The following is a 55,086-nucleotide window of genomic DNA, read 5'->3' as shown; positions in this document are numbered from 1 at the left end:
GACGATTAAGGCCGCCGACCACGGTGCGTGGCTCGGCACGACCGTCTTTGACGGCGCGCGTCTTTTCGATGGGCTGGCCCCCGATCTGGAAGCGCATTGCGCGCGGATCAACCGCTCGGCCAAGGCGCTGATGATCACCCCCACGGTTGAGACTGACGCCATGGTCGAGGCTGTGCGCGAAGGGTTGAAGAGCTATGGCCGTGATCAGGCGGTCTATATCCGGCCGATGTATTGGGCGCTGGCGGGGGACGAGTTGGGCATCGTCCCGCTAAAAGGCGCCACCGGCTTTGCGATCAGCCTTGAGGCCATCCCAATGGCCCCGCCCGAGGCTGCGACCACCCTCACCCGCACCCGCTTCCGCCGCCCGGTGCTGGAAGACAATGTGGTCAACGCCAAGGCAGGCTGCCTTTACCCCAACAACGCCCGCATGATGGTCGAGGCGCGGTCCAAAGGGTTCGGCAACGCGCTGGTCGCCGATGCCATGGGCAATGTCGCCGAAAGCGCCAGCGCCAATGTCTTTATGGTCAAGGATGGCGAGGTCTTTACCCCCATCCCGAACGGCACCTTCCTTGCCGGGATCACCCGCGCGCGGCACATGTCGAACATGCGCGAGGCGGGTATGAAGGTGCATGAGAAGGTTCTGACCTTTGACGATTTCCATGCGGCGGACGAAGTCTTTCTGTCCGGCAATATGATGAAAGTCACCCCGGTCAGCGCCTTTGACGACACGCAATATGGCACTGGCCCGAACCAGAACCCGATCACGCGCCAAGTGCGCGAAATGTATTGGGACTGGGCTGCCAGCCAGCGCGGGTAACCGGCGGCGGCGCGGGCAAAAACAATTGCCAGCGCCGCGCCCCCGCGCCATGATCGCAGCGCCCCCTAAAGCGGTGCAAAGAGAGGTTTGATGCGGAAATTCCTAGTGGTGCTGGACGATAGTACCGAATGCCTCAACGCGATGCGTTTTGCAGCCCTACGCGCAGCCCGTACCGGCGGCGGTGTCGCCGTGCTGTCGGTGATCCCGCCCGAAGAGTTCAATCACTGGATCGGCGTCGGGGATCTGATGCGCGAAGAAGCGCGTGAGCGGATCGAAGTGCACTTTGAAGTCTTCGCGAAATGGATGCGCGATAAGCAGGGCGTCGACCCCGAGTTGGTGATCCGTGAGGGCGAGCCGACCGAAGAGATCATTCAGCAGCTTTCCGACGATCCCAGCATTGGCGTGCTGGTCCTCGGCGCCAGCGGTGACCGCAAGCAAGGCCCCGGCCCGCTGGTCACCCAACTTACCCGCGCGGCCGGGTCGCTGCCGGTGCCGATTACCATCGTGCCGGGCGACCTTAGCAAAGAACAGCTCGAAGCGATTACCTGACCGCCCTACCCCCAAGCCGGACGCAGATCGTCCACCCGCTCTGGCATGGCTGCACTGGTTGTCAACGCGTGAACCTGCGGTCCATAGAGCGTACCCACAGGCCCGCGCCCAAGCCCCGGCAGAGCCCGCGCGATGCCGTTCAGCGCCCGCATCCCCATCATGCGCAGCCCCCAAGGACCGGGGTAGAAACTTTCAGCCGGGGTGCCGTTGGCAAAGACGATCTCGTGCCGCTCCAGCATGATATGCACATAGGTGACCTCCCGAACCCCCTGCGCCACACGAATGCCTCCACCCGCGATCCGGGCGGCGCGACCTGCCCGCAAGAGCGACGCGCCCGCCCCGGGTAAGTCCACCGCCAGCGCGTGCTGCGACGACAGACGCAAGGCGCGCGCATTGCCCAGCGCACCGGGAGCGATGTGGATCGGGCGCAACGCCGGCGCGGCCGCAAGGGCCGCCGCACCGAGATGCCGTTGGCCGGCCCAGATCACCGGTTGCACCCCGTTGTCCCGGGTTTGTACTAGATCGCCCTCCTGCAGGTTCTCGACCGGCACTTCGCCGTCTGGAGTACGGATCATCGTGCCCGCGGTAAAACAAGGTACACCGGCAGCCTGTATCTGCGCGGTGGTGGACATCTGGGCGGGCGAGACCCCCTGCATCACGACCGTCTCTCCCTCAGGGAAAGTCAGCAAGGCATTGCCAAAGCCGTCATCGCTGACCACCACATCCCAGACACGCACCGGGTTGCCCTCCAGCGTGCGCAGTTCAGAGACATCCAACTGGTCGTTGTAATACCCATCACGATCTTGGTCACCGGTGTCGAAATCCGTGACGGTATTGCTGCTGGTCGCGCCAAGGAGGTAGGTGTCATCGCCCGCCCCGCCTGTCATGGTGTTATCGCCGCTGCCGCCGCTTAGCGTATCGCGGCCTTCACCCCCCACAAGCGAGTCGTCGCCAGCCTCCCCGGCAAGCAGGTCATCCCCCGCGCCGCCCTGTATCGTGTCCTGGTCCGCGCCGCCATAGAGGCTGTCGTTGCCCTCGCCACCGCTGATGGAATCGTCGCCCCCCTCGCCGTGAATCGTATCCGCACCCGCATCGCCATAGAGACTGTCGTTGCCTTCGCTGCCGATGATCCGGTCGTCGCCGCCTCCGCCGTGGATCGTATCGGTACCACCCCCGCCAGAGAGCACGTCGTTGCCAAGCCCGCCCGAGATGGAATCATTTCCTTCCCCGCCGTAGACCGTGTCATCACCGTCACCGCCATCAATCGTATCGTCGCCGCCCTCAGCGCTGATCCAGTCGTTGTCGGCTCCACCGGAAATCTGATCATTCCCGTCGCCGCTAAGGATCGTGTCGTTCCCCGCGCCCCCGTCCAGGGTGTCGCCTGAGGTGTCGCTGCGGCCAGAGGCGCTTTCGTCTATCCAGTCTGCCCCGTCCCCACCGCGCACGACATTGGCGCCGCTGCCGTAATAGATCGTGTCGTTGCCCGTGCCACCATCGAGCGTGTCGTTGCCCGCACCGCCGTCAATGGTGTCGTCCCCCGCTCCACCCGAGACGCTGTCAGCCTCGGCCCCGGCGCGAATGTCGTCATTATAGGCACCGCCCTCATAGCTATTGGCGGCATCCGGATCATCGGTCGGCCCAACAAGATCGCGGTAGGCAGGCGCGTTGCTGCTGTCGACTTGATTTGGACCGGAGTAGGTATAGGCCACCCCCGGCGTAATCGGTCCATCCGCGACCCATCCGGTATGCACCCCCCCGCTTTCCACTTGATAGAGCGTGACGGTATTGCCGTTACCGTCATCCAGCGTCCAACTGCCTTCGAGATATGTTTGCCCTTGGCCAACCAGATTGCCGTTTGCGTCGTATTGGTATCCATATTGCGTGGCATCATTGCCAATCTCGTCATTGGTACTGTCGCCGTTATACGCCGTTTCATCGTCTTCGATGTCATAGCGCATCGCGTCTGTACTGGCGTCGAAATCGGGGTTTAGACGCAGATGACCCGTCGGGGTAATCTGAAAGGCGTCGGTGTTATAGCTTCCTACAGAATAAATTGGCATTGCCTGCTCCCTCGGATGGTCCGAGTAGCCTTGTCCCGCAAAGCCGCGAAGAAAGCGTTAAACCGACAGTTTGAGATAAACCCCGAACCCGCCAGCCCGACAGCCTGCAGCAGGCGTCTCATCGTCGGAAACTGTTTAGAATCGTTCCAAACCTTGACTTGCCGCAACACGAAGCGCATATCAGACGCACGCCGAAAGCGAGGTAAATCCCATGTTCATCCAGACCGAATCCACTCCGAACCCCGCAACGCTCAAGTTCCTGCCGGGTCAGACCGTGTTGGAGATGGGCACCGCCGATTTCCCCACCCCCGAAGCGGGCGCAACTTCGCCGCTGGCGCAGCGTCTCTTTGCTGTTGAAGGTGTGACCGGCGTGTTCTTCGGCACCGACTTTGTGACCGTGACCAAGGCCGACACCGTTGAATGGGACCATGTGAAGCCTGCCCTGCTGGGCGCAATCATGGAGCATTTCCAGTCCGGTGAGGCCGTTATGGCCTCCGACCACCAGCCCGGCTCGGGCCATGCCGCCCATGACGGCGAAGACGGTGAGATTGTGGGCCAAATCAAGGAATTGCTCGACAGCCGCGTACGCCCCGCAGTGGCCCAAGACGGTGGCGACATCACCTTCCACGGCTTTGAGCGTGGCGTCGTCTATCTGCACATGCAGGGCGCCTGCGCGGGCTGCCCCTCTTCGACACTGACGTTGAAAATGGGCATCGAGAACCTGCTGCGCCACTATATCCCCGAAGTGACCGAGGTGCGCCCGGTTGCCTGACCAAGCGCCCCAAGCGCCGCTGGTTCTGGCCTTCGACACGTCGGCCGCGCATTGCGCGGCCGCTTTGCTGTCCGGTGACCGGGTTCTGGTCAGCCGGGTTGAGCCGATGACCAAAGGACAGGCCGAACGCATTCTGGTGCTCTGCGAAGAACTGCTGGAAGAGGCTGGCGTCACCTATGGCGATCTCACGGCCCTTGGCGTTGGCATTGGTCCTGGTAATTTCACCGGTATCCGCATTGCCGTCTCCGCCGCGCGGGGTCTCGCGCTTGGCCTTGGCATTCCAGCAGTCGGTGTGGACGCATTCGACGCACTGCGCGAAGGCCATGACGGCCCTTGCGCCTGCGCCGTGGATGCGCGTCGGGATCAGGTATTTCTGCAAGGTTTCGACAACCCCCCCATCGCTGAGCCTGCGCTTTACGATGCCAACGATCTGCCCGCATTCGATGGCCCGCTGATCGGCGCGGGCGGCCAGCCCTCTGCCCTCCCCGTGGCCGAAGCAATCGCCCGCATCGCCGCCAAACGTTTTGCCGCCAATCCAGCCCGCCCGGCCCCGCTCTACCTGCGCCCGGCAGACGCTGCACCCGCGCGCGATGCCGCCCCGGTGCTTTTGCCGTGACACCGGCAGAACTGGCCGCGCTGCATGCTGCCGCCTTTACGCGCGACCGGCCGTGGAGCGCGGAGGAATTTGCGAGCCTGCTCGACAGCCCTTTCGTCGCTCTAACGACCCGCCCGGGCGGTTTCGCCCTCACCCGTACCATCGTCGACGAATCCGAGCTTTTGACCCTTGCCGTCGATCCCGCCCGACAACGACGCGGAATCGGACGCGCCTTGGTTCATGACTGGATCACCGCCCTGCCCCCGGAAACAACAAGCGCCTTTCTCGAAGTCGCAGCCGACAACACACCGGCCCGCGCGCTTTATGCCTCCCTAGGCTTTGCCGAAGTCGCCACGCGCCGCGCCTATTACGCGCGCAGCACTGGCCCGGCGGTCGATGCCTGCATCCTGCGCCGCACCTTGACCCATGGTCACTCTGGCAATTAGCAAGCGCCCAACGCAAAAAGCGGTTGACCCCACCCCCTGCCTGCACCCTAAATTGCACCTGATCAATTGATCCAATCAACGCCAGGACGGCAGGCTTGTCCCAACCGTCCGGCACCACACCACGGGAGACACTACATGACCCTCATGACGAAATTCCTCGGCGCTGCCGCTGGCCTCGCGCTCACGTCGGGCGCTGCACTGGCCGAACCGGCGCTGATCTTTGACCTTGGCGGCAAGTTCGACAAAAGCTTCAACGAAGCGGCCTTTAACGGCGCGACCCGCTGGGCCGAAGAGACCGGCGGCAAGTTTGCCGAGATCGAAATGCAGTCCGAAGCACAGCGCGAGCAGGCCCTGCGCCGCTTTGCCGAATCCGGTGCCAACCCGATCATCACCATGGGTTTCGCCATGGCCGATCCGCTCTCCACAGTCGCCCCTGACTACCCCGACACCAAATTCGCCGTGGTTGACGTGAACTGGCTCGACCTGCCCAACGTGCGTCAGGTGAGCTTTGCCGAGCACGAAGGCTCCTACCTCGTTGGCGTCATGGCCGCGATGGCGTCCGAATCCGGCACCGTCGGCTTTGTCGGCGGCATGGACGTGCCTCTGATCCGCCACTTCGGCTGCGGCTATGCCCAAGGCGTCATGGCCACCAACCCCGACGCCAAGATCGTCGCCAACATGACCGGCACCACACCTGCCGCTTGGAACGACCCGGTGAAAGGCTCCGAGATCACCAAAGCACAGATCAACCAAGGCGCTGATGTGGTTTATGCCGCAGCAGGCGGCACCGGCGTTGGTGTGCTGCAAACCGCTGCCGACGAAGGCATCCTGTCGATCGGCGTGGACAGCAACCAGAACCACCTGCACCCGGGCAAGGTCCTGACCTCCATGCTCAAGCGCGTTGACGTCGCCGTTTATGAAGCGATGAAAGCCGGTGAAGACCTCGAAGTTGGCGAAGTTGTCACCCTTGGTCTGGCCGAAGAAGGTGTCGGCGTCGCCATGGACGAGCACAACGCCGATCTGGTCACCGAAGAGATGAAGAAGGCCGTTGAAGAAGCGCGCCAGAAGATCATCGACGGCGAGATCAAGGTTGTCTCCTACTACGAGAATGACAGCTGCCCGGCGCTGGACTTCTGAACATAGGTTAACCTAAACTTACCCTCTGGGCCGCGTCGTTTCATCGGCGCGGCCTTTTCCGAACCCACGACCGCCGACCCCGGACAGAGATGTGCCAATTCAAGCTAATGGGCCACAACGGCCACAGGACTTTTTGACATGACCGATACCGCTCCCGCGATCGAACTCAAGGGCATCTCCAAGGCCTTCGGCCCGGTGCAGGCCAACAAAGACATCTCGATCCGCGTCATGCCCGGCACGATCCACGGGATCATCGGCGAAAACGGCGCGGGCAAATCGACCCTGATGTCGATCCTCTATGGCTTTTACAAAGCCGACGCCGGTGAGATTTTCATCAGTGGCAAGAAAACCGACATTCCCGACAGCCAAGCCGCCATCGCGGCGGGCATCGGCATGGTGTTCCAGCACTTCAAGCTGGTCGAGAACTTCACCGTGCTGGAAAACATCATTCTGGGCGCCGAAGATGGCCGCCTGCTCAAGCCGTCCCTGTCCAAGGCCCGCAAGACGCTTGTCAGCTTGGCCGAGGACTACGGCCTTAACGTCGACCCCGATGCGTTGATCCAAGACATCGGCGTCGGCATGCAGCAGCGTGTGGAAATCCTCAAGGCGCTCTACCGTCAGGCCGATATCCTCATCTTGGACGAGCCCACAGGCGTGCTGACCCCCGCCGAGGCCGACCAGTTGTTCCGCATCCTCGGGCGTCTGCGCTCCGAGGGCAAAACCATTATCCTGATCACCCACAAGCTGCGCGAGATCATGGAGATCACCGACACCGTGTCGGTCATGCGCCGCGGCCAGATGACCGCCACCGTGAAAACCGCCGAGACCTCGCCGCCCGAATTGGCCGAGCTGATGGTCGGCCGTAAGGTCTTGCTGCGCGTCAATAAAAAGCCCGCGACGCCGGGCGAGGTCATTTTGGATGTCAAAGGATTGCGGGTTGTCGACAGCAAAGGCGTGGAACGTCTGCGCGGCATTGATCTGCAAGTCCGCGCTGGTGAAGTGCTGGGCCTTGCGGGTGTGGCGGGCAACGGCCAATCCGAACTGCTCGAAGTGCTGGGCGGCTATGCTGATGGCACCGGCAGCGTGACCCTGAACGGCACCCCGCTTGACCTCTCTGGCAAGAAATCCGACGGCCAATCGCGCCGTGCGCGGGGCGTGGCCCATGTGCCCGAAGACCGCCAGCGCGAAGGTCTGATCATGGATTTTCAGGCGTGGGAGAATAACGTCTTCGGCTACCACCACGACGACCGCTTCAACAGCGGCATGTTGATGGATCACGCCGCGATCCGCGCCGATGCCGAAGACAAGATGGCGCGTTTCGACGTGCGCCCGCCCGACCCGACGCTGGCGGCCAAAAATTTCTCGGGCGGTAACCAACAGAAAATCGTTCTGGCCCGCGAGATCGAACGTAACCCGGACCTGCTGCTCATCGGCCAGCCCACCCGCGGGGTCGACATCGGCGCGATTGAGTTCATTCACGAGCAGATCATCGCCCTGCGCGACCAAGGCAAGGCGATCCTGCTGGTTTCGGTCGAGCTTGAAGAAATCCTCGCCCTCTCGGACCGCATCGCGGTGATGTTCGACGGGCAGATCATGGGCGAACGCGCCGCAGATCAGACCGACGAGAAGGAATTGGGGCTGCTTATGGCAGGCATCACCGACACCGAAAACGAACATAGCGTGGCCGAGGTTGAGGCCAATCTCGCCCGCGTTGGCGGCGACGCCAGCAAGGAGGTCTGAGATGGACGTGATGCCAAAATGGGCCGAGGTGATCCTCGTGCCGCTGATCTCGCTGCTGCTGGCGGCGATCCTCTCGGCACTGGTGATCCTCGCCATCGGCGAAGACCCCATTGCCGCCGTGAACCTCATGGTCAAAGGCGCGCTCGGCTCGACCTATGGCTGGGGCTACACGCTTTATTACGCCACCAACTTCATCTTCACCGGCCTCGCCGTCGCCGTGGCCTTCCACGCGCGGCTCTTTAACATCGGCGGCGAAGGTCAGGCGATGTTGGGCGGTCTGGGTGTGGCCTTGGCAGCGCTCTATATCCCTTGGCCGCATTGGACACTGGCGCTGATCGGCGCGGGCACCATGGCAGCGCTCTTTGGCGCAGTCTGGGCGGCGATCCCGGGCTGGCTACAGGCCAAACGCGGCAGCCACGTCGTGATCACCACGATCATGTTCAACTTTATCGCCGCCGCGCTGCTGAACTACGTGCTCGTCAATGTCATGCGCCCGCCGGGCAGCATGGACCCTGCAAGTGCACGCTTCCCCGAAGCCGTACACCTCCCTACCCTGCATGAACTTCTCGCCCCCCTTGGCATCGCCTTCTCCAAATCCGCCCCTGCAAACGTTTCGCTGCTCGTGGCCGTGGCGGCCTGCGTGGTGATCTGGATGCTGATCTGGCGCACCCGTTTAGGCTATGAGATCCGCGCCTATGGCCATTCCCAGCCCGCCGCCAAATATGCGGGCATCTCGCCCGTGCGCATCACCATGGTCACGATGATCATCTCCGGCGCGCTTGCGGGCCTGATGGCGATCAACAACGTCATGGGCGAAAGCGAACGTCTGGTGCTGAACGCCACCGAAGGCGCGGGCTTTATCGGCATCGCCGTGGCACTGATGGGCCGCTCACACCCCGTTGGCGTCTTCTTTGCCGCCCTCCTCTTCGGCTTCCTCTACCAAGGCGGCGCAGAACTGGCGCTCTGGACCTCGATCCCCCGCGAGTTGATCGTCGTGATCCAAGCCTTGGTGATCCTCTTCACAGGCGCGCTCGACAACATGGTGCGGATGCCGCTGGAACGGCTTTTCTTGATGTTCCGCCGCCCCGGCCCGCCGTCGCCCACGCCTGAGACCGAGCCCAAACCCGGCCCCCGCAGCGCCCAGTCGGAGAGCGCGGAATGAGCCCCTATACCCCCCTGAGAAAGCGGGTCTGACCTATGGACTACATCACGCTCATCCAACTGCTCGACAGCACCGTGCGCCTCGCCACGCCGCTGCTTCTGGCCTGCCTTGCCGGTCTGTTTTCCGAACGCGCCGGGGTCTTTGACATCGGGCTCGAAGGCAAGATGCTGGCCGCGGCCTTCTTCTCAGCGGCGCTGGCGTCGATCACCGGGTCGGTCTGGCTTGGCCTCGCGGCGGGCATCGGCGCGTCTATGGTGCTCAGCGCTGTCCACGGCCTCGCCTCCATCACCTTCCGCGGCAACCAGTTGATCTCCGGCGTGGCGATCAACTTCCTCGCCGCAGGCATGACCGTTCTGATCGCCCAAGACTGGTTCGCCCAAGGCGGCCGCACCCCGTCGCTCTTTGGCGGTGCGCGGTTCGAGCCGATCACCCTGCCCTTCGCCAAAACCGTCGAAGACGTCCCCTTCCTCGGCCCGCTCTACGAAGAGCTGATCTCCGGCCATTCGATCTTGGTCTATGCCGCCTTCCTCGCCGTGCCGCTGACATGGTGGATCCTGTTCCGCACCCGTTTCGGCCTGCGCCTGCGTGCCGTGGGTGAGAACCCCGCCGCCGTGGACACCGCTGGTGTCTCGGTCGTCGGGCTGCGCTACGCGGCTGTCGGCATCGCCGGGCTGCTCTGCGGCGTCGCGGGGGCTTACCTCAGCACCGCGCTGCAAGCGGGCTTTGTCAAAGACATGTCCGCAGGCCGGGGCTTCATCGCCCTCGCCGCCCTGATCTTCGCCAAATGGCGCCCGTGGTACGCTCTCTGGGCCACGCTGCTCTTCGGCCTTTTCGGTGCGCTGGAAACCCGGCCTGACGTCATCCAATCGGTCATTGGCATCAAGGTCCAGGGCCAGCTCTTGGGTGCTCTGCCCTATCTGATGACCGTGGTGATCCTCGCGGGCTTCGTGGGCAAGGCGATCCCGCCCCGCGCGGGCGGCGAGCCCTATGTAAAAGAGCGCTAACCCCTTCCGGCCCTTGCACATAAGGGCCGGTTCGGCGCACCCTATTCTGGCTGGTCGCAGTTAGCGGCCAAGCTATGTTGAAACGGGCAGCCGTTCGGGGCTAGGAAACACCATGCAAATCTACCTGCCCATTGCCGAAGTCTCGGTTAACGCTTTCCTCCTACTGGGGCTGGGCGGGATTGTGGGCATCCTGTCGGGCATGTTCGGCGTCGGCGGCGGGTTCCTGATTACACCGCTGCTGTTTTTCGTGGGCATCCCCCCTGCCGTCGCGGTGGCCACCTCCACCAACCAGATCGTCGCCTCGTCCTTCTCGGCGCTGCTGGCGCACCTCAAACGCAAGACGGTGGATTTCCGAATGGGCTGGGTGCTGCTGGCGGGGGGCCTGATCGGCTCCGGCCTCGGCATGATCGTCTTCAACTACCTCAAATCGCTCGGCCAAGTCGACCTGCTGGTGACGCTCTGCTACGTCATCTTCCTCGGCATTATCGGCGGGCTGATGTTCTTTGAATCGCTCCGCGCCATCCGCCGCACGCGCAAGGGCGGGCGGGTTAAACGCAAGAAACACTACTGGGTCCACGGCCTGCCCCTGAAAATGCGCTTTCGCGTTTCGGGCCTCTATATCTCCGTCATCCCCCCGGTGCTCGTCGGCGCGTCCGTGGGCGTGCTTTCGGCGATCATGGGCGTGGGCGGCGGCTTCATCATGGTCCCGGCGATGATCTACCTGCTTGGCATGCCCACCAAAGTCGTGATCGGCACCTCGCTGTTGCAAATCATCTTTGTCACCGCCTTCACCACCATGCTGCACGCCACCACCAACCAGACCGTCGACATCGTGCTCGCCGTGCTGCTGCTGGTCGGCGGCGTGCTCGGCGCGCAGGTCGGCACCCGCATCGGCGTGCGGATGCAGGCCGAGCAACTGCGCATCCTGCTGGCGCTGCTGGTGCTGGCGGTCTGCGGCAAACTGGCGCTCGATCTGCTGCTGAAACCGGCCGAGCTTTACTCCCTCGGCCCGGTGACAGGCTGATGCGCCTTCTTTCCGCACTCACCGGCCTCTTTCTCATGGCCCTGCCCGCCAAGGCGGCAGAAGAAATCGTGCTCGGCCTCAGCCAAGCCGAGGTCTCTATCACCACCAATTTCGACGGCTCCGAAATCCTCGTCTACGGCGCTGTAAAACGTGAAACCCCGATCCCCGACGGTGCTCCGCTCGAAGTCGTCGTCACCGTCTCCGGCCCCTCAACCCCGGTCATGGTCCGGCGCAAGGAACGGCGCTTTGGCATCTGGGTGAACACCGACGCGGTGGAGGTCGACCGTGCGCCAAGCTTCTACGCCGTCGTCACCTCGGGCCCGCTGTCGGAGGTCCTCAAACGCATCGAAGACCTGCGCCACCGCATCTCGATCCCCCGCGCCATCCGCTCGGTCGGCGCACCGATGGAGATCGAAAACCCGACGAAATTCACCGAAGCCCTGATCCGCGTGCGCACCGCCTCGAACCTTTACCAAGTCATCGAAGACGGGGTGAAAGTGGACGAACAAACCCTCTTCCGCGCCGCCATCGCCCTGCCCGCGGCCTTGACCGAAGGCGCTTACGACACGCGCATCTTCCTCACCCGCGCAGGCGATGTGGTGGCACAATATGAAACGGTGATCGACGTGCGCAAAGTGGGGCTGGAGCGTTGGCTGTTCAAACTCGCCCATGAGCAAGCCTTCATCTACGGTCTGCTGTCGCTCTTCATCGCGATCACCGCAGGCTGGGGCGCCTCGGCTGTCTTTGGCTTACTGCGCCGTTAACCGCGCCCGATATAGGGCATCTGCGTCGCCATCACGGTCATGAACTGCACATTCGCGTCGAGCGGCATTTCCGCCATATGCAACACCGAGCGCGCCGCGTGGGCCACATCCATCGCCGCCATTCCGGGGTTCTGATCCTTCAACGCGGCGACCATCGGCGTCTCGGCATTGCCGATGTCGATCTGCCCGCAAGCGATATTCAAATCGCGCCCATCCAGCGACAGCGACTTCGTCAGCCCCGTCACCGCATGTTTCGTCGTCGTATAACAGACCGAGCCGGGCCGCGGCACATGGGCCGAAAGCGACCCGTTGTTGATGATCCGCCCCCCGCCCTGTGTGCGCATCGCGGCAAAGGCCAGCTGTGCGGCGATGAACATACCGTTCAGATTGACCGCCAGCACCTGCGCCCAGTCATCAAGCGCGACCTCATCAATGGGGGCCGAGGGACCAAAGACCCCGGCATTGTTGAACAGCACGTCGATATGCCCAAAGCGATTGAAGACCTCCCGCATCGCGCCCGCGTCCGTTACATCCGCCGGAAGCGCTTCGGCGTGGTCGTGCCCTGCCGCAAAGTCGTTCAGCACCTCCGCCCGCCGCGCCACCAACCCAACGCGCCAGCCCGCATCCAGAAAAATCTCTGCCGTGGCCCGCCCGATACCGGAACTCGCCCCCGTGATCAGGATTGACTTCATGCCCCCTCCTCCGTCGCTTCCAAAGTCAGTGCCGCCGCCGGAGCCGCCTTCAGATCATCCACCCTGAGCGGCCCCGAAGGCTTGCTCAGCCGGTTCCGCACCACCCAGATCAGCCGCTCCTGCGCGCGGGTGATCGCGACATAGGCAAGCCGCTTCCACAAAGGCTGCCCGGCTTCCGAGCGCCCCATCCGCGCGGCGGCATAAAGGTCCGGCGCAAAGACCTGCACATTCTCCCACTGGCTGCCCTGCGCCTTATGGATCGTCACCGCCGCCCCATGCAGGAACGTCGCCCCCATCCGAGCAGCAAAAGGAATAAACGGCTCTTCCTCATCCGGCTTTTCGATCTTCACAATCGACGCCGCGCTCACCTGCGGGTCTTCCGCGCCGATCACATGCAAGCGGCTGAACCCCGGCTTGCGCCCCTCGCCCAGATAAACCACCTGCGCGCCCTTAATCAGCCCCCGCGCCTCAAGATCGAGCCGCTTTTTGCGGTGTTTCAGCGGCAATTCAATCCCGTCGCAGATCAGCGGCTCACCTGCCAAGAGCGCATCCTCCGGCGCACCATGCACGGCGCGGAAAGCATTGATCAGCCTGATCCGCGTGGCATTGCGCCAGACCAAAACCGGGCTCCGCGCCATCAGATCGACCTCAACCCGCTGGCCCCAGACCACCCGGTCATCCCGCTTCGATGCGTCTTCGATCATCTGCTCGAAATCATGAAACTCCAACTGCGGATCGGCCAACGCATGGGCGATATCAAGGATCGGGTTGTCCGCCTCCTGCCGGTGAATCCGGTTGAGGTTCAGCACGCGTTTCTCGGGCAGTTTTTCAAACACCATCGTGCCCGACTGCCCCACAGGCGCCAACTGCGCGGGGTCGCCAAACAGGAGCAGCGTCGGGAAAATCTCTTTCAAATCCTCAAACTGTTTGTCGTCCAGCATCGAGCTTTCATCGACAAAACCAATGTCCAACGGCTCTTCCCGCCGCTTCCACCCGGTAATGAAATCACTGCCCCGCAGCCCAGCAGCCGCCAACGCCCCCGGCACCGATTTATTATTTGCAAAAAACGCCGCCGCCCGGTCCAGCGCCAGCTCGCTCAGCCCTTCGATATCCGGCTTCTCGCCATTCCCGGTCAGCCATTCCGCAATGCGCTCATACTCAGGGTGATAGACCGGCGTATAAAGAATCCGGTGGATCGTCGTCGCCGGCACCCCGCGCAGCCGCAAGACGCTGGCCGCCTTATTGGTCGGCGCCAGAATCGCCAGCGAGCGTTTCTCCCGCTTCTTGCGCGACTCATAATCGCCCGAAACGATCTCCACGCCAGCCCCCTCCAGCGCCCGGTAAAGCTCGGCCAAAAGCAGCGTCTTGCCCGACCCCGCCTTGCCCGTCACCGCCATCACCTGATCCGGCCCACCAGCGGGCGGCATCAGCAAGCTGTCGTCCAGATCAATGCCCGCCGAGCGCAGCATATCTGCCACCCGGTCATGAGCGGCGGCTTGATCTTCGGAATAGGTGAGCGCGTTTGATGTCATTCCGCGACCCTAATTGACCCCCGCGCCGGGGGCCAGATGGGCCGTGCCCGGCAACCCTCTTTTTGGCTAAAAATACTTGGAGGGGGAGCGCGAGGGGGAGGAACGCCCCCTCGCTCCGCCGCTGCCGCGCTCGGGCCGGTCAAACGACAATCAACCCACGGCTCAACGCCCGCGCGACAGCATGGGTTGTGTTCGACGCGCCAAGTTTGAACCGTGCGTTTTCGACATAGACGCGCAAGGTGTGCTCTGAAATTGCCAAACGCTCGGCCACCTGTGCCCGGCTTAGCCCCACGGCCAAAAGCGTCATGGCATCGACCTCCCGCGGCGAGAGGGCCTGCACGGCCTCTGGCGCACGGGCGGGTTCGAGCAGAAGCGCCTTTTCGTTAAAACAATGCGCGGCCCACACCAGATCACGGCGGTGGCTCATGGTAAATTCCGCCCAGAACATATCCTCACAGCTGTGATTGGCGGTAAATAGCGCAAATTGCCCATGCGGCCCGCGGATCGGGACCGAGAAACCCTGATTCCCGAGCCCAAAGGCCAGCGCATCCCGACGAAACGCCCGCGCGGCGCGGGAGGACCAATCGAGGTCTTTCCAGTCCACCGGCTGAAACCGCCGGTAGCAGCCCAGAACCACCGGATCGATGCGCAGATACCCCTGTTCCTGATAACGCTCGGCCCAGGCGAGCCCATAGGTACCGCAGCCGTATTGCGTCCCGGTCGTATCCACCCAGTGATATGCGATATGCGCAATTGCGTAATAGTCGCGCAATGCCTCGCTCGCCTGCTGCATGGCGGCAAGCCCGTCAGCCTGTTCTAACCCCTCCCAAATCCGTTCCAGATGCGGCAGTTTCCTCATGCGCCTGGCCGCTCCCCTCGCGTTGCGCAGACATCTCGGCCAAAGCGATCAGTGCCGCGTCGTCCAATTGCTCTGCCGTACGAGGCAATCGGTTCGCCGCTGCAAAGGCTCTCAAATCGGCCAATACGTCTAAAATCCATTCATCTTGCATGAAGGGTCGCCCAGTTTTGGTTAATGCATGATTAATACAACCATAGCATGTGGATGCTTTTTCAGCGATCCGCGCTTTTTGCATCCCCCGAAATAGCGGGGCGCGTATTTGCAACCTATTGATACGAAAGCAGGGCAAAGAAAAACCCCCGCAGCGTCTGCCACGGAGGTCTGATTTTAGTGCAAGTTTGTCGAACGTCAGTCGCCCGCCAGCAGCGCATCTTCCAACGTACGCAGCCCGGTGCGTGGCGCTTGGACCAGCACCGACATATTGCCCGGCTTATGCTCGTTGCGCATCATCTTCATATGCGCTTCAGGTAGGTCGGCCCAGCTAAACACCTCTGACATGCAGGGATCAAGGCGGCGCTCCATCATCAGCTTGTTGGCCGCGCTCGCCTGTTTCAGATGCGCAAAGTGGCTGCCCTGCAAACGCTTCTGATGCATCCACATATAGCGCACGTCAAACGTCAGGTTGAACCCGCTTGTGCCCGCACAGATCACCACCATGCCGCCCTTTTTGACGACGAAGGTGGAGACCGGGAAAGTCGCCTCGCCGGGGTGCTCAAAAACCATATCGACGTTCACACCCCTGCCGGTGATGTCCCAGATCGCCTTGCCGAACTTGCGCGTCTCGGTGAACCACTCCTTATACTCAGGCGTGTTCACCGTGGGCAGTTGGCCCCAGCAGTTGAAATCCTTGCGGTTCAGCACGCCCTTGGCACCGAGATCCATCACGAACTGGCGTTTGCTTTCGTCCGAGATCACGCCGATCGCATTGGCCCCTGCCGTGTTAATCAACTGGATTGCATAAGAGCCAAGACCGCCCGAAGCGCCCCAGACCAAAACGTTCTGACCGGGCTTCAGATCATGCGGCTCATGGCCGAACAGCATGCGATAGGCGGTCGCCAGTGTCAGCGTGTAGCAGGCACTTTCTTCCCATGTCAGATGCTTGGGCCGCGGCATCAGCTGCTGGCTCTGCACCCGAGTGAATTGCGAGAATGAGCCGTCCGGCGTCTCGTAACCCCAAATACGCTGGCTGGGCGAATACATCGGGTCGCCGCCGTTGCATTCCTCATCGTCGCCATCGTCTTGGTTGCAGTGGATTACCACTTCGTCGCCGACTTTCCAGCGGGTGACCTTGTCGCCCACTGCCCAGACGATGCCCGAAGCATCGGAACCGGCGATGTGATAGGGCTGGCCGTGCCCGTCAAAGGGGCTGATTGGCACGCCGCGCGCGGCCCAAACACCGTTGTAGTTGATGCCCGCCGCCATGACCAAGACCAGTACGTCCTGGCTGTCGAGTTCCGGCACATCCACGACCTCTTGCAGCATCGCGCTGTCCGGATCGCCATGACGCTCGCGGCGAATGGCCCAAGCGTACATCTGTTTCGGAACATGACCCATCGGGGGCATTTCGCCCACTTCATAGAGGTCCTTTTGCGGGGCGTCGTAGTCGGCGTGTTTCGTATCCAGTGCCATTTGGGCCTCCTGCCGGTAGCGGTCTCAACAAGGTCGGTGCCGCACTGCAGAATCGCCGCGGCTCCCCTTTGGGATATGACCCGTCGCGCAACATTGCAACCCCTGCAGGATCACTTTTGTAATTTTATGACCCAGCGGACGCAGCATTTTCCGCCGCAGGTGCAGCATTAGCAGGCGTGAAATGAGCTATTGAGTTGGCATAAAAGGCCAAAACAGCCTCCTGCCCTTCAACAATCTGCCAGCCCGCCGCGCTTTGAGAAATAACGCCACGTTTCTTCAATCGTGCCGTCGCCCGAGACACCCGTTCCGGTAATACGTCAGGCTTTGGCACGCGATTGCGCGCTGGCATCTGTTCCAGAGCCTCTGACACCTGACGCAGCAATTCCTCGTCACTCATCGGCGCCCGCTCGCGCAACATCACGCGCGCAATCAGCGGCACGACTAACACCGGCATCGCCTGCGCGATCCGCTCCATCAGCATCTCGGAGAGGTCCCCCACAGGCACATCCGCCCCGGTGCGCCGCAGGGATAGCGGATCGCCAAAGGTCACCGCCGCCGTGCCAAAGCGCGTGTCATGCCCGCGCAGCCGCCGCCACATTTTGCGCAGCACAAAGCCCACCACGACCGTGATCCGCGCGCCAAAGCGTCGGTCACCGCGCTGACCCGCCGCAATCAGTACGCGGTCTTCCAACACCCGGTCATAGTTGATCGCCACCGGCACAAAGATGATGTCGCTCTCGCCCTCGGGGTCGAACCCTTCGACCACATAAGACAACAGCCCCACCTTCGGAGGCTGCAAAGCACCCGTCAGGCTCAGCCCGCCTTCGGGATAAAACGCCTGCGTCACCCCGCCCGCCGTGGCCAGTTGTACATAGCGCGCCAGCACCTTGCGATAGAGCGCCCCGCGCGAACGACGTCGGATAAAATAGGCCCCTAGCGACCGGATCAACATGCTCAGCGGCCAGACCCGCGCCCATTCGCCCACCGCATAGCTCAGCGCCGAGGATCGCGCGACGAGATAGGTGACCAGCATGTAATCCATGTTCGAGCGGTGGTTCATCACAAAGACCACCGTCGCATCCTGCGGCAGCGCTTGGAACGTTACCTCATTACTCGCCGCCGTCTCGATCCGGTAAACCGAATTGGCCAAGAACCGCGCCAGACGGATGCCGAAACTGAAATAAGCAAAGGCCGAAAACCGCGGCACGATCTCCCGCGCGTATTCACGCGCCTTTTGGAAGGCCACATTTTCCGGCACGCCATTGCTGCGCGCGTAATTGACGATCTCCTGCGTGACCTCAGGATCATAGATCAGCCGCTGGATCATGTCGTGCCGGCGCGCGAGTTTGAAAGGTTCGATGGGCCGGGTCAGCCGCTTGTTCAACCGCTCGACCGCCCGCTCTAACCGACGCCGAAAGAACCAGCGCACGGAGGGCAGCAAGAAATGGCTCAGCGCCGTGATGGCGGCAAAAACCACGATGAGGATGAACAGCCAAAGAGGCAATTGCACGGTCTGCGTCATGACTTCACCCTTACAGCGCGGGCGGGAGAGGACAATATCTAACTGCCGCTGCGTCATCACGGCAGCCCTCCCCTGATGCCGCAATGCAGCGAATTGACAGCGGCACATTATTTCCCCTATCAACAGCGTAACGCAACTTTATTGCCAACCCGATTCAAAGAGGCCCCTGATGACCCACCCGCAGAAAGACCGCCCTTGGCTCATCCGCACCTATGCGGGCCACTCCACCGCCGCCGCCTCCAACGCGCTCTACCGCTCCAACCTTGAACGCGGGCAAACCGGGCTCTCGGTGGCCTTCGATCTGCCCACGCAGACCGGCTATGACAGCGATCATGTCCTCAGCCGCGGCGAAGTCGGCAAAGTGGGCGTGCCGGTGGGCCATCTGGGCGACATGCGCGCGCTCTTTGACGGCATCCCGCTGGAGCAGATGAACACCTCAATGACGATCAACGCGACCGCGCCTTGGCTGCTGGCGCTTTATATCGCGGTGGCCGAGGAACAAGGCGCGGATGTGTCCGCACTGCAAGGCACGGTGCAGAACGATCTGATCAAGGAATACCTCAGCCGCGGCACCTATATCTGCCCGCCTGCCCCGTCCTTGCGGATGATCGCGGATGTGGCCGAATACTGCTATACGAATGTGCCGAAATGGAACCCGATGAACGTCTGTTCCTATCACCTGCAAGAGGCTGGCGCGACGCCGGAACAGGAATTGGCATTCGCACTGGCAACCGCCACCGCCGTACTCGACGCGCTAAAACCACGCGTACCCGCCGAAGATTTCCCGAAAGTCGTGGGGCGCATTTCCTTTTTCGTCAATGCAGGCATCCGTTTCGTCACTGAAATGTGCAAAATGCGCGCCTTTGTAGACCTTTGGGACGAAATTTGCCGCGAGCGCTATGGCGTTGAGGACCCGAAATTCCGCCGTTTCCGCTATGGGGTACAGGTCAATTCGCTGGGCCTCACCGAACAGCAGCCCGAAAACAACGTCTACCGTATTCTCATCGAAATGCTTGCCGTGACCCTGTCGAAAAAGGCCCGCGCCCGCGCCGTGCAATTGCCTGCATGGAACGAAGCGCTCGGCCTGCCCCGCCCTTGGGACCAGCAATGGTCGATGCGGATGCAGCAGATCATGGCGCATGAAACCGACCTGCTGGAATTCGACGATCTTTTCGACGGCAATCCGGCAGTAGACGCTAAGGTTGAATTGCTGAAAGAAGGCGCACGTGCCGAATTGGCAAATCTCGACGATATGGGCGGGGCGATTTCCGCGATTGATTACATGAAGGGCCGTTTGGTCGAGAGCAACGCCGACCGGTTGCGCCGGATCGAAAGCGGCGAAACCGTGGTGGTTGGCGTGAACAAATGGCAACAAGGCGCGCCCTCGCCACTGATGACCGGCGCGGGCGACATCATGCAATCCGACCCCGGTGCCGAGGCTGACCAATTGGTCCGACTGGAGGAATGGCGCGCCGAACGCGACAGTGCTGCGGTCGAGAAAGCCCTCGCCGATCTGCGCGCCGCCGCAGCGGCGGGCGACAACATTATGCCAGCCTCGATCGCCGCGGCGAAAGCCGGCGTCACCACAGGCGAATGGGCCGCCCAAATGCGCGCTGTGCACGGCGAATATCGTGGCCCCACAGGGGTTTCCGCTGGCCAATCGAACAAGACCGAAGGGCTCGAAGACCTGCGCGAGGCCGTGGATGCAGTAAGCGACCGCTTGGGCCGCCGCCTCAAGTTTCTGGTCGGCAAACCGGGGCTTGACGGCCATTCCAACGGCGCCGAACAGATCGCAGTCCGCGCCCGCGACTGCGGCATGGACATCTCCTACGAAGGCATCCGCCTGACCCCCGCCGAGATTGTCGAAGCGGCGCAGAAAGATGACGCCCATGTGGTTGGCCTGTCGATCCTCTCGGGCTCTCATGTGCCGCTGGTCGAAGACCTAATGGAGCGTATGCGCGCCGCGGGGCTGGGACATTTGCCTGTGGTTGTGGGCGGAATCATTCCCGAAGCCGACGCAACACGTTTGCGTGCGGCTGGGGTGGCGCAGGTCTATACGCCAAAAGACTTCGAATTAAATACGATTATGCGCGATATTATCACCCTCGCAGATCCCGCGGCAGTGGCCGCTGAATAGGCAGAAAAAGTTTTTTCGTGCAAATCTAATTTCTACTCTATAATTCTCCAAAACAGTTCATTCTGGAAGGGACGGAATAGAGATGGAAAAAGACCTGAAATCCATGAGCCGCAAGGAACTGGAGAAACTTCTTAACGATGTTAAGAAAGCTCTCCAGGCCGCACAATCCCGCGAACGGCGTGCGGCGCGCAAGGCGGCAGAGCGTGCGGCGGCGGAATTCGGGTTCTCCCTGACCGACTTAGCCGAAGAGAAACCGGCGGCGAAAAAGCCGCGGAAGGCGCGCAAAGCGGCCAGCGGCCCGAAATCGAAACCGCAATTTGCGAACCCTGCGGACAGTACGCAGACTTGGACCGGCAAAGGCCGCCAGCCGAATTGGTTTCGCGCGCAAGTTGAAAACGGAACCGATCCGGAAACGATGCGCATTTAATCATCTCCGTGAATACGAGAATGCGGCGTCGGTGAATTGACTTTCACCGGCGCCGTTTTGTTTTCACGTCCCGACATGATCTTGCCCATAAAAGCAACGAGCGCCCCAACCTTACGTCAACCAGTCGCGCCGTCCTTCGGCCCTTGTGGTGACGCGCTCGCACAGGCAAAATGCCGCAAAATTCAGGAGACATGACATGACCGTCCATATCGGCGCAAAGCCCGGCGATATCGCCGAAACCGTATTGATGCCCGGCGATCCCTATCGTGCGAAATGGGCGGCAGAGACCTTTCTCGAAGGGGCCGAATTGGTCAACGAAGTGCGCGGCATGCTGGGGTTCACCGGCACGTGGCGCGGCAATCGGGTGACGATCCAAGGCTCGGGCATGGGCATGCCGTCGCTGTCGATCTATGCCAATGAGCTGATGACGGAATACGGCGCGCAGACCCTGATCCGCATCGGTTCCTGTGGCGGGATGCAGAGCCATGTGGGCATCCGCGACGTCATCATCGCCATGACAGCCAGCACCATCACCTCGCCGTCTTCGGGCATTTTCCGCGAGATGAATTACGCGCCCTGCGCCGACTGGGGGCTTTTGCGCGCTGCCGTGACGGCGGCTGAGAAACTTGAGGCCAAGACCCACGTGGGCGGGATTTATTCATCCGACGTCTTCTATGCTGAACGCCCCGATCTGGACGAACAGATGGTGCGGCACGGTATCTTGGGCGTCGAGATGGAAGCGGCAGAGCTCTACACGCTGGCGGCGCGTCACAAGCGCAGAGCATTGGCTGTGTTGACGGTGAGCGATCATTTACAGACCGGCGAGGCGCTGCCGTCTGAGGACCGTGAGAAGAGCTTTGGCGATATGGTAGAGATTGCGCTGGAAGCGGCTTTTGCGTGACGCCTGCGCCTGTTGAGAGGGCGGACGGTATTTGAAAAAGGATGAAGGGGGGCGGTGAGGGTCGCGCCCCTTTTTGCCGTTTGGGGCCGTTAGAGACGGGGCGTGTCTAGGCCTTTGAGGCAGCGGTCTGGGGGGCCTTCGCTGCGGTAGGCTTCGGCGCCGCAGGCGACGCAGTGGTATTTGCGCAGGCTTCCCTTGTCGCCAGTGCGGTCCTCGCGCCAGCGGCAGTCGCGGGTGGGCGCGTTGCGGCGCGCAAAGATCAGCACGATCACAAAGACGATGACAAGGATGATGGGCAGGATCATGGGGAAAACCAAAGGCCCGGCGCTTGGCCGGGCCTTTTTGTCAGACGGTGTTGATCAGACGGTCCGTTCGACCATCAGTTTTTTGATATTGGCGATCGCCTCTGCGGGGTTCAGACCCTTGGGGCAGGTCTTGGCGCAGTTCATGATCGTGTGGCAGCGGTAGAGCTTGAAGGGGTCTTCGAGGTCGTCCAGACGCTCGCCTGTCGCCTCATCCCGGCTGTCGATGATCCAACGGTAGGCGTGCAGGAGTGCTGCTGGCCCGAGGTAGCGGTCGCCGTTCCACCAGTAGCTGGGGCAGGATGTCGAGCAGCAGGCGCACATGATGCATTCATAAAGCCCGTCGAGCTTGGCGCGGTCGTCGATCGACTGTTTCCACTCTTTGCGCGGCTGCGGCGTCTCGGTTTCCAGCCAGGGCTGGATCGAGGCATGCTGGGCGTAGAAGTGGGTCAGATCGGGGATCAGGTCCTTGACCACCGGCATATGCGGCAGCGGGTAGATTTTGACCACGCCGTTGATCTCTTCCATGCCATAGGTGCAGGCCAGCGTGTTGATCCCGTCGATGTTCATCGCGCAAGAGCCGCAGATGCCTTCGCGGCAGGAACGGCGGAAGGTCAGCGTCGGGTCGATCTCGTTTTTGATCTTGATCAGCGCGTCGAGGATCATCGGGCCACAATCGTCCATATCGACGAAATAGGTATCCAGCGCCGGGTTTTTCCCGTCGTCGGGGTTCCAGCGGTAGATGTGGAACTCGCGCAGGTTGGTGGCGCCCTCGGGCTTGGGCCATGTCTTGCCGCTGGTCATGCGGGAGTTTTTGGGAAGCGTCAGTTGAACCATTTTGCGTCTCCTAAAGCGTCATGCCAGCTGCGGGCGCGGCGGCCAGCAGGCAGGTGCGGGTCTCGGGGCGCGACAGGATCGTGCGCACGGTGCCCGTTGTGGTTTCCTCCACGCCGACGACGGCGGCGCGGGCCAGTTCGCGCAGTTCCAGCGCGTCGGCATTGTCGATGATGCAGTCGGTGAAGGGGGTGATCAGCCCTTTCGGCACCTGCGGAAAGCGGGTGGCCAAGATTTCGGTCACCACGCCTTTGGAGCCTTGGCGGGCGGTGTCATCCACCACCTGCTGCACTTCGACACAGGCCGTGAGCGCCGTGAGGCTGGCTGCGATAAGGACGGTGCGCAGCATCAATACACCCGTGCCTTGGGGGCGATCTTCTTCATGTCGATCCCGCCTTCGGATTCTTCTGTCAGCGGGTCGAGATGCACGGCGCGGTAGGTGAGTTTTGCGTCATTGCCGTCAAACCATGCCAGCGAGTGCTTGCGCCATTCGTCGTCGTTGCGGTCCGGGTAGTCCTCATGCGCATGCGCGCCTCGGCTTTCCTTACGCGCGGCGGCGGCGGTGATCGTGGCGGTGGCGTTGGGCATGAGGTTGGTCAGCTCCAGCGTCTCCATCAGGTCCGAGTTCCACACGAGGCTGCGGTCGGTGACATGCAGATCGTCAAGCTTGCCCGCCACCTCGATCATCTTCTCGCGGCCCTCTTCCAGTGTCTTGTCGGTGCGGAAGACAGCGGCGTCCGCCTGCATGGTCTTTTGCATCTCAAGGCGCAGTTCCGAGGTCGGCGTGCCGCCCTTGGCGTGGCGCAGCCCGTCGAAACGGTCGAAGGCTTTCGCGACGGAGGCCGGGTTTGCCGTTGGCACGGCGGTCTCGGGGTCAACAATCTTAGCAGCCCGGATTGCGGCGGCGCGGCCAAAGACCACGAGGTCAATGAGCGAGTTGGAGCCGAGGCGGTTCGCGCCGTGCACGGAGGCACAGCCCGCCTCGCCCACGGCCATCAGGCCGGGTGCAATGGCGTCGGGGTTGTCGGCGGTCGGGTTCAGCACTTCGCCCCAGTAGTTCGTGGGGATGCCGCCCATGTTGTAGTGCACCGTCGGCAGCACCGGGATCGGCTCTTTCGTCAGGTCCACCCCGGCAAAGATGCGTGCGGATTCCGAGATGCCCGGCAGGCGCAGGTCCAGCGTTTCGGGCGGCAGGTGGTTCAGGTGCAGGTGGATGTGGTCTTTGTTTTCGCCCACACCGCGGCCTTCGCGGATTTCCATCGTCATGCAGCGCGAAACAACGTCGCGCGATGCGAGGTCTTTATAGGTCGGCGCGTAGCGTTCCATAAAACGCTCGCCTTCGGAGTTGGTGAGGTACCCGCCCTCGCCGCGTGCGCCTTCGGTAATGAGGCAGCCCGCGCCGTAGATGCCGGTGGGGTGGAATTGGACAAACTCCATGTCTTGCAGCGGCAGACCCGCGCGGGCCGCCATGCCGCCACCGTCACCGGTGCAGGTATGGGCCGAAGTGGCCGAGAAGTACGCGCGGCCATAGCCGCCAGTCGCGAGCACAACCATTTTCGCGCTGAACAGGTGCATGGTGCCGTCATCGAGCTTCCAGCACAGCACGCCTTGGCAGACGCCATCGTCGGACATGATCAGGTCGATGGCGAAGTATTCGATGAAGAACTCGGCCTTTTGCTTGAGCGACTGGCCATAAAGCGTGTGCAGGATCGCGTGGCCGGTCCGGTCGGCGGCGGCACAGGTGCGCTGCACGGGGGGGCCTTCGCCAAATTCGGTGGTGTGGCCGCCAAAGGGACGCTGGTAGATTTTGCCCTCTTCGGTGCGCGAAAACGGCACGCCGTAGTGCTCAAGCTCATACACCGCCTTGGGCGCTTCGCGGGCGAGGTATTCCATCGCATCCGTGTCGCCAAGCCAGTCAGAGCCTTTGACCGTGTCATACATATGCCACTGCCAGTTGTCGGGGCCCATGTTCGACAGCGAAGCCGCAATGCCGCCCTGTGCCGCTACAGTGTGCGAGCGGGTTGGGAAAACCTTGGAGATACAGGCTGTGCGCAGCCCCTGTTCCGCCATGCCCAAAGTCGCGCGCAGGCCAGCACCGCCTGCCCCCACCACGACAACGTCATATTCGTGGGTTTCATATTCATATGCTGCCATTTAATCGGTCTCCCGTTTGGGCGTATTTGTTACAGGGCGAGCTTGGCAATGGCGAAGACGCCAATCGCTGCTGCGCCGTAGCTGATGATGGTCATCACGATGATGGCGACTTTGTTGGCAAGGCCGTGGACATAGTCCTCGATCAGCACCTGCACGCCGTCGTTGAAGTGCTTAAAGCCCACGATCAGCGTCAGCGCCGCCACGATGGCCGGGAACGGCCGCGCGTAATAGGCGAGAATTTCTTCATAGGTGCCACCAAGGGCGCTGCCGAAGGTGAAAACGAAAAGCGGGATCAGCACCAAAAGCGCCAGCGAGGAGACTTTCATCGCCCAGAAATGCCCGGTGCCGGTTTTGGCCGAGCCGAGGCCGAGGGCGCGTTTGCGGTCTGTCATATAAGCCATGGTGTCGCTCCTCAGATGATGATGATGGTCAGGACGGTCAGCACGACCGAACCGATCAGCGCGGCCATACCCAGCTTCTCAGCCATGGGCACGTCGAGCATACGGCCCGTGTCCCAGATCAGGTGCCGGACGCCGGCCAGCGTGTGATACCACAGACCCAAGAGCGACAGCGTCAGCACCAGATCGCCGAACCAGCTGGTCAACACCCCGTTCACGGTGTCGAAATACTCAGCCGAAGTGGCCGCCGCGAGGAACCACCAGACGATCAACAGCGCGGTGATCAGCATCGCGTTGCCGGTGATCCGCGTGAGGATCGAGGTCATGGAGGTCAATTGCGGGCGGTAGATCGTCAAATGCGGAGAAAGCGGGCGGTTGCCCCGGTTCACATCGGCCATAGCGCGGTCCTTTGTCCTGTGCTTTGCATCTTGATAGCGGTTTTTACAGGACTGTCACGGGGGCGCGGCATGAATCTGCGCGCTACGGGGGGTCATTTTGCATAAAAATGACGGTCCCTCGCCGATGATCTGATATTTGTGATCACACGCTCATAGGCTGTGATCACAAGAGGCTAGAAGCGCCCCAAAGCAAAAGCGCGCCCCGAAGGACGCGCTTTCGATCTCGTTCTATGCCGCTCTTACGCAAGCGAGTCGTCGATGCCTTTGCAAGCCTCGACCAGACCTTTGACCGCGTTCACGGAGTTGTCGAACATCGCCTGCTCGTCTTTGTTCATCGAAATCTCGACAACGCGCTCGATACCGCCAGCACCGATCACCGTGGGGACGCCCACATAGAAACCGTCGAGACCGTAAGCGCCTTCAACATAGGCCGCACAGGGCAGCACGCGTTTTTGGTCTTTCAGATAGCTCTCGGCCATCTCGATCGCGGAGGTCGCAGGCGCATAGAAGGCCGATCCGGTCTTCAGCAGGCCAACGATCTCGGCGCCGCCATCACGGGTGCGCTGCACGATCGCGTCGAGCTTGTCTTGCGTGGTCCAGCCCATCTTGACCAGATCCGGCAGCGGGATGCCTGCAACGGTGGAGTAGCGCACCAGCGGTACCATCGTGTCGCCATGGCCGCCCAGCACGAATGCGGTGACGTCTTTCATGGACACGTTGAACTCGGACGCGAGGAAATGGCGGAAGCGGGCGGAATCGAGCACACCTGCCATGCCGCAGACTTTTTCATGCGGCAGACCGGAGAATTCACGCAGCGCCCAAACCATCGCATCAAGCGGGTTGGTGATGCAGATCACGAAAGCGTCGGGGGCGTGTTTGGCAATGCCTTCGCCCACGGATTTCATGACCTTAAGGTTGATGCCCAGCAGGTCATCGCGGCTCATGCCCGGCTTGCGCGCCACGCCAGCGGTCACGATGCAAACGTCTGCACCTGCGATGTCCGCATAGTCTTGGGTGCCGGACATTGTCGCGTCGAACTTGCCCGAGGGGCCAGAAGACGCGATGTCGAGCGCTTTGCCCTCAGGTGTGCCCTCGGCAATGTCGAACAGGACAACGTCGCCCAGTTCCTTCAGTGCTGCGAGATGGGCGAGAGTGCCGCCGATTTGCCCCGCGCCAATAAGCGCGATCTTGGGTCTGGCCATGGTCATGTCTCCGACAGAGGTTTCATTTGCGCCGGAGATACCGAAATGCGCAGCCCCGTGCAAGTTGTGCGAGAGGCCTTGGCATAAGCCCCCACGTCTAAACGAAAAAGGCCGCCCCGAGGGGCGACCAATTCCTTACCTAAAGAGCTAAATCTTACTGCTCTTCGTACTCAGGCTGCGATTCCAGACGCTCTTCGGTGCTGTCGATGTAGATACGCACATCGTCACCTTCGACGTTCTTCAGAACCTGCAGTTCATCAAAAGTCACGGCCACTGGCTTTTCGCCCAGACCAAGGAAACCACCAACGTTGATCACAACACGGTCAATCTTGCCGTTGTCGCCAATCAGCAGCGTGTCGATCTCGCCCACGGTCTCGTCGTTGGCGCCATATACTGGCGAACCTTCGAGGTCTTCAGCCGACATCTGACCGATTGTTTCGGCATTGGCCGTTTCATAGCCTTCACGCTCAACTTCAGGGCGCGGCAGCAGTTCACGGTCAACAGTCTCGTCACCGGTGATCACAGTAGTGTTGGCGTCGTCGCCTTCCACTGCGGCTTCGGTGTTGGCTTCGGCTTCTTCAGCCATCTGCTCAGCTTCTTGTTCCATTTCCTTGGATTCGGCCTCTACTTCGTTGGCCATTTCCTCGGTTTCGGCTTCAGCTTCCTGAGCCATTTCTTCGGTCTCAGTTTCTACTTCTTCCGCCATTTCCTCGGTTTCGGCTTCTGCGTTCTCGGCTACGTTCTCAGCGTCAGAACCACCGGTGGTAACGACAGTCACGTTGTCGTTGTCAGCTTCGGCCTTCTTTTCAGCGTCCATATCCATTTCACGCTCGAATTCCGGAGACTGCTCCAGCATTTCCTTCGAGGTGTTCACAACGAGGAAGCGGTCACCGTCTTCGTCGGACAGGATGCGGATCTTATCCATGGAAATGGACACGTCACGCTCGCCCATACCAAGGAAACCGCCGATGCCGAGGATCACGGCAGTTACTTTGCCGTCTTTGGTGACGATGATGTCATTGATCTCGCCAATGTCGTCCCATTCTTTTTCTGCACCCTCTGCAACAGTTGCTTCGTTCTCAACTTCTGCTTCGGAGTTGTAGATGCGCATGCCGATCAGATCAGATGCGAGGAAGTCGGTTTCCTCAACCGCGACGTTCCCGAAACCTTCGGAATGTGCGTCAGCAAAGGCTGCGCCCGTCATGGTCAACACGATCGCTGTGGTGCTCAGAAAACGTTTCATTATAAATACTCCTTCCAGATGGCGAGCGTCTTGCGCTCTTCTGGAACCACAACCCCGATCCCCCCTTCCGGTTCCGTCTAGCCTGCAAAAAGACTGCGAATTCTGGTGAATACGCCGATCTTAGGTGCCGATGCGCGGATACCTGCAAGAAACGGGCATAATGTCTTACCCGAGCCAGGTGAGATGTTGCAGCAAACGGCGAAACGCCTCAACCTCGCGCCATGTTGTATGTGCTGGCATTTCCAAAGTTTGAAACAACGTTCACATCGTCCCTCGCGCAATTCCGCGCGAAGCATGAGCCCGAACGCGCTCAACTTGTACGCCCCCACATCACGTTGGTGTTCGGCCTGCCTGGATTGGACGCAAAAGCCTTCGCGGACTTTTGCCAAGATACACTCTCTGTTGCGAAACCAGTTCCGCTCGATTTCGACCGTTTCACCATCGAATACGATCCGTTCGAAGAAAAGCATAAACTACTGCTGCAATGCGGACGCGGTCATGACGAGATCGTTTCGCTACACCAGCGCATCTACTCTGGACCACACTGCCAGCAGTTTGACCATGGCCAGCCCTATCGCCCGCATATGACCATCGCGACAAATCGTGATCGAGCTTCTATCGCCCAACTTGATCCCTCAGTGATAGGCGAACTGCCAATTCGGGGCATACTCGACATTATAGAATTGGTTTCGCTGACTGGCGGGGAACTGAAAACGCTGAAGAGCTTTCCGCTCAGCCTTTAATCCCCCAAGACCACAAAAAAGGGCGCCCCCATGGCCGCCCTTCTCCCGTTAAAAACTAACTTATTTTAAGCGTCGCTGCCCTTGGCCGGCAGCGCTTCCGCCAATTCCTCAAACCCCTGCCCCGATGCGACAAGACAGGTGATACCATTCGTACCGGTCACCGTGATCGTCCAACTGCCCGTCTCGTCAGAGGCGAAAATCTCGACCACAGCATTATTGCCGCCCAACCCCATGGACTGGCGCGTCTCGCCATAGCCGTCCGCAAGCCGTGTCACCACAGCCTCGCGCGGGCCACAATTGCGCGGGTTGGCACCGGCGGCTTCGGTTTTGGCGGCGATCATCAGAGCAGCCGCAGCAGTGAGCATGGTAAGGTGAATGATCTTGGTTGTGCGTGTCATAGCGTTTGCCTTCATTTCGAAAGACGTGGCCCTCTGATCCGCTCCAGCGGGGTTTCCCCGATCAGACCCGGGGCCGCCCCGGTTGAGATGACTGTATCCGGGCTGAGCAAGACGCCGCGCCGGATTTGATGGGGGTAGAGTGCTGCCGAAGCGCTGAAATATTGGTTAACCGCCCGCACGGATGCCTGTTGCATTTGACCTTTGCTGCGTCGCAGCACGTTTGGGCTTGAAGTTATCGCTCAAAAATGCCCCTCTGCGCGCAACAATGTTATCCATCCGAGGAGCCTCTCATGTCTGCCACCACACGCCCGCTGCGGTCCGTTCTTTATATCCCCGCCTCCAAACCCCGCGCGCTCGACAAAGCCCGCGGGCTGGCCTGTGACGCAATCATCTTTGACCTCGAAGACGCCGTCTCTCCCGATGAGAAGGTCGCCGCCCGCGACACTCTGGCCGAAGCGCTCAATACAGGCGGCTACGGCGCCCGAATGCGGGTGGTGCGGATCAACGGGCTCGACACCGAATGGGGCACTGAGGACGCCCGCGCAGCTGCCGCCATGAAGCCCGACGCGATCTTGCTGCCCAAAGTCGGCTCCCCGGCCGACCTCGAAGCGCTGACCGAGATCGTCGGAGACATCCCCCTCTGGGCGATGATGGAAACCCCCGGTGCGATGCTCAACGCCGCCGCCATCGCCGGGCACCGCCAGTTGCAGGCCATGGTCATGGGCACCAACGATCTCGCCAAAGACCTGCAAACCCGCTTCCGCCCCGACCGCCTGCCGCTCATCACCGGCCTCGGCCTCTGCCTACTGGCCGCCAAAGCGCATGGCGTGGCGATCATCGACGGTGTCTATAACGCCTTCAAGGATGACGAGGGGCTAAAGGCCGAATGCGACCAAGGCCGCGACATGGGCTTTGACGGCAAGACCCTGATCCACCCGGCGCAACTCGACATCGCCAACGCCGCCTTCACCCCGTCTGACGACGAAGCCGCCCTCGCCCGCCGCCAGATCGACGCCTATGAAGAAGCCCAAGCCGCAGGCCAGGGTGTCGCCGTGGTCGACGGCAAGATCGTGGAAAATCTCCATGTTGCCACTGCCCGCGAAACACTGGCAAAACTGGAGGCAATCGCAGCCATGACCCCGGAGTCCTCCTCATGACCATCCTCGTCCTCGGCCTGATCCTCTGGATCGGCGCCCATCTCTTCAAACGCCTGATGCCTGCCCAACGCGCCCAAATGGGCAACGCGGGCCGTGGCGCGGTGGCAGCGGCGCTGGTCGTGGCGCTGGCCCTGATCATCTGGGGCTACCGCACGGCCGAGTTCATCCCGGTCTGGAACCCGCCCAGCTTCTTCACCCACATCAACAACCTGCTGATGTTGCTGGCCTTCTGGGTCTTCGGCTCAAGCGCTGCCAAAGGGGCAAAAGCATGGCCCGCCAACAAGACCCGCCACCCGCAACTGCTCGCGGTCAAGATCTGGGCCACCGCGCATCTGCTGGTCAACGGCGACCTCGCCGCGATTCTGCTTTTCGGCACGATGCTGGGCTGGGCGGTCAGCGAAGTCATCCTAATCAACCGCGCCGAGCCGGGCTGGACACCCCCGCCCCCCGCAGGCCGCGCCACCTATATCCGCCTGATCGTGATCTCCGCGATCTTCTTCGCGCCCACCGCCGCCATCCACATGTGGCTGGGCGTCAGCCCCTTCCCCAATTGACCCGGAGCCTGCCATGAAAGTCTACCGTTTCCTGTCCGAAGAGGACACTTCCGCCTTTTGCCACAAGGTCACCGAGGCTTTGAACAAAGGCTGGGAACTCTACGGCACCCCGACCCAGACATGGGACCACAAGGCCGGCGTTATGCGCTGCGGCCAAGCCGTGGTGAAAGACGCGCCCGGCACCTATTCGCCCGACATCAAACTTGGCGCGCAATGATGAGCAAGACAAACAAAGGCCGCTTTTTCGAAGACTACCGCCTCGGCGACAAGCTGCAACACGCCGTCCCGCGCACCGTCGGCGCGGGCGAGCGTGCCCTCTACCACGCGCTCTACCCCGCCCGCCACGCGCTCTATTCCTCGGACAGTTTCGCCCAGTCCTGCGGGCTCAGCGCCAGCCCGCTCGACGATCTGATCGCCTTTCACATCGTCTTTGGCAAAACCGTGCCGGATGTCTCGCTCAACGCGGTCGCCAACCTCGGCTATGCCCAAGGCCGCTGGCTTTCCCCCGTCTGGCCCGGCGACACGTTGCGGGCCGAAAGCGAGGTCATCGGCCTCAAGCAGAACTCCAACGGCAAGACCGGCGTGGTCTGGGTCCGCACCACCGGGCTCAATCAGCATGACACGCCGGTGCTGGACTATGTCCGCTGGGTCATGGTCCGCAAAGGCGACGTGGATGCCCCCGCGCCCGAGACCACCGTGCCCGATCTGCCCGCCGCCCTCACCGTCGACCAGTTGCAGATTCCGCAGGGTTTGGATTTCACCAACTACGACTTCACCCTCGCCGGGGAGATGCACCGCTGGGACGACTACGAGGTGGGCGAAAAGATCGACCATGTCGACGGCGTCACCGTGGAAGAAGCCGAGCATATGATGGCCACCCGCCTGTGGCAGAACACGGCCAAAGTGCATTTCGACACTTCCGCCCGCCCCGACGGCACGCGGCTGATCTATGGCGGGCACGTGATCTCCATGGCCCGCGCGCTTTCGTTCAACGGGCTGGCCAACGCGCAGATGATCGCGGGCCTCAATGGCGGCGCCCATGCCAACCCCTGCCTTGCGGGCGATACCATCCGCGCATGGTCCGAAGTGCTGGACAAAGCCGAGACCGCCGCCCCCGGTGTCGGCGCGATCCGACTGCGGCTGGTGGCGACCAAAGGCGGCGCACCATTTGAGTTGCGTGACGACGCCGGAAAGTACCGCCCCGAGGTTTTGCTTGACCTCGATTACTGGGCGCTTATGCCGCGTTGACGGCAAGGCCCGGCGACCCTGCCGGGCCTGGCAATTCCCCGCATTTAAGCAAAATTCAGCCGATTCGGACGGGTTCTGTTAATTTGTGATCACACGCTTTCGACGTGTGATCACAAAAGCTATTTTTAGCTGGCCAAACCCGACTTTCTCCGAAAAAACCCTTACAGGAACGAGAGTGAACCCCATACTACGGGGCAACTGGAACAGAAACGGGACCGTTTTTCATGAACATCCACGAATATCAGGCGAAAGCCCTCCTGCGCAGCTATGGCGCCCCTGTCTCCGACGGCCGCGTCGTGCTCAAGGCTGAAAATGCCAAGAACGCGGCGGGCGAGTTGGACGGCCCTCTTTGGGTTGTCAAAGCACAGATCCACGCAGGTGGCCGCGGCAAGGGCAGCTTCAAAGAGGCCGGAGCTGGCGAAAAAGGCGGCGTGCGCCTGACCAAATCCGTGGAAGAAGCGGCTGAAGAAGCCAAAAAGATGCTGGGCAAGACGCTGGTCACACACCAGACCGGCCCCGCGGGCAAACAGGTCAACCGCGTCTACATCGAAGACGGCTCCGACATTGAGCGCGAATTGTACCTCGCCCTGCTGGTCGACCGCCAGACCAGCCGCATCTCCTTTGTCTGCTCCACCGAAGGCGGCATGGACATCGAAGAAGTCGCCGACGCGACACCTGAGAAAATCCTCAGCTTCTCCGTCGATCCGGCGACAGGCTACCAGCCCTACCATGGCCGCCGAGTCGCATTCTCGCTGGGTCTCGAAGGCGCAGCAGTCAAGCAGTGCGTCAAGCTGATGGGTCAACTCTATCAAGCCTTCATCGAGAAGGACATGGAGATGCTGGAGATCAACCCGCTGATCGTCATGCCCGGCAACGACCTCAAGGTACTCGACGCGAAAGTCAGCTTCGACGGCAACGCTATGTACCGCCAGGCCGATGTGGCCGAGCTGCGTGACGAGACCGAGGAAGACTCCAAGGAACTCGAAGCCTCCAAATACGACCTGAACTACATCGCGCTGGACGGTGAGATCGGCTGCATGGTCAATGGCGCGGGTCTGGCGATGGCCACCATGGACATCATCAAACTCTACGGTGCCGAGCCTGCCAACTTCCTCGACGTGGGCGGCGGCGCGACCAAAGAGAAGGTTACCGAAGCGTTCAAGATCATCACCTCGGACGACAACGTCAAAGGTATCCTGGTCAACATCTTCGGCGGCATCATGCGCTGTGACGTCATCGCCGAAGGCGTTGTCGCCGCGGTGAAGGAAGTCGGTCTGAAAGTGCCGCTGGTTGTGCGCCTCGAAGGCACCAACGTCGAAGAAGGCAAAGCGATCATCAACAACTCCGGTCTGGACGTGATTGCTGCTGATGACCTGAAAGACGGCGCGCAGAAGATCGTGAAAGCGGTCAAGGGCTGAGCAACATACGCTCCCGCTGGGGTCACCCTCAGCCGGGAGCGTCTGTCATCCCGAGCATGGGACGCTAGGTGAACGGTAGCAATGGGCTACGGATCGAAACGACGCAGTGAGGCCGACATGGACAACTCTCCAAAATCCTCCCCGGTGCTGGCAGGAATCGCGCTTTTGGGCGCGGGCCTGTTGATCCGGCAGTGGCAGCCCGCTGCCCTGCGTCTGCCCGAACCGGAAAACCACAGCCGCCGCGACCGGGGCTTGCACCGCGCTGCCCGCAAATCGCGGGACGGGCTGGCCGGGCTGCTGCCCTCGAACCTGACCGGTTCGGTGGCGCGCAGCCTGATGGTCATGGGGGCCGGGCTCATCACTGTCCGGCTGCTCGACCTTCTGGTCGACGATAGTGAGCAGCTTTACTGATGGTCTGCCTGTCGCCCACCCGCCTCCGCGCTGCGGCGCGCCCTGCCTCACCGCCACTTATTCACCGGGCCTAGCATGCCCGACACCCCCGGGCCTGTCTCGGGATCAAACATTACCGACCAAGGAAAAAATCATGGCCGTACTTGTTAACGAAAACACCAAAGTCATCTGTCAGGGCCTCACCGGCTCGCAGGGGACGTTCCACACCGAACAGGCCATCGCCTATGGCACCAAGATGGTTGGCGGCGTGACGCCCGGCAAAGGGGGCCAAACGCACCTCGACCTGCCGGTCTTCAACTCCGTGCACGAAGCCAAGCACGTGACCGAGGCCAATGCCTCCGTGATCTACGTGCCGCCCCCCTTCGCGGCTGACTCGATCCTTGAAGCGATCGACGCCGAGATGGAACTGATCGTCTGCATCACCGAAGGCATCCCGGTTCTCGACATGGCCCGCGTTGCCCGTGCCCTCGAAGGCTCCAAGTCGCGCCTCATCGGCCCGAACTGCCCCGGTGTCATCACGCCTGACGCCTGCAAAATCGGCATTATGCCGGGCCACATCCACCGCCGCGGTTCCGTCGGCGTTGTGTCGCGCTCGGGCACGCTGACCTATGAGGCGGTCAAGCAGACCACCGACATGGGCCTCGGCCAGTCCTCCGCCGTCGGCATCGGTGGCGACCCGATCAAAGGCACTGAGCACATTGACGTTTTGGAAATGTTCCTCGCCGATGACGAGACCCAATCGATCATTATGATCGGTGAAATCGGCGGCTCCGCCGAAGAGGAAGCGGCACAGTTCCTCGCCGACGAAAAGAAAAAAGGCCGCTGGAAGCCCACCGCTGGCTTCATCGCCGGTCGCACGGCCCCTCCCGGCCGCCGCATGGGCCACGCAGGCGCAATTGTCGCCGGTGGCAAAGGCGACGCGGAGAGCAAGATCGAAGCGATGAAAGCCGCCGGGATCGTTGTAGCCGACAGCCCTGCGACACTGGGCGAAGCGGTCAAAGAAGCGATCGACAAGGGCTAAGCCCCTTAGAGCTGGCCCCGCGCCCGCCCCTTTGAAAACCACCGCGGAGGGCTACCCTCCGCGGTACAGCATTAAGAAACCACCCGGCGGCGCCGACAGCGAAGGAAGGCACGATGGATTTTCAAACTGCGATCAAGACCTGCCTGACCGAGAAATACGCCCGCTTTCAGGGCCGCGCCTCGCGGTCCGAATATTGGTGGTTCTTTCTGGCCGTGATCATCGGCGGTCTCGTGACCTCGCTGATCTGGTGGCCGCTCAACCTTCTCTTCACCCTCGCCGTGATCGTGCCGATGCTGGCCGTCGGTGCGCGGCGTCTGCAAGACACCGGGCGTCCGGGCTGGTACATCGCCATTCCCGCCGGTCTCAGCCTGCTGATGAGCCTCTTTGCGCCCAGCATGCCCGATCCTGACGCCATGATGATGGGCAGCGACCCCGCCGCCCAGATGGAGAACATGGACGCGATGATGGGCAATATGGGCGGCATGGCGTTTTTTGCCATTCTGGGCCTCATCCAACTCATCGTTTCGCTGGTCTTCCTCTGGTGGCTGACCCGCCCGTCCGACCCCGCACCCAATGCCTATGGCCCCCCGCCTGCCGCCTGACTATAGACCGATTCTGATTCTGACCCCGTCCCGTCTGCCCCGCCGAACAAAGGTGACCCAATGACCGACCAACCCGCCAACGACCAGTTCCACGCCTCCTCCTTTATGGAGGGCGAGAACGCGGAATATCTCGAGGCCATGTATGCCCGCTACGCCAACGACCCCAACGCGGTCGACGCGGCATGGCAGGACTTCTTCGCGGCGATGGGCGATGACGCCGAAACCGCACAGGCCGAGGCCGCTGGCCCCTCTTGGGCGCGTCCCGACTGGCCGCCCGCGCCGCAAAGCGAGGTCATGGGCGCACTGACCGGCGTCTGGCCGGAGCCCACCGAGGCCAAGGCCGCAGGCGACAAGATCAAAAAGAAAGCCGAGGAAAAAGGCGTGCCGGTCTCTGACGACCAGATCCGCGCTGCCGTTCTGGACAGCATCCGTGCGCTGATGCTGATCCGCGCCTACCGCATCCGGGGCCACTTGGCCGCGCATCTCGACCCCTTGGGCATGCGCGACATGGGCGAGCAGCCGGAGCTTGACCCCAAGTCCTACGGCTTCACCGACGCCGACATGGACCGCCCGATCTTTATCGACAACGTGCTTGGCCTCGAAGTGGCCACCATGAAGCAGATCGTCGACATAGTGCGCTCGACCTATTGCGGCACCTTCGCGCTGCAATACATGCATATCTCCGACCCCGAGCAGGCCGGTTGGCTGAAAGAGCGCATCGAAGGCTACGGCAAAGAGATCGCCTTTACCAAGGAAGGCCGCAAGGCGATCCTGAGCAAGCTGGTCGAGGCCGAAGGTTTCGAGAAATTCCTCCACGTCAAATATATGGGCACCAAGCGTTTCGGCCTTGATGGCGGCGAAAGCCTTGTCCCGGCGATGGAGCAGATCATCAAGCGCGGCGGCCAGTTGGGCGTCAAAGACATCGTCATCGGCATGCCCCACCGGGGCCGCTTGTCGGTGCTCGCCAACGTCATGCAGAAACCCTACCGGGCGATCTTTAACGAATTCCAAGGCGGCAGTTTTAAGCCCGAAGACGTCGACGGCTCGGGCGATGTGAAATACCACCTCGGCGCGTCCTCGGACCGTGAGTTTGACGGCAATTCCGTCCACCTGTCGCTGACCGCCAACCCCTCGCACCTCGAGGCGGTAAACCCCGTCGTGCTGGGCAAGGTCCGCGCCAAGCAGGACCAGCTCAACGACGAAGACCGCACCGCCGTCATGCCGATCCTGCTGCACGGCGACGCGGCCTTTGCGGGCCAAGGCGTCGTAGCCGAATGTTTCGCGCTCTCGGGCCTCAAAGGGCACAAGACCGGCGGCACCATGCATATCGTCGTGAACAACCAGATCGGCTTCACCACCGCGCCGCATTTCTCGCGCTCCTCGCCCTACCCCACCGACAACGCACTGGTGGTCGAGGCGCCGATCTTCCACGTCAATGGCGACGACCCCGAAGCCGTGGTTCACGCCGCCCGCGTGGCCACCGAATTCCGCCAGAAATTCCACAAAGACGTGGTCATCGACATCTTCTGCTACCGCCGCTTTGGTCACAACGAAGGCGACGAGCCGATGTTCACCAACCCGGTGATGTACAAGAGCATCAAGAAGCAAAAGACCACGCTCAGCCTTTATACCGAACGTCTGGTCAAAGACGGCCTGATCCCCGAGGGCGAGATCGAGGACATGAAGGCCGCCTTCCAGAAACAGCTAGGCGAAGAGTTTGAGGCCGGTAAAGAATACCGCCCCAACAAGGCCGACTGGCTGGATGGCAAATGGTCCGGCATGGACAAAAAGAAAAAGTCCTACCAGCGCGGCAAAACCGCCATCGCGCCCGAGACTCTCGGCGAGGTTGGCAAGGCGCTTACCACCGCGCCCGACGATTTCCCACTGCACAAGACCATTGGACGTTTGCTCGACGCAAAGAAGCAGATGTTCGACAGCGGTGAAGGCTTTGACTGGGCCACGGCGGAAGCGCTGGCCTTTGGCTCCCTGCTGACCGAAGGCTACAAGGTCCGCCTGTCGGGCCAAGACAGCACACGCGGCACATTCAGCCAACGTCACTCGGCCTTCATTAACCAAGAGAACGAAGACCGTTACTACCCGCTGAACCACGTCCGCGAAGGTCAGGCGGAGTATGAGGTCATCGACTCCATGCTCAGCGAATATGCGGTGCTGGGTTTTGAATACGGCTACTCGCTGGCTGAGCCGAACGCGCTGACCCTCTGGGAAGCCCAGTTCGGTGACTTTGCCAACGGCGCGCAGATCATGTTTGACCAGTTCATCTCTTCCGGTGAAAGCAAATGGCTGCGCATGTCGGGCCTCGTCTGTCTGATGCCGCATGGCTATGAGGGGCAAGGCCCCGAGCACTCCTCGGCGCGTCTGGAGCGGTTCCTCACCATGTGTGGCGGCGACAACTGGATCGTGGCGAACTGCACCACGCCGGCCAACTACTTCCACATCCTGCGCCGCCAGTTGCACCGCAGCTACCGCAAACCGCTGATGTTGATGACGCCCAAATCCCTGCTGCGCCACAAGCTCGCGGTCAGCAAAGCCGATGAATTCACCACCGGCTCAAGCTTCCACCGCGTGCTTTGGGACGATGCCCAAAAGGGAAATTCGGACACCAAACTGGTCTCGGACGACAAGATCAAACGCGTGGTGATGTGTTCGGGCAAGGTCTATTACGACCTGCTCGAAGAGCGTGACGCCCGCGGCATCGACGATGTCTATATCCTGCGGTTCGAGCAGTTCTACCCCTTCCCCGCCCAGTCCGCGGTGAAAGAGCTGGAACGCTTCAAGGGTGCCGAGATGATCTGGTGCCAAGAAGAGCCCAAGAACCAAGGTGCCTGGACCTTCATCGAGCCCAATATCGAATGGGTTCTGGGCCGCATCAACGCCGATCACGGCCGCCCGACCTATGTCGGCCGCGCCACCGCCGCCTCGCCCGCCACGGGTCTGGCCAGCCAGCACAAAGCACAACAAGCCGCCCTCGTTGACGAGGCGCTGACCATCAAAGGAAAGTAAACCATGACAAGCGAAGTACGCGTCCCAACGCTGGGCGAATCCGTCACCGAAGCCACCGTTGCCACATGGTTCAAAAAGCCCGGCGATACCGTCGCGGTGGATGAAATGCTCTGCGAGCTGGAAACCGACAAGGTCACCGTCGAAGTGCCCTCGCCCGTCGCCGGCACCCTGAGCGAGATCGTGGCGCAAGAGGGCGACACCGTGGGCGTCGACGCTCTGCTGGCCAATGTCAGCGAAGGCGACTCTGGCTCCGACGCCGCGCCAAAAGCCAAGGAAGCCGCCAAGGACGATGAGGCCGTGTCCCAGTCCGACCGCGACGGCGATGCGCCCAAGGCGATCGACGCCGGTTCCGCCGATGTCGCCGCCCGCGAAGGCGACAGCATCGACGTACAGGTGCCAACACTGGGCGAGTCGGTGACCGAAGCGACCGTCAGCACATGGTTCAAAAAGGTCGGCGACAAGGTCGAGCAGGACGAGATGCTCTGCGAATTGGAAACCGACAAAGTCAGCGTCGAAGTCCCCTCGCCCGCCGCCGGCGTGTTGACCGAAATCCTCGCCGACGAAGGCACCACCGTCGAAGCCTCCGCCACGCTGGCCGTGCTGACCTCCGGCGCAGGCGCTGCTTCCAAAGGCGAAGACGCCAAATCCGGGGCAGGTGCTGCCCCTGAAACCAAATCCGCCGACACTTCCGGCAAAGACGTCGAAGACGCGCCGTCGGCCAAGAAAGCCATGGCCGAAGCCGGCATCAGCCGCGATCAGGTCACAGGCTCGGGCCGTGACGGTCGGGTGATGAAAGAAGACGTGGCCAAGACCATCGCCGCTGGCACCTCGGCTCCCAAAGCCCAAGCCAAACCCGCAGCCCCCCGCGCCGCCTCCGCCCCCGATGACGCGTCGCGCGAAGAGCGGGTCAAGATGACCCGCCTCAAGCAGACCATGGCGCGCCGCTTGAAAGAAGCCCAGAACACTGCCGCGATCCTGACCACCTTTAACGAGGTCGACATGACCGAGGTCATGGCGCTGCGGAACACCTACAAAGCCGACTTCGAGAAGAAACACGGCGTCCGGATGGGCTTCATGTCCTTCTTCACCAAAGCCTGCTGCCACGCGCTCAAGGAAATCCCAGAGGTCAACGCCGAGATCGACGGCACCGACATCATCTACAAGAACTACGTCCACATGGGCGTCGCCGCAGGCACGCCCACGGGCCTTGTGGTGCCGGTGATCAAAGACGCCGACGCGATGTCCTTCGCCGAGATCGAAAAGGCCGTGAACGCCATGGGCAAAAAGGCCCGTGACGGCAAGCTGACAATGGCCGACATGACCGGCGGCACCTTTACCATCTCCAACGGCGGCGTCTACGGCTCGCTGATGACCGCGCCGATCCTGAACCCGCCACAGTCCGGCATCCTCGGCATGGCGAAAATTCAGGACCGCCCGATGGCGATCAACGGCGAGGTCGTGATCCGTCCGATGATGTATATCTCGCTCAGCTACGACCACCGGATCATTGACGGCAAGGGCGCTGTCACCTTCCTCGTCCGCGTCAAAGAGATGCTCGAAGATCCGCGCCGTCTGTTGATGGATCTGTGATAGACTGGGCGGGGGGCGACCCCCGCCCTATTCTATTTATCGAAATAAATTTGGCGACCCGGAGCATGTATATGACGGCCTTAATAGAACTAGTCTCCGAAAAGCTATCAGGCATGTCTGGAAATCCACAGGAAATTTGGCGACATGCCGTGTCAATTGGCTCTCAAGAGCTTGAGAAAAGAATTACGAACCAAACATCTATCGAGAGTGACAATAAGCTTAGAACTGAGCTCATAGATTTTTTACTTCAGCTTGCAGACAGTTTCGGAATATCAGTCGAAAAACCCGAAGAATACGCTGGCTATGATGCGCAGTTGCACGATTTGGTAAGGTATGCGGGCAAACTGAGAGCAAAAGAACTCGCCGATAACATTCGCGATAAACATGTGCGCCTACTTACCGATAAAGGGCTTTCGGAAGAAGGAAGGCAGAACGCACTTGCCCTTTCGGCCGAGCTACGGGTTGAAGTTGGGCGCCTAATTCTTCCCAGCCGGCAAAAGGAATTGCTGTTCCGTAACCTCAATGAGTTCGATAGTCTTATCTTAAATGATAGCGCCAACCTGGCCAACATTTTGAAGACTTTGACGTTTATTGGAGCGGCGATCGTTGGAACAACTGGAGTACTTGCAGCAGCTCCCGAGGCGCTAAATACAGTCGGAAAGATAACTGCGCTTATTGGCTACGAATCTGCCTCTGAGGAGCAACGAAAACAGCTTAATGTCGATAAGCCTGTGCTTCGGCTGCCTCCTCCTCAAATAAGCAGTGCTCAATAGTAGTAGGACACAGACCATGACCGAAACAACCCTCCTCGCCGCCTATGGCCTCTTGGTCATGCTGACGATCCTCCTGCAGGTGCTGGGTGCCACCCGGCAACTCTCGATGGGCTACCTGATGTCCTCCCGCGACGAGACGCGCACCACCACCGGCATGACCGCCCGTCTGAGTCGCGCGCTGGATAACTCCGTGGTGGCACTGGCGCTTTTCGCCCCTGCCGTGCTGCTGATCGAGATCATGGGCCGCAACAACAGCGCCACGCTCTTGGCCGCCCAAGTCTTCCTACTGGCGCGGATCATCTACGTCATCGTCTATGCGCTCGGCGTGCCGACGATCCGCACGCTGGCCTGGCTCGCGGGCTATGCCGCCACCGCCGTTCTCTATTTCCACGCGCTCTGAAAGGGCCTCCACATGCAGATGATCTGCCACTTCGACGTCACCGATTTTGCAATCTGGAAACAGGCCTTTGACGACGACGCCGAAGCGCGCCGCGATGCAGGCCTCTCGGTGCTGCAAATCTGGCAGCACGCCGACAGCAGCACCAAGGCGTCCGTCCTGCTCGACGTGAATGACCGCAAAAGGGCCGACGACTGGCTGACCCGGTCCAATGCGCTCAGCAGTGACGACAAGGGCACCGTGACCAGCTCCACCGCCTATTTCGTGAAAAACGCATGAGCATCGAGTTGACCGTCCTGACCCTTGCAGCACTGTTGCAGGGGCTTCAATTCGTGCTCTACGCCGTCCCCGCCAACCGCGAGATTGGCCCCGGCTATACCATGTCGGCGCGGGACCGTGAGCCCAGCCGTGCGCTGTCGGACCGCACCGCCCGTCTGGGCCGGGCGATGGACAATCATTTCGAGGGGCTGATCCTCTTTGGCATCGCCGTTGGCGTGATCCAGATGTCGGGCCAGAACACCGCCCTCACCGCCGCCTGCGCTTGGGTCTATCTGATCGCCCGCATCCTCTATGTCCCCGCCTATGCCATGGGCCTGCGCCCGCATCGCTCGATCATCTGGATCATCGGCTTTGTCGCGACCATGCTGATGCTGCTGGCGGCCCTCGTTTAACCCGACCTCTTTCACCCACACCCGCAGGCAGCGGCGCTTGCACCTCAAACCCGCGCCCCCTACCTTGCCTGCAACACCAGACTGCTAAGGAGACCCCCCATGTCGAGCTATGATGTCATCGTGATCGGCTCTGGCCCCGGCGGCTATGTCGCCGCCATCCGTTGCGCACAACTGGGCCTGAAAACCGCCTGTGTGGAGGGCCGCGAGACGCTGGGCGGCACCTGCCTCAACGTCGGCTGCATCCCCTCCAAGGCGCTGCTGCACGCCACCCATATGCTGCATGAGGCCGAGCATAACTTTGGCGAGATGGGTCTGAAGGGCAAAAGCCCCTCGGTCGACTGGAAACAGATGCTGACCTACAAGGACAAGACCATCGAGACCAACACCAAGGGCATCGAATTTCTGTTCAAAAAGAACAAGATCGATTGGCTCAAGGGCTGGGGCTCGGTGCCCGAGGCGGGCAAGGTCAAGGTCGGCGATGAGGTCCATGAGGCCAAGAACATCATCATCGCGTCGGGCTCCGAACCTGCGGGCCTGCCGGGTGTTGAGGTCGACGAAAAGGTTGTCGTGACCTCCACCGGCGCGCTGGAGTTGAACAAGATCCCGAAGAAGATGGTCGTGATCGGCGCGGGCGTGATCGGGCTGGAACTGGGCAGCGTCTATGCGCGTCTTGGCACCGAAATCACCGTGGTCGAATACCTCGACGCGATCACGCCGGGCATGGACCCAGAGGTGCAAAAGACCTTCCAGCGGATGCTGAAAAAACAGGGTTTCAACTTCATCATGGGCGCCGCGGTGCAAAAGACCGAGGTGAAAAACCAGAAAGCCAACGTCTCCTACAAGCTGCGTAAGGACGACAGCGAGCATGAGCTTGACGCGGATGTGGTGCTGGTCTCCACCGGCCGCCGCCCGGTGGTGAAGGGTCTGGGGCTTGATGATCTCGGCGTGAAACTGACCGAGCGCGGCCAGATCGCCGTGAACGAGCATTGGGAGACCTCCGTCAAAGGTGTCTATGCCATCGGCGACGTGATCGAAGGCCCGATGCTGGCGCACAAGGCCGAAGACGAAGGCATGGCCGCCGCCGAGGTGATCGCGGGCAAGCATGGCCATGTGAACTACGGCGTCATTCCTGGCGTGATCTATACCCACCCCGAGGTCGCCAGCGTGGGCGAGACCGAGGCGACGCTCAAGGAAGCGGGCCGCGAATACAAGGTCGGCAAGTTCTCCTTCATGGGCAACGCGCGGGCCAAGGCGGTCTTTGCTGGCGACGGTTTCGTCAAGCTAATCGCTGACAAGGAAACCGACCGCATCTTGGGCTGCCACATCATCGGCCCCGGCGCGGGCGATCTGATCCATGAGGTCTGTGTAGCGATGGAATTCGGCGCCTCGGCGCAGGATCTCGCCATGACCTGCCACGCGCACCCGACCTATTCCGAAGCGGTGCGCGAGGCCGCGCTGGCCTGCGGTGACGGTGCGATCCATATGTAAGCCATGCGGGGCGGGCCAAGGGTCCGCCCCTTTGCGTTGCGCCTGTTGCGCGCGCAGGGGTCAGCGGGTGTTCATACCCCTGCCCTAAAACCCTTCCCGTCGCGACAGATACGGAAGATGAGGCCCTTCGGGGTCATGTCGATACGTAGAGACATGCAGGGTGACGCCTGTCTTTTCCACCTCACCACGGCGGCGCCGCCACATTAACGGCTTCCCAGATACGTCTAACTGCAATCGCGGAGCTTCAGCTTCAGCGGTCTATTCGGCGTTCACGATAAAGCGCAAAGGGCAGCGCCGGCCCGCGGGGTGGTGCTGAAAGCGCCGCCCCAGGGGGGCGGGTCGGCGCTGCCCGGCGTGCGGCCGGGCGGAACAGAATGCGAGGTTATCGCTCCAAGGAGGGCCGCCAGCCGGCCTCGTGCAGCAGCTCGTTGGAACGGCTTTCCACCTCTTCCTCCAACCGCGCCATAAAAGCCTTTTTATCCAGCCCCGGCTCAATCGGCTCCAGAAACTCCACCACGGCCAGCCCCGGCCTGCGGTACAGCCCTCGGCGCGGCCAGAAGTGGCCTGCGTTGGTCGCCACCGGCACACAGACCTGCCCCAACTGGTCATAGAGCACCGCCGTGCCGACTTTATAAGGCGCGCTCAGCCCCGGAGCGACGCGGGTGCCTTGCGAATAGATCACAAGCTGCCCCGGCTCCCTCTGGCCAGATTGGACATCCGCCATCATCTTAGTGATCGCCTGCCCGCGTTTGCCGCGATCTACGGCAATCATGCCCATCCGCTTGGCGTATTGCCCGATCACCGGGGTCCACAGCACCTCGCGCTTCATGATGAATTTCGCACGCGGTAGCGCATGGAAGATCATCAGAATATCCAGAAACGACTGGTGCTTCGCCGCCACCAGAACCTCGCCCTGCGGCACCTCCCCGCGCACTTCGCAGCGCAGACCGATCACCCAGCGGGCAGACCACATCGCCCAGGCGGCATAGGTCTTGCAGGCGCGATACGCCCCCTGTTTGGAGAACATCGCCCAAGGCGCAAAGGCCAGCCCGATCAGCGGCATGGCGACAGTCACCTGCACGATATAGATAATCGACCGGATCCATTGCAGCAGCTTCATGTCAATTCCCTCAGAGTGCGCCGCGCAGCAGCGCCGGTGGCGGCAAAGGCCACAAGACCAATGAGCAGTGGCACCAGCAGCGGCACCAGCCAGTCCACACCCGCAAAGCCCAACCCGGTCAGAAAGCCACCAGCTTCCCCCGCGTCGGGCAACAATACGACCGCGATCATGCCCAGAGCCGTCCCGACAGCAGAGCCCAGCAAGGCCCGCAGGGTAAAGCGGCGAATGAACGCGCGCCCGATATAGTCATCCGTCGCGCCGACCAGCCGCAGCACCGCGATCACCTGCGCGTTGGCCGCAAGGGCCGCTTGCGCCGCCAGTGTCACCATCGCGCCAACGGCGGTGGCGATCAGCAGTGTCGAAAGCCAGCCGAGCAACCGCAACCGGCTCGCAGCGGCGACTAGCGGCGCGCGCCAGCGGCTGTGGTCGTCCAGCACGGCGCCCGGCACCTCTGCCGACAAGCGCAGCCGCAGCCCCACCGGGTCCAGCCCCTCGCCCTCTTCGACCACCTCGATCAGGCGCGGCACAGGCAAGCTGTCAATCGCCAGGTCCGGGCCGAACCACGGCGCCAAAAGCGCCTCTTGCTCAGCGTCCGTCAGCGCCCGGGCCGAGGCGACGCCCTTGGTCGTCTCCAAGACCTTCAACGCCGCTTCGGTCTGCGCAGCGCGCTGGTCCAAGGGCGCGACGATGCGCACCGTGGCGGACTGCGCCAACTCCTGCCCCCAGACCTTGGCCAACCGGCCCGAGGCCAACGACAGCGCCAGTGCAAAGACCGCCAGAAAGGCCATGGCGCCCGCGGCAAAGATGGTCAGCTGCGCGGTAAATCCAGAGGGCGGCACCACACGGTCCGAATGTCTGTCGCCTTTGAAAACCGCGCGCAGAGCGCCCAAATCGAACCGCTTCACAAGTCCGCCCCCGCCAATTGAATGCGCCGGTTGGCGATGCGCAACACCCGCGCCTGCACATGCGCCTTGGTGGCGCGGATCAGGCCTAGATCATGGGTTGCGATCAAGACGGTCTTGCCCATGCGGTTCAACTCCACCAGCAGATGCAGCAACCGCTGGGACATGTCCCAATCGATATTGCCCGTCGGCTCATCCGCCAAGATCACATCGGGCGACATGATCACGGCCCGCGCCAAGGCAGCCCGCTGCCGCTCCCCGCCCGACAGTTCCGGCGGCAGCGCCTCGGCGCGGTGGGTCAGCCCGACCCAGGACATCAGCTCTTCCAGATCGGTCCCGCCCGCCTCGGCATGGCGGCCCGCGACACTGAGCGGCAGGGCGACATTCTCGGTCAGCGGCAGATGGTCGAGGAATTTCACGTCCTGATGCACCACACCCACGCGCCGCCGCACCATAGCAATGTCGTCGCGGTCCATGCCGCGCACATCCGACCCAAAAAGCCGCAAATGCCCCGCCGTGGGCAGCAGCGCGCCATAGCAGAGCTTCATCAGCGTGGTCTTACCCGCGCCCGAGGGGCCAGTGAGAAAGTGAAATGATCCGGGGGCAAGTTTCAGCGTGATGTCGGACAGCAATTCGCCCCCGCCATAGCTATAGGCCACATTTTCGAGCTCTATCACGCAACCACCTTACAAACTTCGACCTGTTGTGCCTCAGCACCGGAAAGGATTCAATCCACCAGAACCCGGCACCCCGCTCAGATATCACTTTTCCTACGTAATTCTAGGACATATGCTGCTTGTTAACGATCCAAGCGCCCGAATAACCTCAGGAATACCCATGCGGCTGATCTGCCCGAACTGCGACGCGCAATACGAAGTCCCCGACGAGGTGATGCCGGCGGCTGGGCGGGATGTGCAATGTTCGAACTGCGGACAGACTTGGTTCCAGCACCATCCGGACAATGCGCCGGAAGAGGATGAAGCTGAGTTTCCGCACGACGACGCGCCAAAGGACGACGAACCAGAGGCGGTAGCCGGGGCTCCGAGCGCTGAAGCCGCAGACGACGACTACACCGACGTCGATGCGGACGAGAACCCCTTTCCGAACCTACGGGCCGAAGCCGCAGCGGCCCCCGCCTCCCCTCCGCCCACGCGGCGGCAGTTGGACCCCGCGGTGGCGGAAATCCTGCGCCAAGAAGCCGCGGCAGAGCAAGAAGCCCGCCGCCGCCGTCAATCCGAACCGCTGGAGAGCCAGCCCGAGCTTGGCCTCGACGAAGGTTGGCCGGACGAAGACCTGCGAGACGACGATGCAGAGGTCGACAACGACCCGCAAGAAGAGCCGGACACCCCGCCGCGCAATGACGATGCCGAACATCGCGCCCATGAGGCCCGTGTCCGCATGGCCCGCATGCGCGGCGAACCCGAGCCGCCGCATCCGACTGAGGCCGCCACTGCCGCCCCGCGCCGTGATCTTCTGCCGGATATTGACGAGATCAATTCCACCCTGCGCCATGATCGCAGCCAGGACGCCGGGCCCACGCCCACCGCAGCGCTGGACAAGCCGCAGAAAGAGCGTCGCTCCGGCGGCTTCATGCGCGGCTTTGTTCTGATGATGGCGCTGGCCGCGATTTTGGCGCTGGTCTATGCCTATGCGCCGCAGATCGCGCAGTCACTGCCGCAAGCCGATCCCTACCTGTCGTCCTATGTGGCGTGGATGGATGACGCGCGGATTTGGCTCGACGGCCAGTTGCAAGACCTATTGGTCTGGCTCGACACCGTGGCGACCCAGTCGCAGAGCTAACCCCGCTCAAAACCGATCCAACAGCCTGTTGAGGTAGTCGCGCTCCAACTCGGGCCGCTCTGCCTCGCCCGAGCGGCGGCGGATTTCATCCAGCAGCCGTCGCGCGCGGCCCTGATCGTCCGGCCCTTGGGCCAGTGGCGCGTCGTTGCTGTTGGCTCCGTTGCCCCCCTGCTCGCGTCCCAGCGGATCTCGCGCCTCAGCGCGGCGGTCGCCCTCGGCGGTGCCTTGGCCCGGCTGGCCTTCGCGTTGTTCTTGTTCCATCGCCTCGCCCAAGGACCGCATCCCCTCGCGCAACGCTTCCATGGCCTGCGCCTGATTGTCGATCGCCTCGGCCAGATCATCGCGGCGCAGGGCCTCTCCGGCGCGGTCCATCGCAGTCCCGGCCCGGCCCAAGGCATCGCGTGCGGCGTCGCCTTCGGGCGTGCCCTCGCCCGGCAGCCGCCCTTGCTGACGCCGCAACTCATCGCGCAGCGCCTGCTGGCGGCCCGCGAGCCCCTCTTCGCTCGGCTCTTCACCAGCCTCGCCACCTTCACTCTGCTGGCCTTCATGGCTTTGGACCCGGCCCTGACCGCCATTGCGGCCCTCATTGCCCTCATTCTCCCCCGCGCCTGTGCCGGGGTTGAACTGCTCCTGCAAGTCGCGGAACGCCTGATCGCTCAGCCCCTGCTGCTCGCGCAGCGTGTCCGACAGCCCCTCCATCGCCTGTTCTCCGGGCGAGCCTTCGCCCTCTCCCGGCTGGCCTTGGGTGACGCGCATGTTCTCCATCATTTCCTGAAGTTCGCGCAGCGCTTGTTCGGCCTCGGCCATGCGGCCCTGTTCCATCAACTCCTGAATCCGGTCCATCATCCGCTGCAAATCATCTTGGGTCATCTGCATGGACTCGCCTTGGGGCTGCTGACCCTCGCCTTCGCCCTCCTGCGCCTGTTGGCGCTGCAACTGCTTGAGGTATTCCTCAGTCGCGCGGCGCAGCTTTTCCATCAACTCGGCAATCTCCGCCGAAGAGGCCCCGTTCTTCATCGCCTCGTTCAACCGGTCCTGCGCCCGCCGCATCCGCTCCAGCGCATCGGCCAAGACGCCCTCTTCAAGCTCAATCGCCAACCCCCACATGTCCTCGGCCATCTCGGCCTGCACATCTTCGTTCAGCCCATAGCGCGCGCGGATTTCCAGCCGCCGGATCAACTGGCGCAAGCGCAACTGCATGACCTCGGACCGCAGATGCTCCCCCGGCGCGTAGGTCACCGCCCGCAAGACCTGCGCAATCCGCGGCGCATTGGCTCGCGACCAGAGCAGATCGCGCCGCATCTCAATCACCGCCGCTGCCGCCGGATCAAAGAAGCGCCGCCCCGGCAGGGTCAACTGGCTCACCTCCGTCGCGCCCTGCTGTTCCGCCGCATCCAGCACGCTCAGTTGCAGCGAGACTGGCAGATTGGCCCAAGGATGCTTTGAGAAGTTCTCGATCAAGGCCTCTTCAAACTCTTGCCGCCCGCCCGCAATTGGCATCGGCAGCGGCACGACGATCTCGGGCCGCGTATCCGGATCGATGGTCAACCCATAGCGCCGATCCACCGACGCCAGATCGAGGCTGATCCGCGCCTCCCCGGCCTCCACCCCGTAGTCATCCCGCGCCAGAAACGGCAGGCTCATCTCACCAAGCGCGGTAACCTCGGGCGGCCCCATGCGCTCCACCTGTGGCGCAGCATCGGGCAGCATGGTGATCTGCCACTCCCGCGCCCCCGGCCCGTCAATCGCGATGCGTCCGCTTTGCCGCAGCGTAAAATCCTGCGCAGGCTCCGACGCCGCCGCCACCTCGCGACCCGACACGCTTTCCTCAACCGTCAACGCGCCCAACTCGCCATAAAGCCGCAAGGTGATCAACGTCCCTGCAGGCAGCGACAGCGCGCCCGCCGCAAGGTCATTCAAATAGAGCGTCGGCTTGCCCGTATGGCGCGGCGGCTCGGCCCAGCCTTCCCAAACCGGACCAGAAGCCAGCGCCCCGCCCGCCCCGCCGGGGGCCAATTGCGTGACCTCGCCCAACCGCCAGACCGAGCCGAAAACCAGCGCCACCAAAAACGCCAAGAGCGCCACATAACGCAGCGCATAGGGATCGGCTTTTGAGACCCGCAAATCCCCCTTCACCGCCTGCGCCCGCGCCGCGCGCTCGGCCATACGCCGCTGATGCGCTTGCCAAACCGCCATCGAGGCCACATCGCCCGCGCCAATCGCCTGATCGTCCAACAGCGCGCGAATGGGCCGCCCCGGCAGGCTGGCATCCAGCCGCGCCAGCGCCGCCATGCGCGACGGCACCCGAAAGCGCCGCAGCGCAAAGATCAACGTGCCAAGAAACCCAAGACCGATGAGCCCCAGCACAGCCCAAAGCAAATTACCGCCCAGACTGTCCTGCACCCCCATCATCAGCAGCGCCAACACCGCCAGACATAAGGTGAGCATCGGCCACAGCGCCTGCACCAGCGCTTCGGCCAGCATCCCCGCCCAGGTCAGCCGCAGCGGCCAGCGCAATGCGCGCAGCCCGTCTGTCCTGTCAGTGGATGCCTTCATGCGTCACGCTCCCGCGCTCCGGCGGCGGGGTGCCGTCAGAGCCATTCAGGGATGGTATCGCGGTTTATCATTTCGTCAAAGCTTGGCCGTGGGCGGATAACCGCGAATTGATCGCCATTGACCAAAACCTCAGGGATCAAAGGCCGCGAATTATATTCGCTGCTCATCACCGCGCCATAAGCGCCCGCGGAGCGGAAGGCCACGAGATCGCCCGAACCGAGCGTGGGCATCATCCGCTGCTTGGCAAAGGTATCACCGGATTCGCAGACCGGGCCAACGATATCTACGGGGCGCGGCTCGGCCCCCGGTGCGGGCTCATTCAGCGGCACGATATCATGCCAAGCGTCATACATCGCCGGGCGGATCAGATCGTTCATCGCCGCATCTAGGATCAGGAAATCGCGCCCCTCGCCGGACTTGAGGTAGATGACTTCGCTCACCAACACACCCGCGTTCCCGGCAATCAAACGGCCCGGTTCAATCTCGACCTCGCAGTCCAGATGCCCCAGCGTGCGCTGCACCATCGCGCCGTAATCCGTCGGCAGCGGCGGTGCTGTGTTCGACCGCTCGTAAGGAATGCCAAGCCCACCCCCAAGGTCGAGCCGCCGAATGTTATGCCCATCCGCGCGCAGCACCTCGGTCAGCTCCGCGACCTTGCCATAGGCCTGCTCAAAGGGCGCGAGGTCGGTCAATTGGCTGCCGATATGCACGTCGATCCCGATGATCTCCAACCCCGGCAGCTTGGCCGCCATGGCATAGACTTCGCGGGCGCGAGCGATGGGGATGCCGAATTTGTTTTCGCTCTTGCCGGTGGCAATCTTGGCATGGGTCTTGGCGTCGACATCGGGGTTCACACGGATAGTGATCGGGGCCACTTTGCCCAGCTCCCGCGCCACCTGATCGAGCAGCAGCATCTCCGGCTCGCTTTCGACATTGAACTGCCGAATGCCCCCCGTCAGCGCCAGTTCGATCTCCTCGCGGGTCTTACCTACGCCCGAGAACACGATCTTATCGCCCGACACGCCCGCCGCCTTGGCCCGGCGGTATTCCCCGCCCGAAACCACATCCATCCCCGCGCCCGCCTGCGCCAAAGTGCGCAAGACGGCTTGGTTGGAGTTCGCCTTCATCGCATAGCAGACCAAATGATCCATGCCCGCCAGTGCGTCGTCAAACAAATGGAAATGCCGCAACAGCGTCGCGGTGGAATAGACATAGACCGGCGTACCTACCGCAGCGGCGATCTCCGCCAGGCTCACGTCTTCGGCATGCAAGACACCGTCTTTATAAAGAAAATGATCCATCTCTTTTTGGCCCCAAATACTTCCGCCGGAGGCATAGAATCTCTTGCCCAGCCTTATCTGATAGGCGCTGTCCGCAAGAACAGATAAAGCGGCAGGCCACAGCTCACCCCAATACAGAACGTGGCGGGAATGGCAATCAGCGCGCGGAAATTCCGGCGCACGGCGACCTCGGCGGTGATCCAGATGGTTAGGGTCACGGCAGCGATGGTCAGATCCCAGACCAGCCCGCTGGCGGCGGCATTGGCGTGCCAGGCCTCGACCATCGCGCTCAGGCTCCAGCCCTCTGCGCGGAACCATGTGATGAAATAATACATCGGATGCACCGCGCCCCAGACCGCGAGGGCGAGATAGAGCATGCGCAGGGCGGACATCAAAAGGTCTTCACAACGCCGACTGTGGCATAGCCGGAAACACTGAGCCCCGGTTCAGTCTTTGGCGCGTCGTTTTGCTTCGGCGCCGGGGGTGTACAGGCCGCAAGCGCCAGCAGGCCCAAAAGAACCGCCGCCGTCTTCACAGGCCCAGAGCCACAGAAAACGGCCCGCGTGTCAGCCCCAGCGTGGTGCCGACGGCTACGCCCGAGGAGGACATGGTGATCGTGCTGCTGGCCGTGGGCCGCACCGGCTCGCCATCCGCGCCGCAGGCGGCGAGGGTCAGCAGAGAGAAGATCGCGAGGCTGCGTTTCACTTCAAGATTTCCTTCCAGCGCTCAATTTGGGCACGCACCTGCGCGGGGGCCGTGCCGCCATAAGACATGCGCGAGTTTACCGAATTATCGACGCCGAGCACATCGAAAACATCCGACGTGATCTCGGCATGGACCGACTGCATCTGCTCCAGCGTCAGGTCTGGCAGGTCACAGCCTTGATCCTCGGCCATCGCGACCAAGGTGCCAGTCACATGATGCGCGTCGCGGAAAGGCAGGTTCGGCACCCGCACCAGCCAGTCGGCCAGATCGGTGGCGGTGGAGAAGCCAGAGCCTGCCGCAGCGGCGAGGTTCTCGCGCTCGGCGGTCATGTCGCCGACCATCCCGGTCATCGCGGCCAGCGCCAGCATCAGATTGTCGGCGGCGTCAAAGACCTGCTCTTTGTCCTCCTGCATGTCCTTGGAATAGGCCAGCGGCAGCCCCTTCATCACTATCATCAACGCGGTATTCGCGCCAAAGATGCGGCCCACCTTGGCGCGGATCAGCTCGGCTGCGTCGGGGTTTTTCTTCTGCGGCATGATGCTGGAGCCGGTCGAGAACCGATCCGACAGGGCCACGAAACGGAACTGCGCCGAGGACCAGATCACCAGTTCTTCGGCAAAGCGCGACAGGTGCATGGCGCAGATGCTGGCCGCGCCCATGAACTCCAGCGCGAAGTCGCGGTCGCTGACGGCGTCGAGCGAGTTCGCGGCGGGGCGGTCAAAGCCGAGCGCTTCGGCCGTCATCTCGCGGTCAATCGGGAAGGACGTACCCGCGAGGGCCGCAGCGCCCAAGGGGCATTCGTTCATCCGTTTGCGCGCATCCCGGATGCGGCCTAGATCGCGGCCAAACATCTCGACATAGGCCATCATATGGTGGCCCCATGTGACGGGCTGCGCGGTTTGCAAATGGGTGAAGCCGGGCATGACCCAATCGGCCCCGGCCTCGGCCTGAGACAAAAGCGCGCGGATCAGGGCTTGCAGGCCTTCATCGGCGGCGTCCAACTGGTCGCGCACCCAGAGTTTGAAATCGGTGGCGACTTGGTCGTTCCGCGAACGGCCTGTGTGCAAACGGCCTGCGGGCTCGCCAATCAGGTCTTTCAGCCGCGCTTCGACGTTCATGTGGATGTCTTCGAGGGCAGCGGAGAACTCGAACTTGCCCTCTTCGATCTCTGACAAGATCGTGAGAAGCCCTTCCCGTATGGCTTCGGCGTCGTTATCAGTCAGGATGCCCGTGGCTGCCAGCATGGCGGCATGGGCACGCGACCCGGCGATGTCTTGTGCGGCCATCCGTTTGTCGAACCCGATCGAGGCGTTGATCGCCTCCATGATCGCGTCCGGTCCGGCGGCGAAACGGCCACCCCACATCTTGTTTGAGGTCGTGTCGGTCATGTTGAATACCCTTGGAGGGACGTATGAAAAATCTGGTGCTCGGCTTCGTTTATACGCTGCTTGTCGCAGGTGCAAACCCCGCCCTTGCCGATGTCGCCGACATCGCCGCTCTGCGCGAGGGTGATATGAAAAAGCTGGTGGTGCATGACTCGCCGCAGGCGGCTTCGGATGCGACCTTTGAGCGTGAGGACAGCGGCGAGGCCATGTCACTGGCGGATTTCGAGGGCAAATATGTGCTGGTCAACTTCTGGGCCACATGGTGCGCGCCCTGCCGCAAGGAGATGCCGCAGTTAAATGCTTTACAAAAAGAATTTGGCGGCGACGATTTTCAGGTGCTGACCATCGCCACGGGGCGCAATTCGCCCGAGGGGATCAAGCGGTTCTTTGAGGAAGCCGGGGTGGACAGTCTGCCGCGGCACCAAGACCCAAAGCAGAAGCTGGCCAGCCAGATGGGTGTTTTCGGGCTGCCGATCAGCGTGCTGCTGGACCGTGAAGGGCGTGAGATTGCCCGGTTGCAGGGGGATGCGGAGTGGGATTCCGAGAGTGCGCGGGCGATTGTGGCTGCGCTGATCGGGGATGAGGCAGAGAGCTAATGAAGAAGTTCCGCCCGGCCGCAGGCCGGGCAGCGCCGACCCGCCCCCCTGGGGCGGCGCTTCGCTTTGCCCCGCGGCTCGGCGCTGCCCTTTGTGGCAGTTAGTACCGGCTCAGGCCACGTGCTGCAAAATCGCCGCTTCTGAGGTCGACAAATTCCGCCGCGCAAACCCGCCATAGGTATGCGGATCAAATGCCAAATCCGGATAGGTCGCGAGCAAACGCTCCCGATCCGTCCCGGCCAGCGCATCCAGCGGCGCGGAGGCAGGGTGGAAGCTCTCCGTCTCCACCCCGTTGGCCCACATCACCTGATGCCGGTCTAGCATCACATGGATATAGGTCATGCCGCGCAGGCCCGTATCCACGGTCACCGTGCTGTCATTGACCAAATCCTTGGCCGCGACCAAAACTTCGTCCGTGCAGAACAACTCCCGCGCCTTGGCGCCGCCCAGCAGAATGCGATGCTCGGGCGAGACCACCAGCCCCCCGTCGGGGATCATATGCCCCAAAGCTCCGGCCCGGAACCGCACCGGACGCAGATGTGGCATGGCGTGGAAACGTGCGCCGGTCATGTGGCGACAGCCGATCCACTCAATGGGCTGGGCGCCGTTGTCCTTGGTCTGGATCAGATCGCCTTCGCGCAGGTCTTCAATCAAGGCAAGACCACCGGGCGTGCGGATGCGGGTGCCGGGAGTAAAGCAGATCACGCCCGCGTCCGCGCCGGAGCGTACGGCACTTGGGAGCGGCCGCAGCCCAAGCGTATGACGCACCACCCAAAGGTCGGTATTGCGCGGTGGCATTTCGTCGATGAACATCAAAAGCGGCTGCCGCCCGCGGCCCACGTCGATCATCGTGATCGTGTAGGAACAGGCCCCGTCGGTGACGATGAAACTGTTGTCCATCAACGGGGTGTCATCAAGCTCGGCCATGGTTTTGGGCGGCACATAGCCGG

At 62.1% G+C, this 55,086-nt stretch carries 56 protein-coding genes (2 of these 56 only partly in view); 32 read left to right on the top strand and 24 right to left on the bottom strand.

Annotation, left to right across the window (positions count from 1 at the left end):
* Nucleotides 1–817, top strand: the 3' portion of a protein-coding gene (locus tag BLS57_RS13925; protein WP_093743327.1) for a branched-chain amino acid aminotransferase. It extends 62 nt beyond the left edge of the window; only the last 817 of its 879 coding nucleotides appear in the window; its start codon lies off the left edge, out of view; it ends in the stop codon at nt 815–817.
* Between the two features lie 90 nt (nt 818–907).
* A complete protein-coding gene (locus tag BLS57_RS13920) occupies nt 908–1,366 on the top strand; it encodes a universal stress protein (protein ID WP_093743326.1) in 459 nt (152 codons plus the stop codon).
* A 5-nt stretch (nt 1,367–1,371) separates the two neighbouring features.
* Here the strand turns inward: BLS57_RS13920 and BLS57_RS13915 are convergent, their stop codons facing one another.
* The gene (locus BLS57_RS13915) at nt 1,372–3,426 is read right to left on the bottom strand and encodes a Hint domain-containing protein (protein WP_093743325.1); all 2,055 of its coding nucleotides are present in this window, start codon (nt 3,424–3,426) and stop codon (nt 1,372–1,374) included.
* A 211-nt stretch (nt 3,427–3,637) separates the two neighbouring features.
* Here BLS57_RS13915 and BLS57_RS13910 point away from each other — a divergent pair, with 211 nt between their 5' ends.
* From BLS57_RS13910 to BLS57_RS13870, 9 genes are all read left to right on the top strand, one after another.
* Nucleotides 3,638–4,198, top strand: a complete 561-nt coding sequence (locus BLS57_RS13910; RefSeq protein WP_093743324.1) for a NifU family protein — start codon at nt 3,638–3,640, stop codon at nt 4,196–4,198.
* Nucleotides 4,191–4,814, top strand: a complete 624-nt coding sequence (gene tsaB / locus BLS57_RS13905; protein ID WP_093743323.1) for a tRNA (adenosine(37)-N6)-threonylcarbamoyltransferase complex dimerization subunit type 1 TsaB — start codon at nt 4,191–4,193, stop codon at nt 4,812–4,814. Before BLS57_RS13910 ends, tsaB begins: the two co-directional genes overlap by 8 nt.
* The gene (locus BLS57_RS13900; RefSeq protein ID WP_093743322.1) at nt 4,811–5,239 is read left to right on the top strand and encodes a GNAT family N-acetyltransferase; all 429 of its coding nucleotides are present in this window, start codon (nt 4,811–4,813) and stop codon (nt 5,237–5,239) included. Before tsaB ends, BLS57_RS13900 begins: the two co-directional genes overlap by 4 nt.
* A gap of 135 nt (nt 5,240–5,374) precedes the next feature.
* Complete coding sequence (locus BLS57_RS13895; protein WP_093743321.1) at nt 5,375–6,376, top strand: BMP family lipoprotein; 1,002 nt, start codon at nt 5,375–5,377, stop codon at nt 6,374–6,376.
* 138 nt (nt 6,377–6,514) lie between these two features.
* Nucleotides 6,515–8,116 (top strand): ABC transporter ATP-binding protein, encoded by a 1,602-nt coding sequence (locus BLS57_RS13890; RefSeq protein WP_093743320.1) that lies wholly within the window; start codon nt 6,515–6,517, stop codon nt 8,114–8,116.
* Nucleotide 8,117: 1 nt separating this feature from the next.
* The gene (locus BLS57_RS13885; RefSeq protein WP_093743319.1) at nt 8,118–9,278 is read left to right on the top strand and encodes an ABC transporter permease; all 1,161 of its coding nucleotides are present in this window, start codon (nt 8,118–8,120) and stop codon (nt 9,276–9,278) included.
* Nucleotides 9,279–9,313: 35 nt separating this feature from the next.
* Nucleotides 9,314–10,282 carry an ABC transporter permease gene (locus tag BLS57_RS13880; protein WP_093743318.1) on the top strand — a complete coding sequence of 323 codons (969 nt, stop codon included), beginning with the start codon at nt 9,314–9,316 and terminating at the stop codon, nt 10,280–10,282.
* A 112-nt stretch (nt 10,283–10,394) separates the two neighbouring features.
* Entirely contained in the window at nt 10,395–11,306 is a 912-nt protein-coding gene (locus tag BLS57_RS13875; RefSeq protein WP_093743317.1) for a sulfite exporter TauE/SafE family protein, read from the top strand.
* Nucleotides 11,306–12,070: a TIGR02186 family protein gene (locus tag BLS57_RS13870; RefSeq protein ID WP_093743316.1), complete on the top strand. Its 765-nt coding sequence runs from the start codon at nt 11,306–11,308 to the stop codon at nt 12,068–12,070. The genes BLS57_RS13875 and BLS57_RS13870 overlap by 1 nt, the downstream gene beginning before the upstream one ends.
* On the opposite strand, the gene BLS57_RS13865 is transcribed toward BLS57_RS13870, so the two are convergent.
* The 5 genes from BLS57_RS13865 to BLS57_RS13845 form a co-directional block, all read right to left on the bottom strand.
* Nucleotides 12,067–12,762, bottom strand: a complete 696-nt coding sequence (locus BLS57_RS13865) for an SDR family oxidoreductase (protein ID WP_093743315.1) — start codon at nt 12,760–12,762, stop codon at nt 12,067–12,069. The two genes, BLS57_RS13870 and BLS57_RS13865, sit on opposite strands and share 4 nt — an antisense overlap.
* Nucleotides 12,759–14,294, bottom strand: coding sequence for an ATP-dependent DNA helicase (locus BLS57_RS13860; protein ID WP_093743314.1), 1,536 nt, complete (start codon nt 14,292–14,294; stop codon nt 12,759–12,761). The genes BLS57_RS13865 and BLS57_RS13860 overlap by 4 nt, the downstream gene beginning before the upstream one ends.
* A 139-nt stretch (nt 14,295–14,433) precedes the next feature.
* Nucleotides 14,434–15,153: a helix-turn-helix transcriptional regulator gene (locus tag BLS57_RS13855; RefSeq protein ID WP_093743313.1), complete on the bottom strand. Its 720-nt coding sequence runs from the start codon at nt 15,151–15,153 to the stop codon at nt 14,434–14,436.
* Nucleotides 15,154–15,501: 348 nt separating this feature from the next.
* Nucleotides 15,502–16,782, bottom strand: coding sequence for a crotonyl-CoA carboxylase/reductase (ccrA, locus tag BLS57_RS13850; protein WP_093743312.1), 1,281 nt, complete (start codon nt 16,780–16,782; stop codon nt 15,502–15,504).
* 124 nt (nt 16,783–16,906) lie between these two features.
* Nucleotides 16,907–18,304: a 1-acyl-sn-glycerol-3-phosphate acyltransferase gene (locus BLS57_RS13845; protein ID WP_093743311.1), complete on the bottom strand. Its 1,398-nt coding sequence runs from the start codon at nt 18,302–18,304 to the stop codon at nt 16,907–16,909.
* 169 nt (nt 18,305–18,473) lie between these two features.
* On the opposite strand from BLS57_RS13845, the gene BLS57_RS13840 reads away from it, so the two are divergent.
* From BLS57_RS13840 to deoD, 3 genes are all read left to right on the top strand, one after another.
* Entirely contained in the window at nt 18,474–20,441 is a 1,968-nt protein-coding gene (locus tag BLS57_RS13840) for a protein meaA (RefSeq protein WP_093743310.1), read from the top strand.
* 82 nt (nt 20,442–20,523) lie between these two features.
* Entirely contained in the window at nt 20,524–20,868 is a 345-nt protein-coding gene (locus BLS57_RS13835; RefSeq protein ID WP_093743309.1) for an H-NS histone family protein, read from the top strand.
* 196 nt (nt 20,869–21,064) lie between these two features.
* Entirely contained in the window at nt 21,065–21,769 is a 705-nt protein-coding gene (gene deoD, locus BLS57_RS13830) for a purine-nucleoside phosphorylase (RefSeq protein ID WP_093743308.1), read from the top strand.
* Between the two features lie 89 nt (nt 21,770–21,858).
* Here deoD and BLS57_RS13825 read toward each other — a convergent pair whose 3' ends face one another.
* The 8 genes from BLS57_RS13825 to BLS57_RS13790 all read right to left on the bottom strand — a co-directional run bounded on the left by BLS57_RS13825 (nt 21,859) and on the right by BLS57_RS13790 (nt 28,300).
* The gene (locus BLS57_RS13825; RefSeq protein ID WP_093743307.1) at nt 21,859–22,074 is read right to left on the bottom strand and encodes a hypothetical protein; all 216 of its coding nucleotides are present in this window, start codon (nt 22,072–22,074) and stop codon (nt 21,859–21,861) included.
* Between the two features lie 54 nt (nt 22,075–22,128).
* The gene (locus BLS57_RS13820; RefSeq protein ID WP_093743306.1) at nt 22,129–22,908 is read right to left on the bottom strand and encodes a succinate dehydrogenase iron-sulfur subunit; all 780 of its coding nucleotides are present in this window, start codon (nt 22,906–22,908) and stop codon (nt 22,129–22,131) included.
* A 10-nt stretch (nt 22,909–22,918) separates the two neighbouring features.
* Nucleotides 22,919–23,254 carry a hypothetical protein gene (locus BLS57_RS13815; protein WP_093743305.1) on the bottom strand — a complete coding sequence of 112 codons (336 nt, stop codon included), beginning with the start codon at nt 23,252–23,254 and terminating at the stop codon, nt 22,919–22,921.
* On the bottom strand, nt 23,254–25,059 hold the full coding sequence (gene sdhA / locus BLS57_RS13810; RefSeq protein WP_093743304.1) for a succinate dehydrogenase flavoprotein subunit: 1,806 nt from the start codon (nt 25,057–25,059) through the stop codon (nt 23,254–23,256). The genes BLS57_RS13815 and sdhA overlap by 1 nt, the downstream gene beginning before the upstream one ends.
* Nucleotides 25,060–25,088: 29 nt before the next feature.
* Nucleotides 25,089–25,460: a succinate dehydrogenase, hydrophobic membrane anchor protein gene (gene sdhD / locus BLS57_RS13805; protein WP_093743303.1), complete on the bottom strand. Its 372-nt coding sequence runs from the start codon at nt 25,458–25,460 to the stop codon at nt 25,089–25,091.
* 11 nt (nt 25,461–25,471) lie between these two features.
* Nucleotides 25,472–25,855, bottom strand: a complete 384-nt coding sequence (gene sdhC, locus BLS57_RS13800) for a succinate dehydrogenase, cytochrome b556 subunit (RefSeq protein WP_093743302.1) — start codon at nt 25,853–25,855, stop codon at nt 25,472–25,474.
* Nucleotides 25,856–26,094: 239 nt separating this feature from the next.
* On the bottom strand, nt 26,095–27,057 hold the full coding sequence (gene mdh, locus BLS57_RS13795; protein ID WP_093743395.1) for a malate dehydrogenase: 963 nt from the start codon (nt 27,055–27,057) through the stop codon (nt 26,095–26,097).
* A gap of 154 nt (nt 27,058–27,211) precedes the next feature.
* Nucleotides 27,212–28,300, bottom strand: coding sequence for a PRC-barrel domain-containing protein (locus BLS57_RS13790; protein ID WP_093743301.1), 1,089 nt, complete (start codon nt 28,298–28,300; stop codon nt 27,212–27,214).
* 221 nt (nt 28,301–28,521) lie between these two features.
* Between BLS57_RS13790 and BLS57_RS13785 the strand changes: the two genes are divergently transcribed.
* Nucleotides 28,522–29,043, top strand: a complete 522-nt coding sequence (locus BLS57_RS13785; RefSeq protein ID WP_093743300.1) for a 2'-5' RNA ligase family protein — start codon at nt 28,522–28,524, stop codon at nt 29,041–29,043.
* A 65-nt stretch (nt 29,044–29,108) separates the two neighbouring features.
* Here BLS57_RS13785 and BLS57_RS13780 read toward each other — a convergent pair whose 3' ends face one another.
* Nucleotides 29,109–29,441 carry a hypothetical protein gene (locus BLS57_RS13780; protein ID WP_093743299.1) on the bottom strand — a complete coding sequence of 111 codons (333 nt, stop codon included), beginning with the start codon at nt 29,439–29,441 and terminating at the stop codon, nt 29,109–29,111.
* 290 nt (nt 29,442–29,731) lie between these two features.
* Between BLS57_RS13780 and BLS57_RS13775 the strand changes: the two genes are divergently transcribed.
* The 15 genes from BLS57_RS13775 to lpdA all read left to right on the top strand — a co-directional run bounded on the left by BLS57_RS13775 (nt 29,732) and on the right by lpdA (nt 43,792).
* Nucleotides 29,732–30,598: an HpcH/HpaI aldolase/citrate lyase family protein gene (locus BLS57_RS13775; RefSeq protein ID WP_093743298.1), complete on the top strand. Its 867-nt coding sequence runs from the start codon at nt 29,732–29,734 to the stop codon at nt 30,596–30,598.
* Nucleotides 30,595–31,152: an NnrU family protein gene (locus tag BLS57_RS13770; RefSeq protein WP_093743297.1), complete on the top strand. Its 558-nt coding sequence runs from the start codon at nt 30,595–30,597 to the stop codon at nt 31,150–31,152. Before BLS57_RS13775 ends, BLS57_RS13770 begins: the two co-directional genes overlap by 4 nt.
* A gap of 13 nt (nt 31,153–31,165) precedes the next feature.
* On the top strand, nt 31,166–31,369 hold the full coding sequence (locus tag BLS57_RS13765; protein WP_093743296.1) for a DUF1737 domain-containing protein: 204 nt from the start codon (nt 31,166–31,168) through the stop codon (nt 31,367–31,369).
* On the top strand, nt 31,369–32,400 hold the full coding sequence (locus BLS57_RS13760; protein WP_093743394.1) for a MaoC family dehydratase: 1,032 nt from the start codon (nt 31,369–31,371) through the stop codon (nt 32,398–32,400). The genes BLS57_RS13765 and BLS57_RS13760 overlap by 1 nt, the downstream gene beginning before the upstream one ends.
* Before the next feature lie 224 nt (nt 32,401–32,624).
* Nucleotides 32,625–33,818: an ADP-forming succinate--CoA ligase subunit beta gene (gene sucC, locus BLS57_RS13755; protein WP_093743295.1), complete on the top strand. Its 1,194-nt coding sequence runs from the start codon at nt 32,625–32,627 to the stop codon at nt 33,816–33,818.
* Nucleotides 33,819–33,935: 117 nt separating this feature from the next.
* Nucleotides 33,936–34,229, top strand: coding sequence for a hypothetical protein (locus tag BLS57_RS13750; RefSeq protein ID WP_093743294.1), 294 nt, complete (start codon nt 33,936–33,938; stop codon nt 34,227–34,229).
* Nucleotides 34,230–34,362: 133 nt separating this feature from the next.
* Complete coding sequence (gene sucD / locus BLS57_RS13745; protein WP_093743293.1) at nt 34,363–35,250, top strand: succinate--CoA ligase subunit alpha; 888 nt, start codon at nt 34,363–34,365, stop codon at nt 35,248–35,250.
* A gap of 113 nt (nt 35,251–35,363) precedes the next feature.
* On the top strand, nt 35,364–35,852 hold the full coding sequence (locus BLS57_RS13740) for a DUF805 domain-containing protein (RefSeq protein WP_093743292.1): 489 nt from the start codon (nt 35,364–35,366) through the stop codon (nt 35,850–35,852).
* Nucleotides 35,853–35,912: 60 nt separating this feature from the next.
* The gene (locus tag BLS57_RS13735) at nt 35,913–38,873 is read left to right on the top strand and encodes a 2-oxoglutarate dehydrogenase E1 component (RefSeq protein WP_093743291.1); all 2,961 of its coding nucleotides are present in this window, start codon (nt 35,913–35,915) and stop codon (nt 38,871–38,873) included.
* Between the two features lie 3 nt (nt 38,874–38,876).
* Nucleotides 38,877–40,463, top strand: a complete 1,587-nt coding sequence (odhB, locus tag BLS57_RS13730) for a 2-oxoglutarate dehydrogenase complex dihydrolipoyllysine-residue succinyltransferase (protein ID WP_093743290.1) — start codon at nt 38,877–38,879, stop codon at nt 40,461–40,463.
* A gap of 65 nt (nt 40,464–40,528) precedes the next feature.
* Nucleotides 40,529–41,236: a hypothetical protein gene (locus BLS57_RS13725; RefSeq protein ID WP_139186645.1), complete on the top strand. Its 708-nt coding sequence runs from the start codon at nt 40,529–40,531 to the stop codon at nt 41,234–41,236.
* A 16-nt stretch (nt 41,237–41,252) separates the two neighbouring features.
* Nucleotides 41,253–41,636 carry an MAPEG family protein gene (locus BLS57_RS13720; RefSeq protein WP_093743288.1) on the top strand — a complete coding sequence of 128 codons (384 nt, stop codon included), beginning with the start codon at nt 41,253–41,255 and terminating at the stop codon, nt 41,634–41,636.
* 12 nt (nt 41,637–41,648) lie between these two features.
* Nucleotides 41,649–41,912 (top strand): hypothetical protein, encoded by a 264-nt coding sequence (locus tag BLS57_RS13715; RefSeq protein WP_093743287.1) that lies wholly within the window; start codon nt 41,649–41,651, stop codon nt 41,910–41,912.
* Nucleotides 41,909–42,304 (top strand): MAPEG family protein, encoded by a 396-nt coding sequence (locus BLS57_RS13710; protein WP_093743286.1) that lies wholly within the window; start codon nt 41,909–41,911, stop codon nt 42,302–42,304. The genes BLS57_RS13715 and BLS57_RS13710 overlap by 4 nt, the downstream gene beginning before the upstream one ends.
* 99 nt (nt 42,305–42,403) lie before the next feature.
* Nucleotides 42,404–43,792, top strand: a complete 1,389-nt coding sequence (gene lpdA, locus BLS57_RS13705; RefSeq protein ID WP_093743285.1) for a dihydrolipoyl dehydrogenase — start codon at nt 42,404–42,406, stop codon at nt 43,790–43,792.
* A gap of 382 nt (nt 43,793–44,174) precedes the next feature.
* Here the strand turns inward: lpdA and BLS57_RS13700 are convergent, their stop codons facing one another.
* From BLS57_RS13700 to BLS57_RS13690, 3 genes are read right to left on the bottom strand one after another with little or no spacing between them, the layout of a single operon-like run.
* The gene (locus BLS57_RS13700) at nt 44,175–44,912 is read right to left on the bottom strand and encodes a lysophospholipid acyltransferase family protein (RefSeq protein WP_093743284.1); all 738 of its coding nucleotides are present in this window, start codon (nt 44,910–44,912) and stop codon (nt 44,175–44,177) included.
* Nucleotides 44,909–45,817: a cell division protein FtsX gene (locus BLS57_RS13695; RefSeq protein WP_244153693.1), complete on the bottom strand. Its 909-nt coding sequence runs from the start codon at nt 45,815–45,817 to the stop codon at nt 44,909–44,911. Before BLS57_RS13695 ends, BLS57_RS13700 begins: the two co-directional genes overlap by 4 nt.
* Nucleotides 45,814–46,491, bottom strand: coding sequence for a cell division ATP-binding protein FtsE (locus BLS57_RS13690; protein WP_093743283.1), 678 nt, complete (start codon nt 46,489–46,491; stop codon nt 45,814–45,816). Before BLS57_RS13690 ends, BLS57_RS13695 begins: the two co-directional genes overlap by 4 nt.
* Before the next feature lie 160 nt (nt 46,492–46,651).
* On the opposite strand from BLS57_RS13690, the gene BLS57_RS13685 reads away from it, so the two are divergent.
* Nucleotides 46,652–47,614, top strand: a complete 963-nt coding sequence (locus BLS57_RS13685) for a zinc-ribbon domain-containing protein (protein ID WP_093743282.1) — start codon at nt 46,652–46,654, stop codon at nt 47,612–47,614.
* A 6-nt stretch (nt 47,615–47,620) separates the two neighbouring features.
* On the opposite strand, the gene BLS57_RS13680 is transcribed toward BLS57_RS13685, so the two are convergent.
* From BLS57_RS13680 to argH, 5 genes are all read right to left on the bottom strand, one after another.
* Nucleotides 47,621–50,170 carry a DUF4175 domain-containing protein gene (locus tag BLS57_RS13680; RefSeq protein ID WP_093743281.1) on the bottom strand — a complete coding sequence of 850 codons (2,550 nt, stop codon included), beginning with the start codon at nt 50,168–50,170 and terminating at the stop codon, nt 47,621–47,623.
* Nucleotides 50,171–50,205: 35 nt separating this feature from the next.
* Nucleotides 50,206–51,471 (bottom strand): diaminopimelate decarboxylase, encoded by a 1,266-nt coding sequence (lysA, locus tag BLS57_RS13675; RefSeq protein WP_093743280.1) that lies wholly within the window; start codon nt 51,469–51,471, stop codon nt 50,206–50,208.
* Between the two features lie 53 nt (nt 51,472–51,524).
* Entirely contained in the window at nt 51,525–51,842 is a 318-nt protein-coding gene (locus tag BLS57_RS13670) for a DUF2834 domain-containing protein (RefSeq protein ID WP_093743279.1), read from the bottom strand.
* A 139-nt stretch (nt 51,843–51,981) separates the two neighbouring features.
* On the bottom strand, nt 51,982–52,155 hold the full coding sequence (locus BLS57_RS19770; protein WP_167356437.1) for a hypothetical protein: 174 nt from the start codon (nt 52,153–52,155) through the stop codon (nt 51,982–51,984).
* A complete protein-coding gene (argH, locus tag BLS57_RS13665; RefSeq protein ID WP_093743278.1) occupies nt 52,152–53,543 on the bottom strand; it encodes an argininosuccinate lyase in 1,392 nt (463 codons plus the stop codon). Before argH ends, BLS57_RS19770 begins: the two co-directional genes overlap by 4 nt.
* 23 nt (nt 53,544–53,566) lie before the next feature.
* Between argH and BLS57_RS13660 the strand changes: the two genes are divergently transcribed.
* Entirely contained in the window at nt 53,567–54,136 is a 570-nt protein-coding gene (locus BLS57_RS13660) for a TlpA family protein disulfide reductase (protein WP_093743277.1), read from the top strand.
* Between the two features lie 111 nt (nt 54,137–54,247).
* Here the strand turns inward: BLS57_RS13660 and BLS57_RS13655 are convergent, their stop codons facing one another.
* On the bottom strand, nt 54,248–55,086 hold the 3' portion of the coding sequence (locus BLS57_RS13655) for a Hint domain-containing protein (RefSeq protein WP_093743276.1). The gene runs 241 nt beyond the window's last position; only the last 839 of its 1,080 coding nucleotides appear in the window; its start codon lies beyond the right edge, outside the window; it ends in the stop codon at nt 54,248–54,250.

The sequence above is a fragment of the Sulfitobacter delicatus genome (assembly GCF_900102535.1).
Taxonomy (GTDB): domain Bacteria; phylum Pseudomonadota; class Alphaproteobacteria; order Rhodobacterales; family Rhodobacteraceae; genus Sulfitobacter; species Sulfitobacter delicatus.
This window is presented reverse-complemented; position numbering and strand designations above follow the sequence as displayed.

Excerpts from the sequence above, each read along its gene's own strand:
- lysA (WP_093743280.1), bottom strand. The coding sequence starts at position 51,471 with ATGGATCATTTTCTTTATAAAGACGGTGTCTTGCATGCCGAAGACGTG.
- BLS57_RS13780 (WP_093743299.1), bottom strand. The coding sequence starts at position 29,441 with ATGACACGCACAACCAAGATCATTCACCTTACCATGCTCACTGCTGCG.
- BLS57_RS13865 (WP_093743315.1), bottom strand. The coding sequence starts at position 12,762 with ATGAAGTCAATCCTGATCACGGGGGCGAGTTCCGGTATCGGGCGGGCC.
- BLS57_RS13765 (WP_093743296.1), top strand. The coding sequence starts at position 31,166 with ATGAAAGTCTACCGTTTCCTGTCCGAAGAGGACACTTCCGCCTTTTGC.
- BLS57_RS13920 (WP_093743326.1), top strand. The coding sequence starts at position 908 with ATGCGGAAATTCCTAGTGGTGCTGGACGATAGTACCGAATGCCTCAAC.
- BLS57_RS13700 (WP_093743284.1), bottom strand. The coding sequence starts at position 44,912 with ATGAAGCTGCTGCAATGGATCCGGTCGATTATCTATATCGTGCAGGTG.
- ccrA (WP_093743312.1), bottom strand. The coding sequence starts at position 16,782 with ATGGCACTGGATACGAAACACGCCGACTACGACGCCCCGCAAAAGGAC.
- BLS57_RS13860 (WP_093743314.1), bottom strand. The coding sequence starts at position 14,294 with ATGACATCAAACGCGCTCACCTATTCCGAAGATCAAGCCGCCGCTCAT.
- BLS57_RS13770 (WP_093743297.1), top strand. The coding sequence starts at position 30,595 with ATGACCATCCTCGTCCTCGGCCTGATCCTCTGGATCGGCGCCCATCTC.
- mdh (WP_093743395.1), bottom strand. The coding sequence starts at position 27,057 with ATGGCCAGACCCAAGATCGCGCTTATTGGCGCGGGGCAAATCGGCGGC.
- BLS57_RS13870 (WP_093743316.1), top strand. The coding sequence starts at position 11,306 with ATGCGCCTTCTTTCCGCACTCACCGGCCTCTTTCTCATGGCCCTGCCC.
- BLS57_RS13715 (WP_093743287.1), top strand. The coding sequence starts at position 41,649 with ATGCAGATGATCTGCCACTTCGACGTCACCGATTTTGCAATCTGGAAA.
- odhB (WP_093743290.1), top strand. The coding sequence starts at position 38,877 with ATGACAAGCGAAGTACGCGTCCCAACGCTGGGCGAATCCGTCACCGAA.
- BLS57_RS13825 (WP_093743307.1), bottom strand. The coding sequence starts at position 22,074 with ATGATCCTGCCCATCATCCTTGTCATCGTCTTTGTGATCGTGCTGATC.
- BLS57_RS13680 (WP_093743281.1), bottom strand. The coding sequence starts at position 50,170 with ATGAAGGCATCCACTGACAGGACAGACGGGCTGCGCGCATTGCGCTGG.
- sucD (WP_093743293.1), top strand. The coding sequence starts at position 34,363 with ATGGCCGTACTTGTTAACGAAAACACCAAAGTCATCTGTCAGGGCCTC.
- argH (WP_093743278.1), bottom strand. The coding sequence starts at position 53,543 with ATGACCGACACGACCTCAAACAAGATGTGGGGTGGCCGTTTCGCCGCC.
- BLS57_RS13725 (WP_139186645.1), top strand. The coding sequence starts at position 40,529 with ATGTATATGACGGCCTTAATAGAACTAGTCTCCGAAAAGCTATCAGGC.
- sdhD (WP_093743303.1), bottom strand. The coding sequence starts at position 25,460 with ATGGCTTATATGACAGACCGCAAACGCGCCCTCGGCCTCGGCTCGGCC.
- BLS57_RS13815 (WP_093743305.1), bottom strand. The coding sequence starts at position 23,254 with ATGCTGCGCACCGTCCTTATCGCAGCCAGCCTCACGGCGCTCACGGCC.
- BLS57_RS13735 (WP_093743291.1), top strand. The coding sequence starts at position 35,913 with ATGACCGACCAACCCGCCAACGACCAGTTCCACGCCTCCTCCTTTATG.
- BLS57_RS13710 (WP_093743286.1), top strand. The coding sequence starts at position 41,909 with ATGAGCATCGAGTTGACCGTCCTGACCCTTGCAGCACTGTTGCAGGGG.
- BLS57_RS13910 (WP_093743324.1), top strand. The coding sequence starts at position 3,638 with ATGTTCATCCAGACCGAATCCACTCCGAACCCCGCAACGCTCAAGTTC.
- BLS57_RS13855 (WP_093743313.1), bottom strand. The coding sequence starts at position 15,153 with ATGAGGAAACTGCCGCATCTGGAACGGATTTGGGAGGGGTTAGAACAG.
- sdhA (WP_093743304.1), bottom strand. The coding sequence starts at position 25,059 with ATGGCAGCATATGAATATGAAACCCACGAATATGACGTTGTCGTGGTG.
- BLS57_RS13750 (WP_093743294.1), top strand. The coding sequence starts at position 33,936 with ATGGACAACTCTCCAAAATCCTCCCCGGTGCTGGCAGGAATCGCGCTT.
- sdhC (WP_093743302.1), bottom strand. The coding sequence starts at position 25,855 with ATGGCCGATGTGAACCGGGGCAACCGCCCGCTTTCTCCGCATTTGACG.
- BLS57_RS13820 (WP_093743306.1), bottom strand. The coding sequence starts at position 22,908 with ATGGTTCAACTGACGCTTCCCAAAAACTCCCGCATGACCAGCGGCAAG.
- BLS57_RS13875 (WP_093743317.1), top strand. The coding sequence starts at position 10,395 with ATGCAAATCTACCTGCCCATTGCCGAAGTCTCGGTTAACGCTTTCCTC.
- BLS57_RS13740 (WP_093743292.1), top strand. The coding sequence starts at position 35,364 with ATGGATTTTCAAACTGCGATCAAGACCTGCCTGACCGAGAAATACGCC.
- BLS57_RS13840 (WP_093743310.1), top strand. The coding sequence starts at position 18,474 with ATGACCCACCCGCAGAAAGACCGCCCTTGGCTCATCCGCACCTATGCG.
- BLS57_RS13885 (WP_093743319.1), top strand. The coding sequence starts at position 8,118 with ATGGACGTGATGCCAAAATGGGCCGAGGTGATCCTCGTGCCGCTGATC.
- BLS57_RS13685 (WP_093743282.1), top strand. The coding sequence starts at position 46,652 with ATGCGGCTGATCTGCCCGAACTGCGACGCGCAATACGAAGTCCCCGAC.
- BLS57_RS13660 (WP_093743277.1), top strand. The coding sequence starts at position 53,567 with ATGAAAAATCTGGTGCTCGGCTTCGTTTATACGCTGCTTGTCGCAGGT.
- BLS57_RS13760 (WP_093743394.1), top strand. The coding sequence starts at position 31,369 with ATGAGCAAGACAAACAAAGGCCGCTTTTTCGAAGACTACCGCCTCGGC.
- deoD (WP_093743308.1), top strand. The coding sequence starts at position 21,065 with ATGACCGTCCATATCGGCGCAAAGCCCGGCGATATCGCCGAAACCGTA.
- sucC (WP_093743295.1), top strand. The coding sequence starts at position 32,625 with ATGAACATCCACGAATATCAGGCGAAAGCCCTCCTGCGCAGCTATGGC.
- BLS57_RS13670 (WP_093743279.1), bottom strand. The coding sequence starts at position 51,842 with ATGTCCGCCCTGCGCATGCTCTATCTCGCCCTCGCGGTCTGGGGCGCG.
- lpdA (WP_093743285.1), top strand. The coding sequence starts at position 42,404 with ATGTCGAGCTATGATGTCATCGTGATCGGCTCTGGCCCCGGCGGCTAT.
- BLS57_RS13845 (WP_093743311.1), bottom strand. The coding sequence starts at position 18,304 with ATGACGCAGACCGTGCAATTGCCTCTTTGGCTGTTCATCCTCATCGTG.
- BLS57_RS13790 (WP_093743301.1), bottom strand. The coding sequence starts at position 28,300 with ATGAAACGTTTTCTGAGCACCACAGCGATCGTGTTGACCATGACGGGC.
- BLS57_RS13775 (WP_093743298.1), top strand. The coding sequence starts at position 29,732 with ATGTCTGCCACCACACGCCCGCTGCGGTCCGTTCTTTATATCCCCGCC.
- BLS57_RS13915 (WP_093743325.1), bottom strand. The coding sequence starts at position 3,426 with ATGCCAATTTATTCTGTAGGAAGCTATAACACCGACGCCTTTCAGATT.
- BLS57_RS13835 (WP_093743309.1), top strand. The coding sequence starts at position 20,524 with ATGGAAAAAGACCTGAAATCCATGAGCCGCAAGGAACTGGAGAAACTT.
- BLS57_RS13895 (WP_093743321.1), top strand. The coding sequence starts at position 5,375 with ATGACCCTCATGACGAAATTCCTCGGCGCTGCCGCTGGCCTCGCGCTC.
- BLS57_RS13785 (WP_093743300.1), top strand. The coding sequence starts at position 28,522 with ATGTTGTATGTGCTGGCATTTCCAAAGTTTGAAACAACGTTCACATCG.
- BLS57_RS13890 (WP_093743320.1), top strand. The coding sequence starts at position 6,515 with ATGACCGATACCGCTCCCGCGATCGAACTCAAGGGCATCTCCAAGGCC.
- BLS57_RS13720 (WP_093743288.1), top strand. The coding sequence starts at position 41,253 with ATGACCGAAACAACCCTCCTCGCCGCCTATGGCCTCTTGGTCATGCTG.
- BLS57_RS13880 (WP_093743318.1), top strand. The coding sequence starts at position 9,314 with ATGGACTACATCACGCTCATCCAACTGCTCGACAGCACCGTGCGCCTC.